Below are 57,671 nucleotides of genomic sequence, written 5' to 3' on the forward strand. Positions count from 1 at the left end.
AGATGTGTATAAGAGACAGGTCCCATTGTTGGTTGTTTGTAGACCAATGAAATTGGGTCAGCGAGCTCGCCGACGTCTTCACGCCAAGCCGCAATGAATTCCTCAATCAATGTGTTTCGGCTTTCAGCACCGAGTAAATCCAAACGCACAGTGGCGATGTGAGGCCCAGACTCATTGGCGTCCGCATTGGCGTTGAACTGGCTAGTGATGTGTTGAACTAAGGGCGTGCCATTTTCGACCTTTTCACTCCATTCTTTATCCAGCTTTCGGGCTGAGGCGACTATCTTATCGACCACCGCTTCAGTCTGAGAAAGGGAAGAGCCGGGAGGAAGAATGATTCGTGCTTCAGCAATATCTCCGTCAAGCTCAGGAAAAGGCTGAAATTTAAGTAACCCGCCCGCTAACGTCGCTGCAGAAATCAGAAGTAACGCAAAGACACCACCAATAAAGGCGTAACGGTATTCTACGACTTTCTCAACCGCACTGACCAATTTGGTATTACGGAAATTTTCAAATCCATCGAGCAGCTTTTGTTTGAACTTTGCTGGTGGTTTTTCCTTTTTCTCTTTGTGTAATGAATGCGAAAGATGGTTGGGTAAGATCAGAAATGCTTCGACAAGACTGAGTGTCAGTACCAGAATCAATACCTGAGGAACGGCCTTAAGTACGGCGCCCATCTCACCTTGTAAGAACAGCAGACTACCAAAAATACACACAGTGGTAAGGAAAGACGAAATTACACCCGGTAGAACTTTTTTCACGCCATTGGTCACTGCATCGTCGACCTTTTCTCCTCTATCTAGATGCGCGGCGATAGATTCTGCAATCACAATCGCATCGTCCATCATAATACCGATAGCCATGAGCAGACCGACAAGTGACATGATGTTGATGGATAGGCCCAATTGAGCCATAAGGAACAAGCCGCCGAGAAACGCTACAGGTAACCCTGCTGCCACCCAGAATGAATAGCGTAGGCTAAAGAACAGCCACATAGTTGCAAACACCAAGATGATCCCTTGCCAACCATTTTTGACCATCATGGTCAGTCGATCCCAGAGTACCGACGACAAATCATTGGTCAGCTCAAGCTTCACGCCGTCTGGTGCTATTGCTTGTTGGTCTTCAACAAACTGAGCAACACGTTCTTTGATCCTCAGCGCGTCATCTTCTTTGTTTTTGCTCACTTTGAGTAGTGCAGAAGGGTGACCATCAAACAGCACCTTTTGCTCGTCTAATTCGAAGCGATCGGTAATGGTCGCAATATCGCGTAGACGAATGAGCGATCCATTCGGGCCGGAACCCACAACAATGGATTCGAGCTCCTGCGGTGTGACTCTTCTTTCGTCAAAACGGATCAGAAAGTTCTTATCTGGTGTTTCGACATTACCACTCGGAAGTTTGACGTTCTGGCGACCAATCTGTTCGGCAATGTCGCCGACACTCAAACCCAGCTGCCGCATAGCCTGATTATCCAGCTCCACGCGAAATTGATGATCAGAGAAGCCCGCCACTTCAACCAGAGAGACGTCATAATCTAGCTTTAACGTTCTTTTAAGCTGCTCCGCATAGGCTTTCAGTTCTGGCCAAGTGGTATCCGCGGTAATCGCAACATCCACAACAGGCTCATTCCAATCCAGTTCCTGAACCACGGGAGATTCAATCTCCTGAGGGAAGTCGTTAATGGCGTTAATTTGAGTCTGAACATCGACTAGCATACGGCCGATGTCTGCTTTTTCGTTCAGCTTTAAGATCAGACGAGCAGAGCCTTCGATGGCCTCACATTGGGTTTCTTCAATGTTGGCCAAACCGTCAACAGCATCTTCTAATCGTACACAGATGCTTTCCTCAACTTCTTGTGGTGAAGCGCCCGGATAGGTAACTCCGGCCATAATATAAGGCGGATCAAACTCGGGGAAGGTTTCGCGTTTAATATTAGGCAGTGAAGTAATACCCAAAATCAGCAACGTCAGCATTAACAAATTGGCGGCTGTCGGGTGTTTAGCAAAGAATCGAATCATGATTCAGACTCCTCTGCATCACGGTTCTCTTCCTTAAGCAGCATACCTTCAATCGCAGGCAGCAGATCGTTAATGATCAGTTTTTCGCCTTGCTCAAGATTGCCGTCGATAATGACGTTATTGTCGCGACGATAGAGCACTTTCACTGTGCGAATCTGCAGCTTATTGTCTTGATCTTTGATGTAAACTCGGTCGCCATGCAGAGCCCGTTCCGGTATGACCCAACTTGGGTTTTCCTGACCCTCTATTCTGGCTCTGACAAACATACCGTTGACTAAAGGCGGGACAGACGTCGGGTTAAGGTTACGGTAATCCTGCTCCACTTCGAGGATGACGCCGACTGTGGCCTGATTTGGATCAACGGTTTCGCTGATACGTGCCACTCGTGCGGGCCAGCTTGCATTAAGATTACCGCTGTTCAGCTCAATAGTTGCGCCGATGAAAATGGTATCAGGCTGTGGAATGCCATCCGAATCACGACCGAATTCACCAAGGCTTGACGCCAAGGTGTGCATATCGTGGATCGAGAGCTGCGCTTCCACTTCCATTACTTCAATGCCGTGTGCTGTAACCATGGTTTGTTGAAAGTTTACAACCTGATTCTGCTCGATTTCTATATCGGCAATTCTGAGATCGTAAGGAAGCGTAATAATGGTTTTTTCCAGCGCTCGTTGTGCTTCCTCAACTTTAGAGGCATTGACTTTAACCAGAGCTTCCGCGACTCGTTTTTCATCAGGCATCAGACCGATCTGATTGTCGATATCGAGGACCAATTTGCGTTGTGAGAGCGCACTCTGCTCTTGCTGGTCGACATCGGACTGAGACGTTAGCCCTTTCTTTCTCAGGTTCTGTTTGCGTTCTAGCTCTTTGTTAGCGATGTTCAGACGATTGGTTTCAATCTTTAACGTCTGCTTAAGGTTCTCTTCTTCGAGTGTCAGTTTGGCCAAAGAGGTTTGAGAAGATTTAAGGTCAGCCTGAGCCTGTACAAGTTTGAGTTCATAATCGAGTGGGTCAATTCTGAGAATTTCCGTTCCCGCTCGTAACACCTGCCCTTTGTTGAGGCGAGGGTGGCGATAAACCACTTTGCCCGTCACTTCCGCAATTGCCTTCCACTCTAACTTCGGTGCGACTTTGCCAAATCCGATGGCAATGGGAGCGACCGATTTTAGTTCGAGCGACATGGTTTCAACCAGTCGTGCTCGATCACCGGTAGGTTTGACGGGTAACTCAGGCTTCATTTTAACCGCGAGAACTAAGATGAGTATTCCGACAGCCAGTGCCGGGAAAAAGAGCAGTTTTCGATTGAGTTTCATAACGTCATTCCGTTGTGTGTGAAGGTTGCAGAAAACCCTGTGTCATAAGTTTGATATTGTGCTCGAACAAGCGGTTCAAGAACTCTTCATTGAGTTCAATACCGTGGATATTGAGTAGGGCTTGCGGAGCAAGAAAAGGAAAAACCATTAAGCTAACGTAAGAAACGCGGCATAAGGTCGGGTCAACGTCTGTACGCAGTACGCCGCTATCAGCCAACTGGTTGAATACGACGCTCTCCATCGGCTTACCAATGTCGTCAATGACTTTCTCAAGCATCTTTCGCTGTGTTTCTGAGGGTGGCATATTCATGACTTGCGCGACCAGCCGAGGAAACTGGGGTATTTTGCCCATTTCACGATAATAGGTGCGCATTAGATCGAGGAAGTTTTTCTGATTGCTGTCGGCAGCCAGTGTTCTGAGCTGTTGCTTCATCGGTTCGAGTGTTTCACGAAGCATGGTTTCAAATAGGCCTTCTTTGCTACCGAAGTAGTAGCGAATCATAGCGACATTCACGCCTGCCCGTTTAGCAACTAACCGAGTTGATACTTTGTCATAAGCCATTACGGTGAAGAGCTCTCTGGCGTGTTCAATGAGTTGAGTCCGAGCGTCGATGTCTTTGCTCGGTCGGCCTGCTTTACGGGGGGAATCAGCCACGAATACTGCCTCTAATATTAAACGATTGATTAATTATAGATGGGTGTATTTGTATTCGATATGTAAAAAATTCAACACTATTTAATCAATTGATTAATTAAAGCAATATTGTGAACAGAGTAGAGTTTGTAGAGTGGAGTTGAAAGAAAATACCCGCACAGTGGGCAGACTGTACGGGCAAACAAGGGCAACAATTTAAATTTTTTAGTTTGGAGATTGTTGGTCTAATTTCCGTATCCAAACTGTTATAAAGTATTCGTGGTCTTTAGAATGACTTTGTATCAGTGTAACCAACGCCGTTTAAAGTAACACTAATGTAAATTTAATTTAAATGATAAATATGAAATTATAAATTTCATTTATGAAAAGTTCGTGCGACAAATATCCGCTGGATTGGCGTGATGTGAATGTACAATGGCGTTATATGAATCTCGGATACGGGGAAGGGGAAATATAATTCACAGGCTGCCCTGAATCAGAGATTTCTTATGAACATCAAACGTAAACTGACGACTCTATTCATACTCACCAGTCTATTGGTAGGTTGTACTTCTACGCCATTGTATTCGCCTGAGACGCCGCTCGTTGTTGTCGCTCATGGTTTAGGTCGCAGCGATTTCGCAATGCGGGGGCTGAAAAACAGTCTAGTTGACGCAGGGTATGCAGTGTGCCGCCTCGATTATTCTTCCATTGGTCAGTCTTTGCAGGAGTGGAAAGAGGAAACCACCTCCCAGATTGATCAATGTGTATCAGGCTACTACACGGTTCACTTTGTTGGCCATTCACTCGGCGGCTTGGCGATTCGCTCATATTTAGCAAACGATGAACAACTGGTGCAAGATAAGCGACTCGGTAAAGTGGTACTGCTTGGCACACCGAACAAAGGCAGTGAAGTGGCTGATAGTATGAAAGGGCATTTTCTGATGTCGATTGCAGGAGAGGTCAGCCAATCACTGATAACAGGAGAACAATCCCTTGGGCAGAGATTGCCTCCTCCTTATTATCCAGTCGGAGTGATCGCTGGTACTTCAGAATCATTGGGAACAGCAGAACTGTTCCACTCTCTCAATGACGGGCTGGTGTCCGTTGAGTCAGCAAAAGTCAGCAATATGGCAGATTTTATCACTTTAGACGTGAGCCACACTGCGATGCGCTACGATGCCGAAGTTGCGAAACAAACGATCAGCTACCTTCAAACCGGGCATTTTCTCCATTAAACAAAAGCGGCGTTCGCCGCTCTGTTGTCATTGATTTGGATTGGCCTGCCACTTGATGTTTCGACCAGTACTGAGTTGTGCCAGTACAGACTGAGTCGGGAGTGTAATATTAGCGTAGGTGATCGGTTTCGAACTGAAATTCGCGGTGATCGTACTTCCATCGCTGAACGTCGTTTGTTGCACTAACCCAGACTTATCGAGCCATTTGAATTCGGTAAGCTGCTTATCCCAAAGCTGTTCATGCATCGGGGTATAACCTTGCTGATAATGTGCCAATGCTTTGAGTCTTGGGCTCTCAGGCGAACTCGCTTCGTCTCGTGTCAGGTGTACCATTGGAGGCGTGTTGTAGAGCATAGAGATCAAATCGCGCTCCGCCTGCACATTACTAAACTTGAGGCTGTCACTGTGCCAGTGATGACTGTTGATCACTTTGTCGTGGAAAACGATCTGGTACAGAGGTACTCGATATTGCGGAGCGAAGAGTAGGGTTTTATAGGGTTCTTTTACTTTTGCCTGTTTAAAGAAAAAGTCCGGTTTGTGGTCTGGATACCAGCGTCCCAGAAAATACGGTGAACGAGCATCGTTTTTCATTTCGTTGTCTGTCCAACCAAAGCCAACGGTTTCAAGACCATGAGCAAACGCGATGCCTCGGGTTGTCAGGCTGTTACCATCTTCGGAGCCCAATACGAGACCGTCTTGCTTCGCTATCCAGTCCATGCGCTGGTTAAAGGCTTCGAGCATATCGTTTTCGCTACTGCCATCGCGGTAATCTTCCCTTGCCATTGCAGTGGCATCGACGTCGAGAAATAGGCTGTTGAAGCGACCATATTTGACGATATCCAGCACTCGCTGTTTTGCGTAATCCAGTTCACAGTTTGGGTTGAGGTAGTAACCGTTGCCTCGGAAGCCTTTTTTCTTTTCTCCATCAGCAAGCTCTATCGCACAATGTTGTCTCATTGGTTCAGGTAACTGAGCTGTCAGCCATCCGTCATTAAGCCCTAGAGGAATGGCAGTGTTGTAAGAGTCATAAGTGGCGACCAGATAGCCCGCTTGTTTGGCGTCGTCCACGACGTCAGGTTGATAAAACGCAGGCATCCAGTTATCAAAACCGAGCCAGAGTTTGGTGAGCCCTGCTTGCTTTAAGCTTGCCAACATATCTGTTGATAACGCTTGTCCCCAGCGCTCAGGTTTGATCAGATAAGATGCCGCATTATCTTTCAGCCACTGCTTTTGCTGCTGGGCAGCGTGGTATTGAGCGGCAATCGCATTGTTGCTGAGTGTCGGTACCGGTGACGGAAATTTCAGGTGTAGCGAATCATTAAGCGAATCAATCAGCAACTGCTTGTGGTAACGACTTAGCCAGTCCTTACCTTTTTTCAGTGGTTGAATCTCTTTGAGTGCTTGTGGAGGAATGGTCAGGTCTGCCTGCTCAAAATACCACTGCTTCAGCCCCCACCAGTTGGTGACATCATCGGTGCTCAGCAAATCCTTACCAAACAGATACACTTGGCTTGCCCCAATCAGTTGCTTTAGCTGAGGGGTGTTCTTCATTCTTTCTGCGAGTGTCGTCGACTGATTATGATCAATGCGCCATTGCCTGTACGCTTTGGCTCCATCCATCCAATCATTACCAAGCTTGATCTGAACAGTAAAATCTTGGTGTTGATTGAGAGGGGTGAATTGATGCTCTGCCAGCATGTCAATTTCGGGGTGAGCATTCGAGAAATTTAGCGTGTTGTTGGTGGCATTCAGTAACTGATAGCTGATGTAACGATTGTCTTGTTGCGCTGTCCAGAAGGGCATCTTGAGACCTTGGGTGGTATTAGAACCAGAGTGCTCTTCGGCCAGATAATCTGCCCATACTTGATTGTCTGTCGGGATGCGCATTCCCTCGCTGAAAGGAAGAAAGAGTGTTTTGGTTTGCTCTTGAGGCAAATCAAACCAGCTTAACGTGAGCGGCTGGTTGCGTTTAATCGCTGGCTTGTTCGGGGCAGCGAAGCTTATAGTTAACGCTTCCTTAACCAGCTTGGTCGATACACGAATGCCACTTGGCTGAAGCGTCCAATGGGCTTCCGTTTTCGAAACTGACACCAAATCAGATGCCACCTGAGCGTGTTGATTCACTTTCATCGCTTGGCTGTTAACAATGAGATCATTCCAGCTAATTTCTAGGTCCTGCGGTGAAATAGAAATCTGATTGTTTTTGTCACTAAGCGCGATGGATTGAGCTTGAGCACTGGTTGCTAATACCAACAAAGGCAATGCAGCATATCGCGTTAAAGAACTGGCTTGAAAAAGCATGATGGATTCCTTGAAAAACTAAGGGGGCCATTACAGCTGAGGCGACTTCAATGATTGTCACCCAATTGTCTCTATTCAAACCCATTCGTGGATTTAGGGAGCAAAAGGAATGGCGATGCGCTGATTATACTCAATCTTTAATCCTTGTTGGTACTCAAACACAGACACGGTCGCGCTCAGGTGTTTGGCGCCGTCGGGAATCTGCGTCGAATGAGGAACAGGAGCAACAAGCGATGAAATCGGTTTCTTCGTTCCCAACATCACATATTGGCTGTCAAACCATTGCCATGTAGCAGTGGGCTTGGCGCAGCTGTTTTCGGTTACTGGTGGGGTTAAATGTATCTGTTGCATCGAATTGTCTAGGCGGATCCAGTTTTGATTCTCTGGCATGGCCACTAGCAAGGGGTAAAGAGTGTTCCCCAACTTGAGCTGATACAGGCCGGAGACGGGTTCGATCAGCAACTCGTCGGTTTCAATTTCCTGATAGTCATTTTGTTGAGACAGCTTGCCGCTTAACAGGCGCTTGGCTGACGGGGCAATCAGCTCAATAGTTAAGTCATTCTGAGTGTTTTCAGCCGAAATTTTGATTTGAAAACCTTGTGAAGACAGGCCTGAACGGCGTACAAAGCTGACGCTTAGATCCGCGGGTAGCGATGAAGAGTTAGCCACAAGTCGCTGGCCACACTGAGACTGGTTCAAAATCTCTTGTTTGACCGGTAACCAATATTGACGATCGATATCTTGCTGGTTAAGGGCCAGATGCAATTCCTGCCAGGCCAATTGAGGCTGATTGTTAAGCAGAGCTTGATAAGTGCGCGCAAGTGGCGTGTCTTCAAACCAAGTTGCCTGGGTGGAGAGTGGAAAGATGAGACAAGCAAGTGTACTCAAGAGCCGACGTTTCATAGCGCCTCCTCATTGAGACGATAGCCGACCCCTCGATGTGTTTCGATGTTAAGGACTGGAAGCTTCTGTCTCAGTCTCAAAATATGGTTGTCTATCGTTCTCGTACTCGGGAAGGCTTGATAGCCCCATACCTTGTTAAGCAGTTCATCACGGTGGAACACTCTTCCCTGATTTTGAATCAACAGCACCAGTAACTGAAACTCCTTGGGTTTTAACGTTACAAGTTGATCGTTGAACATAGCTTCACGCTTGGCTAGATGGATCTCAATTCCGTCATAACAGAGAGAGCTTGCCCCTAACGGCCTGAGCTGGCTAACTACTCTGGCAAGCAATTCATCATGGGAAAATGGCTTAGTGACATAATCTTTGGCACCAGCCATCAAGCCTTCCACTTTTTGCTCGGTGTCGATTTTGGCGGTCAGGATGATGACAGGTACGGCCTTGAGAAGTAGCCAGTGTGGTAAATGTTTCAGGCTGTCTCCATCGCTCAGTTGCCGATCAAGGATAACCAGATCTGCCTTAAACCAGAGTGGTTCTACTTTTCTGGCTTCTTGTACCCAGAGGCATTGGTAGCCATTGGATTCAAATAGAGAAACTAACCCCAGCCCAAGTAGTTTGTCGTCTTCGATTAGCAATACGCTCTTCATAGCGGTAGCTCCAAAATACAGCGAGTTGGACGGCGTCGTACAATCAACTTACCTCCCATGAGTTTCATTAAATGCTCGACAATGCTCAAGCCTATTCCCATGTTTTCGTGGTTTGTTTTCCCTTGGAACTTAGTGAAAAATTGAGCCATGACGGAAGGAAAGTCGCCTTGATCTGTTACTTCAATGACGAGCTCATTGGTGAGAGTGGCACGAATTTCAATCTTGCCATGCCCGTGCTGTTTGGCATTTTTAATCAAGTTATCCAAACAAATCGACAGCCAGTAAAAGGGCAAAGTGAGTTCTCTATCTTGATTGAGCTGGTAACTAAGACCGTGTTTTTCACAGGTGTGTTCCAGCCATTCATCCAGCGAAGCCATCTGTTTGAGCAACTGCTGAGAGCGCTGCGTACTGAGGTAGATCTTACTGTTTTCAGTCAGCTGAGAAAGCCGTTGATGATCAGACATTAATCGCCACACGGCGTCTTGAGTGTCGTGTGGTAAGCGATCAAACTGACTGCGGAACATTTCCACGGTTAAGCCTAGGCTAGTGATCGGTGTGCGCAGTTCATGGGTCAACAACTGTAATATGAAGCGTTTCTCACGGCTTTGCTGGCGTCTCGTGTACAGGGTTTTGACCGTCATAAAGAGAATCAAAATCGACAAACCTGCGACAAATAAACGTAATGCGAGCACGTTCTCAGCAACATCACTGATGCAAAGGTTGCTGTAGCGGAAGGTGCAATTTGGGCCTGATAGTGTGATGTCCAATTGCTTTGCAACAGGCTGCCAAGTCTCAGCGGTCACGGCTTTCCAGCCTTGTTCGCCACTTAGCCATAGCGTGTCTTTTTCCATCCATGCACGGTATCCGTTCAATAGGGCTTCACGTCCTTCATTGGACAGAGCGGATAATGTCGCATGCAAAGGGTGTTGCGGGTTGTTGATGGTTAAATAGCGACGTATCGTTTGGCTAGGTTGGGAGTTAGGATGATGATCCAGATAGCGGTCCGCAAAGCTCCCACCAGCTGGGTGCAACAGCGTGTGCGTCTGAAACCAATCATCGCTGAGCAACTGATCATTGCACATTGCTAGTTCAAACTCGATGGCGTCATTAAGGTTAGCGCTGTGCTGAGCATTTTTCTGACAGGTCTGAGATACTTGATAAACTTGCTCGATCTCTTGCCAATGGTATTGTTTGAAATTGGGGTAGCGAGCCTGCTGTTTGAGTAATTCAGTCGGGTACTGGCTGAGCTGCTGCTGGGTGATTTTGAGCGCCATAGCCTGCCAATTTTGCTGATAAAGCGATTGCCATTTCTCTTGTAGACTCTGCGCCTGTGCAGCTAGAGGAAACAGAAACAAAAAGCACGCAGCCAACTTACCTAAAGGCATCAATTTACTCATTCAACATAGGGTTCACTGAGATTTTAGCGGCTTTTGGCCTTGCTTTGTAACCTGTATGTCAACATTAGTCCGCTGAGAAGTTTCGTTGCCTAGCTTAACAAAGGTTAATGATTATTGATGAGGCGAATATTATTTTGGCTCGTACTAATTGTAAGGAGAAATGCAATGTTAGAGTGGCGAGTAAAGAAGTTTGCCGAATTATCTGTGAATGAACTGTATGATTTTCTGCGTCTTCGAGTTGATATCTTTATTGTTGAACAACAAGCGCCCTACAGTGACTTAGATGGAAAAGATACTCACCCTGAAACACGACATGTGATGGGCTATGAAGGCGAAAAACTGGTTGCGTACAGTCGGTTGATGCCACAAGGGTTAGGTTACCCCGAAGAGGTGCTAGAACTAATTGATACAAGCTCCAATGACGTCAGTATCGGACGGGTGATCGTTGCGCAAAGTCACCGAGGCCGTCAAATTGGTCATGATCTGATGAAGCTGAGCTTCAATACCGTTCGAGAGATATATACTAGCAGCGCCATTTTCATCTCATCGCAGGAACATTTGAAAGACTACTATGGCGCGTACGGATTTGAAGTGATCACGGATCGTTACTACGAAGACGGATGCACAATGCTGGGCTTGAGATACACACCCTGAATTGAAGGCGGTGTAAACCGCCTAAAAGTATCAGTCCCAGTTGAGAATGGTCCAGTTTGGACGGTCAGCGATCGCTTTTAAGCGAGGGCAAGGGTTGACTAAGTATGCATAGTCAGCGTGTTCACATAATGGCAGATCATTGATTGAATCAGTGTAAAAGTGGATCTCTGAGTAAGTTTCGTTGCTGGAACTGAGCCACTGTTTTAGTCTAGTCACCTTACCTTCTCGATAGCTTGGAACACCAGACACTTTTGCCGTGTAGCGATTATCTTCAGTGATTAAATCGATCCCCATGGATTGACCTACGCCCAGCCGCTGTGCCACTGCTTCGACAATAAAAGTCACGGTCGCGGAGATAATCAGAGTGTCGACGCCTTGTTGATTGAGCTGTTCTAGCAGCGGGATAGATTGGCGAAATTGCTTTGGTGCAATCCATTTATCCACGCATTCGTTTACCAACTTTTGGACGTCCTCTAGAGCGAGGTGAGCAATAGGGGCCATGGCGAACTTAAGGTAATCATCCATGTCTAGCTTTCCCTGAGAATACAATGTCATCAGACGCTGATCTTCTGTGAGGAAATTTGCATCGTCGACAATACCTTTCTCGACCAAAAACTCATTCCAAATCATCGCACTATCGGCATTGATTAGTGTTTCATCTAGGTCGAATACGTACAAAGGTTTGGTCATGGAGTGTCTCTCAGTGATGTTGTTTGAGCCGAAGGGCAGGTTAACGGGTAATTATGACAGTTTATTTTCACTCAGAGCGCTTTTTAATTAGTCGGTCGTGTCAGAAGCAGACACTTGATTTTCTACACTGATGAGTTTCTGGTATTCACCCGATTGAATCAATTGTAGGATGCCTAAACTGAGAGCTTCACTAAGGCGTTCACTACGCTCATGATCGTGCTTAGAGAACATGGTGTACATGTCGTTTTCCATAATTGGCTTGGGGTGAATCCGGAGTTTGTTTATCTGTATCGCAGAAAGTATTGTGCCCATTATGTAGTAACCGCGTTCGACCGCCGCTGGGTACGCGTCTATGCGCTGTTTTCCAAGCTTAATAAAATTGCTTTGGTCTTCATTGGCAACCTCGACTTTTACGCCCTGTGACTGGAGTAATCGCGTTACTTCATACGCTTGTGTGGCACCAATATGATAGTTGTTTAAGTCTAAAGGTTTTTGCCAATCAAAGTTGCTGTCGACATGGTAGAAAAAGACAATTTTCTGTGTGAAGAGAGACTCAGAAAAGATGAAAAGGGACTCACGCTCATCGTTTTTAAACCAAGGAAATGTTCCGTCATATCTGCCCGATTCCACGTAACGGTAGGCTCGGCTCCAAGGGTGATAGTCGATAGTGACACGATAACCTTGCGTTTCGTAAGCGGCGATGACGAGATCTTCGGCAATTTTATAGTTTGGATTATTCAGGCTGCTGGTATACGGCTCCCAGTCGCCAACAACCAATCTTACGACTTTGTCACTGCTTTGGGCGACAGATAGCGATGAGCACACGAACAACAAAATTATCGCAAAAATCCTACTCATAGCCCGTCCCTTGATCACATCTACCTTCAAATTTAGATGATAATTCGATTAATAAGTAGTCTGGCTCATGAAGATTAACTAATTGTGAACGGCTCTATCTCATCCTTTCGTTTGGTCTCATCCAGGCGCTTCAATGCTTCAAATCTCGCATTAGGAGCGCGAACTTGGTACATCCAAGTTATTGCCATTGGCGACTTTGGCTTTGTTCTGGGCACTCTGATAAGCCGGGACGTAATCAATTAATGCTTCTTCTATTTCTTTAGGCTTAACGGGTTTAGAAAGGAAACCATTCATACCGATTTCAAAACAGCGCTCACGATCTTCTTTAACTACGTTGGCTGTGACAGCAATGATAGGTACGTAGGCAGCCCAACCTTCAAGCTGGCGAATTTTCTGTGTCGCTTCGTAGCCGTCCATGACTGGCATATGGCAGTCCATCAAGATGGCATCCACTTCATTGTGTTGGCAATATTCCAACGCTTCGGCGCCGTTGTTCGCGATATCTACCTCTAAACCAAGCAAATTGAGCATGACTTGAATCACCTGCTGGTTCACGCGCGTATCTTCAACAACCAGCACTTTAAGGCCTGTTTTGTATTTCGGTGACAACTTCTTCATCTGGGTGCCAGAAGAGGCCGGAAACTCAACCAGATTCGGTGACGATTGGGCAATGCCGCCTATGGCCGTTGATGCACTGTCGATGGGGATAGAAAAGTAAAAGCTGCTGCCAAGGTCAATTTCACTGGTCACTTGGAGCTTGCCACCCATCAATTCAACGATTTTCTGGCTGATCGCCAGCCCCAGTCCCGTCCCTCCGTACTGTCGGGTTGTACTGCCATCAGCTTGCTGAAACTTGTCAAAGATTGAGTCGAGTTTGTCTTTGGCGATACCAATACCGGTATCTTTAACTTCAAACTGAAGTTGTTTACCCGTATCGTTTTCCAACAGCTTGATGTTGAGCTCAACATATCCGCGGTGGGTGAACTTAAGGGCGTTACCTATGAGGTTGTTGATGACCTGTTTTAACCTGACAGAATCGGCTTTGATTTTCTGAGGGACAGCAGGGTCGATATTGCAGTCAAAGAATAGTTCTTGCTGTTTGGCGCGGATGCTGTATTCGTTGGCTTGCTGCTGGATGAGCGATTTGAGATCAAACTGGGTCGGGTCTAATTCGAAGTGACCCGCTTCAATTTTAGAAAAGTCGAGGATGTCATTGATAATATCGAGCAAGGTATGGGATGACGTCAGCAAAATATCGACGTAATTGCGCTGAACTTCATTCGGCTTGGTTTCTTTAAGTAGTTCGGCAACACCGACAATCCCATTCATTGGGGTGCGAATTTCGTGGCTCATGTTGGCCAGGAATTCACTCTTCTTAACATTCGCTATTTCTGCCTTTTCTTTCGATTCAATGATTTGCTGATAATTGATCTGCAGCTGTTCTACGCAATCATTATATTTGTCTGTCAGCAGGCTGATCTCATCGTGAAACAATCGTTTTGGCGTAGCCAGTTTGCTGGGGGTCGGGCCATTGTGGAAATCGGCCATCGCAGCTGAAAGGTGAGAAATGGGTTTTAAGATCAATTTCATTGTTATCCATAACAGGCAGGCAACAATGAGGAAGGTCTGAATAAAGGTCATCATCAGCAGGAACAAGAACTTTTGCCACAGTGCGTGATAGACGGGAGCCAAATCGGTTTCAATATGCAATTGCCCGAGCGTAAAGCTCTTGTTGCCGAGTTGGTAGGTTAAATCCCAGACGTTAGTGATCTTTTTACCCGGGCTCTCTTTTCCCAATTGGATAAGGGTACTTTTGCTGTCGATAATGGTTAATCGATCGACCGAAGGTAACTGGAAGATACCCGCCGCTTGGGTCTTGAGCTGTTTTTGATCTTCGATCCATAGGCTATTTTTCAGGCTCGTGACGTAGCTGTCTTCGATCTGAAGCATTTGTTTTTCTAAGCTGTTCCGTTCCGCTTGGTAATCAACGAAGAAGTTTACTCCCGCCATCACGACTGCCAGAACGATACTCACGAGGAGAGTGACAATGACAAGCTGCTTGTCGATGCCAAGTTGACGTTGTTTTTTCATAGCAAGTTATTATGTGTTTAATTGCTTACTAATAGCCTAGTATTAATTGTGGTTTTAGGAAAACCGATATTCAGGATGAAAGAGCAAGGAGTCGCGATGAAACTGCAATGGATACCGCTAATTGCTGGTTTGGCTTGGTTTTTTTCTGCGATAAGCTGGGCAGAGAAAGAGATCAATTATTATGTGATTGCTAATCAGGCGCAGCCCTTTCAAATCGAAGAGCACGGAGAGAAACATTCAGGCATAGTCACGGATATCGTCAAAGAGATATTCAATGATTCAGAGGCATATACTCTTCATTACCATACCTACCCCTTTAAGCGCATGATTTCTATTCTTGAAGCGGGCGGAGAGCCTAACTGGATTACTTATGGCAGCCCTAACTGGGGAAATGTGCAGTCGGAAAACTTGTCTGAGCAGCCGATTTACACTGTTAAGCACGCTTTGGTGACCAGCGAAAAGGTATCGTTTAAGTTTGAAGATATGAGCTCACTCGCCAATAAAGGAGTTGTGTTGTTGCTTGGTTTTGACTACCCGGAATTGACGCCATACATAGAGCAGGGCAGTGTAGAAGAGATCCGAGTTAACGATTACAGTGCGGCTTTTCGCGTGCTCAACAAACTCCCCGGTGACACGGCATTTGTTGAGATGGAATCAAGAGTGAAATATTACCTCAATCACCTAAGTTACGAGCAAGATGCCTTCCACATACAGGCTTTCAGTCAAGTCATTCCTGACTATTCCATTTATCTTGCTTTCTCAAGCCAAATGGATGAAGACGTTCAGGCCTACATCAACGCTCGACTTAAAGAGCTTCGCCAGTCAGGAAAACTGGACGAAATAATAAAAACCTATATTTAACCAGAGATGGTACATACTTAAATAAAGCTCCACTTTAAAAGGACTTACAGTGAGGCGTTGGAAAATCTGGTTGATTGTTTACAGCCCGGCGTTGATATGGGCAGGGTTGTCTTTGAAAGAAGCCACGTGGTGGATAGAAAATCTCGTCGCTTACCCAAGTCTGTTTCTGATCGTCTATATGATACTCGCGCTGATTTTTGCCTTAAGGCTAAAATGGGCTCCAAGTGCAATATGTATTGTGTTGGCCGGGGCGTTTGCGTTGATGGCGCCAAAGTCCAATCAAAATTTGGTGGCTCGCTGTGCGAATTCTGTTTCGGTGGTGCAGTTCAACCTCTACTACGAGAACCCTGATGTAAATGCGTTTATCAATTACTTGCTTACCAAGCCTGCTGACTTAGTTGTGATGCAAGAAGTCGCTCCAGAAATTGGTGAAAGACTGAAAATGCTCAATGATATTTACCCCTATTTCTATGGCGGCCAGAAAGGTGTGGGCTATCCCTCAAGCCAGATGATTCTGAGTGTTTCTCCGTTAAAAAATATGTCGGTGTTTATGACGCCGGATGAACAAAATATTATTCGTGGAACCTGGTATCCCCACAATCAAAGCGCGATGACACTCATTGTAGCGCATCCGACTTCACCAAGGACCAAAGAGTTGTGGTACAGGAGAAATGCACTAATTAGAACCATAGAGTCGCTGATTGAAATGTACCCCAGCGATGAAGTCATGGTCTTGGGGGACTTTAATCTTTCTGCGGCCAGTTTACGTTTTGCCAAGCTCTTCCCTACTTTCCAGAAGGCCCCAGTAGCCAGCTGGCCCAATTGGTCTGAAGCGTTTAATACGCCTCCGGTTTCCATGATCGCCATTGACCATCTGTGGCTGCAATCAGTGAATGCAGGCAGAAAGATCTGCCAGCGTCATAGCTCGCCTAACCCTACTGGTTCAGACCATTTTCTGGTCAAAACTGAGATTGGTTATTGATTCTTATTCTCAATCCTTGTGCGATGATTTTAGCTAGGTTACTCTCCAAATAATTTATTCAGTCTATGGATGGTGACTATGGCAAATCTGGCGATTACGGAAATTAAATCCTTTGTTCCCAGCAAAGACTTTGAAGTTTCGCAGCGTTTTTATCAGGCGTTGGGTTTTGAGCTGGCTTCAGTCTTTGGTGATGTTGCTTACATGCGAAAAGATCACACCGCTTTCCTGCTGCAAAACTACTATCAAGTTGAACACGCAGAAAACACGATGATGCATTTGCTGGTGGAGGATGCGATGGGTTGGCTGGAGCATGTTAAGGCGTCCGGTGTCGAAAAGGACTTTGAGTGCAAAGTGACCGAGTTGATTGAACAGCCGTGGGGCATGCTGGAGTTTTGTCTGATTGATCCTTCTGGCGTGCTGTGGCGAATCGCGCAAAATATCCGTTAATGTAATAACGCCCCTCATCATCGAGGGGCGTTTGCTTTTAATCCAACGATTTCTTGAACCTCGTTGAGGCGATCAATAGACCAATCACAGTAAAGCAGGCGAGCCACAATGTATCGTGCCACATACCACTAAGATCTGAGCCGCGAAGCACAATACCGCGAATTAAGCGCATGAAGTGTGTGGCGGGTAAAGCCTCAGAAATCCATTGAGCCGCATTGGGCATCGCTTCATACGGGAACATAAAGCCAGACAATAGTATCGAAGGCAGCAAGATAAAGACCGTCATCTGCATGGCCTGTAGCTGTGTTGATGCTATGGTCGAGATCACCAAGCCAAGTGTCAGGCTGGCGGAGATAAACAATAGCGTTCCTAGAAGGATCTGGCTTATGGCTCCGTTAATCGGCACACCAAAGATAAGGTGACCTAATCCCAGAATAATGAACACCTGAATCAGGCCGACAAAAATATATGGGACGATTTTGGCGACCATCAATTCGAAAGAGTGGATGGGGGTTGTGATTAGCAGCTCCAGATTGCCACGTTCCCGTTCTCTTACAATCGCTGCGCTGGTAAACAGAATCATCGTCATTGTCAGAATAACGCCAAGTAAACCCGGTACGATATTTACCGCAGAACGACGACTTGGGTTGTAGAACAAAGCGACTTCAAAGGTTTTTTGTTGTTCAGGGCGGATATCAAAATCAAAGTCCGTTAATGGCATATTCTGCAATGCCAGAATCGCTGAACTGATCATGGTATCGGAACCATCAACCACCCATTGCCCCAGCACTCGACCTTGGGTCATTCGTTGCGTCAGATCAGACGGAATGATTAGAGCAGCACGTATTTCACCGTTCTGAATCGCTTGTTCTGCCTGTTCCGCGGTTGGGTAAGTGGCTTTGACGTCAACCACCTGAGTGACCTTGATCGACTCCGTGATGACGCGCCCGGCGGTGCTCTGACTTTGGTCTACAACACCGATAGGAATATTGCGTACATCGGTGTTAATCGCAAAACCGAATAGCAGCAGCTGAATCAGGGGAATCATCACGACCATGCCAAAGGTGATGCGGTCACGGGAAAGCTGACGGATTTCTTTAAACATGATCGCCTTCATGCGAGCGATAGACTGGATCATTGTCTTCCTTCTCCCGTGACGGTGACAAACACATCTTCTAGGCTCGGTCTGGCTAGATTCATTTCCGCTTCGATGAGTTCAGGAAACTGCTCGCGCAACCATGCAATCGGATCTTGGATATGTTGATGAATCAAAACCCGAAGGCGAATGCCTAATTGCGCGGCAGAGCGCACTTCCTCTCTGGCAAGAAGAGATTCCTTCAGTGCCCGCAAATTGTCTGCTTTGACTTCAACAATATTGACACCCATATCGGCCATTAACTGTTCTGGCTCGCCATCGGCACGAATTCTTCCCGCCTCCATGATGGCCAGTCTGTGGCAACGTTCTGCTTCATCCATGTAGTGGGTTGTAACCAGAATCGTAGTGCCTTGGTCAGACAAATCAAAAAGTTGTTCCCAGAATTCGCGGCGGTTTTCAGGGTCAACGGCTGAAGTCGGTTCGTCAAGAAACAAGAGTTCAGGTTGATGCATAGTAGCGGCTGCGAGAGAAAGGCGCTGCTTCTGGCCTCCACTCATCCCACCGACACGTTGTTTTCGTCGCTGGTCTAAGCCATAGGTTTTCAGCTGTTCATTGATACGTTGTTTGAGGTGCTTTGACCCCATCCCAAATATTTGACCGATAAACTCTAAGTTTTCCTCTACGGTTAAGTCGTCATAAAGGGAGAACTTCTGCGTCATGTAGCCAATTTTGAGGCGCAGCAGTTCAGATTGGCGTGGTATTTCCAACCCCAATACATCGACGTCACCTTCACTTGGGCTTAGCAAACCCGTCAGCACACGGATGGTGGTGGACTTCCCACAGCCGTTAGGTCCAAGAAAGCCGTAAATACTGCCCTTAGGTACATTGAGCGTGATGTCGTCGATGGCGGTGAAATCTCCAAACCTTTTTACCACATTTTCCGCTTTAATCGCATATTCCATTGGCACTACTCTCCAGACAAGTCGATTTGTGCCGGGATGCCAGATGGTAGTCGCTGTGCCGAGGACTCAAGGTCAACTTCCGCCAGATACATCAAGCGAGAACGCTCGTCTTCGGTGAGAGCATAATAGGGCGTAAATGAGGGCTCGCTGGCAACCCAACGAACTGTCCCAGAGATTGGATTTTCAACGCCGTCTACAGTAACGGAAACTGATTTACCCGGAACGAAATCAACGCGATGGCTGGCAGGCACATAGACTCGCGCATACGGGACACGGCTAGCCTGTATGACGGCGACCACGCCATTGACGGGAACGCGTTCGCCCAAATTGTAAGGCAAGTTATCCAGCACCCCATCACGGGTCGCGGTAATGGTGAGCTCGCTAAGCTTCTGTTGCTGGAGAGTCACATCAGCAACAGAAGCCGCGAGCTCGGCTTTCGCTTGTTCGATATCTTCAAGGCGTGAACCAGCTGTCAGCTTGCTAAATTCTTCGTTGGCTGAGTCCAGTTCGGCTTGCGCGGAGTCGCGTGTGGCAAGTGCCGTATCTTGTTCTGATTGGCTGATCAGCCGCTTTTCAACCAATTCCGCTTTTCGGGTGTAATTCTTCTGAGCCTCTGTTAACTGAGCTTCAGCACGTTTAACACGAGCTTGGGAAGCGGCAATGTCTTCTGGGCGTTCACCATTGGTCAGTTTGAGTAGGTAAGCTTCTGCTTTGGATTGTTCAGCAACGGCACGTGCGAGTACAGCTTCTTGGCTGGTGGTATCAAGCTGCACCAACACTTCGCCTTGCTTTACTTGTGAGCCTTCTGTCGCGGGTAACGCACGGATGATTTCGTTGGCTGTAGCAGTGAAAGTGACACGGTCTCTCTCCAGCGTACCAAGTGCTTGGGATGAGTCATCTTGTGTACAGGCCGTTAACAGCGAAATCAGAACAGATCCGATCAAGAACCGTTTCATAAAGTACTCCAAATTAGCAAGTTAAGGGGAGGTGTCGCTAAGCGGAGCGATACCATTGATTGTGTAAATAGGATATATTCTCGCTTAACTATAGATACAGAAACTTAATTCATACAAAATTAATCTAGTGATTAATTTGTCATGGTTTCTTCTTTTTCTTCATACAGTTACTACAGAGGTTGAAATGGACTTTGAGCAAATGAGTGAGCAAGCTCTTTGGGACCTAGCCAATCCACTCATGGATAATTTAATGCAGGCATCGACGGAGATAAATCATGCGAAACATGTGCAGGATTTTACCCCGCGCTTGCGCGATATCGTAAAGCCCGATTATTTCGAGCGTGTTGTGAAACAGTATCAGTCACAAAAAGGCGTGTTCGCTGACCGAGAGCCGGTGGCACTGTTCAAGCGCCCTGACTCAGCCGCTTTCGTCTGGAAGCAAGGTTTCAGTCGAGTTGAAGGAGATTATGTCGCGGAAATGGTCTTGGTTTATCGTGAAGGGAAGATCATGGTGGATCATGTGATGGTGTTTTAACCGAACTCTGACGGCTATAGGCATTGTGGTCCCTCAGATAAGGCTTTAGAATTGCGCCTCCACTAACATAAGCGCATGTTTGAGGAACTATGAACAATGCCCAAGCAATAGTGGCGCATCAGGCGAAGCACACGGTATCACCTAAGCGTGAAATTGTACTTCGCGAGATGTTGTCACTGGCAAAAATGGCATCAATGATTGCTGTCCCATTTTTGCTTATTACTCTGGCTTGGATCTAAACCAGAGCACACAGCACAAGGATGTGTGCTATCGGGTTTATTCTGCAACACCACCTTGAGTCAGCTTCGCCGGATCTAGCAAACGCTCTAGCGTTGCGCGATCAAGGTCCGTTTCTTCTTCTGCCACGTCAATAATGGCACGTCCTTGTTTGTATGCCTTCTTAGCCACTTCAGCTGCTTTCAAATAGCCAATAACAGGGTTGAGCGCCGTCACCAGAATTGGGTTTTTAGCTAATGCGACTTGAAGGTTGTCTTCACGGACGTTGAAGGTCGCGACCGCTTTGTCTGCCAGAGCCATTGCGCTGTTGGCCAACAATTCGATGCTTTCTAGTACATTGTGAGCGATCACAGGCAGCATGACGTTAAGCTGGAAGTTACCAGACTGACCGCCTACGGTGATGGTAGTGTCGTTGCCGATGACTTGTGCGGCTGCCATGGCTGCGGCCTCAGGGATCACTGGGTTTACTTTGCCAGGCATAATAGAAGAGCCTGGTTGTAGTCCTTGAAGTTCAATCTCACCCAAGCCAGCAAGCGGGCCTGAATTCATCCAGCGTAGATCGTTAGAAATTTTCATGATGGCAACGGCAGCCGTTTTGAGCTGACCAGAAAGAGCGACCAAGGCATCCTGACTGCTTAGGTTGTAGAAGAAATTTTCGCTAGAGGTGAACTGTAGGCGTGTTGCCTGAGAGAGGTTATCAGCAAAGGCTTTAGCAAATCTTGGGTCAGCATTGATGCCAGTGCCCACAGCGGTCCCACCTTGGGCCAGAGCTTTAACGCCAATCAAGCTTTGTTCAATCCCTTGTTTCGCTTGCTCAAGCTGGAACTGCCAGCCGCCAAGCTCTTGATCGAATGTGATTGGCATAGCGTCCATCAGGTGCGTTCTGCCTGTTTTCACAACATGGCCGATTTCATTGCGCTTACTCTTTAGCGTCTCAATAAAATGATTTAACGCTGGGATAAGCTGTTTTTCGGCAGTTAGGACTGCGCTGACCTGAATCGCTGTTGGGACGACGTCGTTACTGCTTTGACCCATGTTGACATGGTCGTTAGGGTTCACGTCACCGCCTAGAATATCACTGGCTAAAGTTGCAATCACTTCATTAGCATTCATGTTCGAACTGGTGCCAGAGCCCGTTTGAAAAACGTCAATCGGGAAGTGTTCTAAGTGCTGACCATCAATAATGGTTTGCGCTGCGTCGGCTATCGCATTCGCAATATCACCTTCCATCAGACCCAGTTGAGCATTCGTTAAAGCGGCTGTTTGCTTCACGTATGCCAGCGCCTGAATAAACGCGGTTGGCATCGTATGTTTGCTGAAATGAAAGTTGTCCACTGCGCGTTGTGTTTGTGCTTGATACAGAGCGTTCGCGGGTACTTTCACTTCCCCCATGCTGTCTTTTTCAACACGGAATGTTTGCGGGGCAGAAGATTGAGTCATTGGTGATCCTTTTGAATTTAATCGTGCGGCGCCTGGATACGCTGCAATTGTTGTTGTAGGTTTAAAAACTTAATGTCGCCATCTTCCCACTGGTAGTAGTAGCGCTTTAAGCATAGTAGGGGAGTATGAATAGCGTCGAGGCAAACCCGTCGGAACGTACGACTTCTCACCGGATCCTGAATGGCTTCAATCAAATGAAAATAAACCTGACGTAGGTAAAGTTCACACAGCAGTGGGTTCTCATTCTCGGTACCTTGTTCATAGAACGAAGACAAGGTCATCGCCCAATGAATGTAATCGTGAATGATATCGGGCTCGAACCCACAGGGTGTGTAACGTTCAACAAATCTGTCTTGTGCTTTAAAGAAAGCATTATAAAGCGGCTTCTGGCTATCCATACTGACCTCAAACTTTTTGTAATGATAATTATTATCGTTTTCAATAATCGAATCAACCCTGTTTGATGTATGGATGTCAGACAGTGCGCTGGCGCACAATCAGGTGCTGTTTTCTTCTGATAATGGCGGCGACTATTGAGGCGCTTCAAGATAAGAGCAGCGCTGTAAAGAATAAACCGACGCCATAGGCGGAGTGGGTGAACAGACTTAATGTTCTCGCCAGCCACGGCTTTGGCTTTTTGCTTGCAGCGATGCCAAACCCAAGGCAAGGCTGAATAATGAAGTAAGGGAAGGCTAGGGTTACCAGGCCAGTAAGCCAAGCTTTTGCAACCGTTGGAGAGGTAAGCCACGTTTCTCCAGCCCAATAAACATGTCCGATTGCGAATATCACCCCGATGAGATAGTGCAGCAGCCAGCCAAGGGCGTTTTCTCCCCAAACCGATGGAGTGTTCATAATGGTCTGATGCATCCATTTCCCTTTTGGAATCCAAACTACCCACCTCGCCACTAATCCGTAGTTTAGAGGCGGAATGCCCAGAATTCGTTTCTGTATGATTCCCCATAAGTCCATGATGATGGTTGCGCCGATTCCGATCAGAGTAGCCTGAAGCAAGATATGAGTTTCCATTTGAATATCCTCGTTGTAATCGCTGATGGTTTTGATAGATTGCAACTAGGCTACAACTTGAAGTCGACTTTAAGTCAAGGATGATTACCATGGATATCGCAGATGTGTCTCGTCGGTCTGGGCTCAAGCCTTCTACACTCAGGTACTATGAGAAACTTGGTCTGATTCGTTCAATTGGCCGGAATGGCTTACGAAGACAATATGCCCCAAGCGTACTGAACAAGCTCAATATCATCTGTCTGGGTCGCTTAGCAGGCTTATCGCTTGTTGAGATATCAGCCATGTTTGATGACAAGGATGAACTGGCGATAGACAGGGCTCTACTCACGAAGAAAACGCATGAAATCGATGCTCAGATTAAAAGACTGCAAGCGGTGCGGGATAGTCTCAACCACGTTGCAAATTGTCCGGAACCGTCACATCTGGACTGCCCTTCATTTCAGAAAATGATGAAGTCGGTGAAACATTACCTGTGACGGTTAACGTCATCTTGGCTTGTATAACGGGCTTATCAGTCAGCAGATTGCCATAGATAGGCTTACACTAAACACTAGGTCAACAGACCCTAATTAGAACCAATAAGGTCGCACTTTGCTAACGGACAAAAGACTCACATTTGCCACCGCCAATTTGTTCAATTTCATCGAACCACCCGGTGCATTTTATGACTTTGAAAATATCTATGACGCTGACGCGTGGGAAGCCAAATGCCAATGGACAAGAAATGCCATTCAGAGCCTCGATGCAGACATTATTGGAGTTCAGGAAGTATTTAGTCTCGATGCTGCCCGCCAGTTATTCGAAGAGATGGGGTACTCGTATTTTGCCAGCGTGGATAGCCCGAACATAGAAAGTGATTACATCTATTCTCATCCCGTTGTGGCTCTGGCTTCTAAATACCCGATCTCGCATGTTGAAGCGGTCACGTTACCTGCATCATCGCTAGCAGGCTATTCAATCCCGCTGCCAGAGTTTAGCCGTCAGCCCGTCTTTGCTGTGGTAGAAGTACCAGATATTGGTGAAGTCGCTGTTTATGTTAGCCACCTCAAATCTCAGAGAGCCACCGAAGCGATAGAAGAAGGTGAAGGACACCCGCTGGTGGGTCAATGGCTTTCAAGTCAGCAAAGAGGATGGGAGGCGGTGATGCTGAGATTAGCGATGGAACAACAATACGCGAAGCACCCGATTCCGACTGTTCTGATGGGGGACATGAATCAGCCGATCAGCAGTGACATCACAGGTTTACTGACCAAAGTTATCGAAGGCGAATCTGGCCTTATGCTGCGAGACAGCTGGGACATTTTCGCTTTAAAACAGCCAGAGATAGAGCGTCCGCCCACACACTATCATTTTGCGAAAGGCAACGTGCTTGACTACATCTTACTGTCGCAGGAGTTTCAGCCCGACTCGCAGTACTCAATGGCCGATGTGACGTCCTATTCGACGCTCGATGCTCACCTGATCAACCCAAATTTTGAACGGGACAAGCAGGCGAGTGACCACGCGTTTGTCTCGGTGACAGTTAGGTTTGTGCTGTGATGTGTTCGACACCAATTGCTAGCTAGCCATCGAATTGAAGTGAACGGCAGTGTTTTCAAACGTGCATAAAAAATCCCCTCGCAAAAATGCAGAGGGGATTGAATTCAGAACGAGTAAGAGTTACTTAGATTTTCTTTGCTGTTCTTTACGGGCAATCTTTTCTTTTCGACGTTGAGCAATCACCTGGTCAGCTTCGCCTCCAACGTGCGTTTCGCCGCGTTTATTAGCGAGTTGAACTTGCTTTTCACGCTCACGGAAGCGTGCTTTTTGCTCATCTGTATGCTTGTCGATACATTTAGGACAGCTAACGCCTTTTTCAAACGCTTCAGACTCCATGTCTTCCTGAGTAATCGGCAAACGACACGCATTACACATCTCGTAGCCACTTTTCTCCAGCTGGTGGTTTACCGCGACACGGCCATCGAATACGTAGCAATCGCCTTCCCACATGCTTTGTTCTTCAGGCACTTCTTCAAGATACTTCAGGATGCCGCCTTCTAGGTGGTACACCTCTTCGAAGCCTTTTTCCTTCATGTAAGCAGTAGACTTCTCACAACGAATACCACCCGTACAGAACATAGCGACTTTCTTGTGCTTTTCTGGATCCATGTTTTCAGCGACGTACTCAGGGAAGTCACGGAAAGTATCTGTTTTCGGGTTAACCGCATTTTTGAACGTACCAATTTCGATTTCGTAGTCATTACGAGTATCGACAACGAAAACTTCTGGATCTGAGATCAGCTCATTCCACTCGTCTGGCTTCACGTAAGTACCAACGACATGGCGAGGATCGATGCCTTCTACACCGAGAGTCACAATCTCTTTTTTCAGCTTAACCTTGGTACGATTAAATGGTTGGTTTGCGTCGAATGACTCTTTATAAACGATATCCGCAAGGCGAGAATCCTGCTTGAACCAGGCGAGAAGAGTGTCGATACCTTCACGGCTAGAAGCGACCGTACCATTGATGCCTTCGTTAGCCAGCAAGAGCGTGCCACGGATTTCATGTTGTTCCATCAGCGCTTTTAGCGGCTCACGAAGTTCCACATAATCTTCAAGACGCACAAACTTATAGAGTGCGCATACTACGTAATCTGTCATGTTTTTTCCTTTTAGCGAACTGGAGCGTAAATCCAGAGCTTTGTGTTAAATCGGGCGAAGTATAGCGGAGAGCGCTGGCGACAAATACAGACAGTTTTTAGGGTTAAATACTCGACGCTTACACCGTTTATACCGAATGAGTCTCTAGCCGGCTGAAACCCTTGCATTACGTAGACACGAAGTACCACTGCTATGCGTGATGCTTTTGTTGGGGGTTAAGGTCTTACTTCGATCGTCTTTAGCACTTTTGCAGGGTTGCCACCGATGACGACATTGTCTGAGAAACTTTTCGTCACGACTGAGCCTGAAGCAACGACAACGTTATCGCCCAAGGTTACTCCGGGGTTAATTGTGGCATGGCCGCCTATCCAGCAATTGTCACCTATTGATATTGGCTTCGCGGACTCCACTCCTGAAATTCTTTCATAAGGGTCAATTGGGTGACACGCGGTGTAGATGCCAACTTGTGGTCCAATGAAGCAGTTATTACCAATCCTGACTTCGGCGCAATCGAGAATCACGCAATGAAAGTTAGCGTAGAAGTTAGCACCGACATGGATGTTCTTGCCGTAATCACAGTTAAAGCTAGGCTCTATCTTGATATCTCCTTGGATGGTGCCAAACAGCTTGTTTAAGATCTCTGCGCGTGTGTCTTCCTGATCTCTCGTTGTTTGGTTGTACTCGGCTGTTAGTGCTCTTGCTTGTGAGCGCATGTCACGAAGCTCAGGCGTGCTTGGGTCATAAGGTTTACCCGAAATCATTTTGGTTAATTCGTCCAATGTGTAATCCTCTTAATGGATGATGTATTTGTTGTCATGTTTGAAGATAAAGGTTTATCTAAACCGTTAGCTCAATTCGGTTTCCGTCCGGGTCAAAGAAGCAACTTTCGTAGTAGCCGTCCCCCGTTGTTCTTGGGCTGCTGAGGATCTCGTAACCATCTGCAACTAAACGTTGAGTCAATTGATCTACTGCCTGTTCTGAACCAAGTGAAATGGCAATATGGATAAAACCAGTGAACTGGTCATAAAGGTCATCTTTTGACTCTGGAATGCTGTCCATTTGCATCAGTTCTAGGCGGCAACCACTGCTAAAAGATAGGAAGTAAGAAGAGAAGCTCTTTTCACTGTTATGGTATTTTTGATTGGGCGTCGCGTTGAAATACTTGATGTAGAAATCTTTTAGTAACTCTAGCTGTTTGGTCCAGAGCGCAACGTGCTCAATTTTCATAATTGCATCTCAGTCGGTGTGTTTGATAGGAAATGCTAATCGTGAGCTAGGAAGGAAAAAAGAGATGATTTCTATCGGTGATTTTTCCTCATTGTTGACGATATTGATTGGGAAAAAGCGAGATGTGGCTATGGATTCGTGACACTTAACTCTGGCGGAGTTGTAGTGCAAGAAAAGAGGATGTGATTGCCGACGGCGTTTTCCTAATTAGTGGATCTTGTTGGGGCGGTGGAATGAAATAAATCCTCTCATTTTGAGTGAGAGGATTTATTGTTGTGCTTTATGGCTTAAGGTTTGAGCTTAAGTACCTTATCGATATCTTCAGCGCTGTGGCGTTCTGGAACTTGTTCCCACTCTTCGCCCCATGCGCGGTTGACGATACGACCACGCTGGACTGCTTGGCGAGCTTCAATGGCTTCAGCCCAACGCTTAAGGTGTTTATAACTATCGACATCTAAGAACTCACCTGCATCATAGGCATTTCCTAACACTAAGTTTCCGTACCAAGGCCAGATAGCGATGTCTGCAATGCTGTACTCTTCACCCGTGATAAAGGTATTGTTTGCCAGCTGTTTGTCCAACACATCCAGTTGACGTTTCGCCTCCATTGAGAAGCGATTGATTGGGTATTCAAACTTCTCTGGCGCGTAGGCGTAGAAATGTCCAAAACCACCACCTAGGTACGGCGCAGAGCCCTGAAGCCAGAACAGCCAGTTCATGACCTCTGTTTTCGCCGCGACATCTGTTGGTAGGAAATGGCCGAATTTCTCGGCGAGGTAAAGCAGAATATTACCTGATTCGAATACATTGATTGGTGTGTCACCTGAGCGGTCAACCAACGCTGGGATCTTGGAGTTTGGGTTCACCTCGACAAAGCCAGAACCAAACTGATCACCGTCGCCAATTTTTATCAAATAAGCATCATATTCAGCTTCACTGACACCAAGCGCGAGAAGTTCCTCAAGCATAATCGTGACTTTCTGGCCATTTGGTGTGCCCATTGAATGAAGCTGGATTGGGTGTGAGCCCACAGGGAGCGCCTGCTCATGACGGGCGCCTGAGTCTGGTCGGTTAATGCTGGCCCACTGGCCGCCATTTTCATCTTCCATCTTCCAAACTTTTGGTGGTACGTATTGGTTAGTCATTGTTATTCCTTATCCAAAATTGATATCCGGCACTTCCTTATCTTGGGACAGATTCGAAAAGATAAAAGCCCCAACGGGTATTCTCATTAGAACCAAAGGTTCTGAAAAATTGTTTCTGGGTATAAGAATAACCTAGAGAGTCACCTCCTTATCGCAAAAATATGTTGAACGGACTCGAGTGAATATGTTGTCCAAAAAAGCCAATGCTACTCTGGCTCGAGTAGCAGGAAGACGTTTCGATGTATACCAAGCTGTCCCGTCAATTAAGCGCAGCTATGCAATCAAACGTTTAGTCGGGATGCTTACTTTCATCCGGTGGTTTGTGCACTAATTGATTGAAAAACAGGCGCCTAAATCACTATCCCTACCAAGATGTAACATGAACTCCTTGTTGCTTTATATCGCATTTTGATCTGTATACACCTTGATCTTGGTGGGTGTTGTTGTTTATTTGTTATTAATTTTACGTTTCATTAACCATTTTGGCTGTAATTGAGTGTTTTGTCATCGGGTTTGTTGCTTTGGTTCACAAAAGAGTGTGTCATTAAATTACAAAAATAAGAGTGAGATCGTGGTCACTCACTATACTGGTATAACAGGTATAGTGATTGTCCGTTAGAGGCTAATTTTGTGGTAAGGAACAAGAATGAATTTTGATGGTTTTTACGCGGCGACACTGACTCCGTTCAACCTAGATGAAAGCATTAACTATGAAGATCTTCAGGCATTGGTGAAATACAACTGCCAATCTGGTTTAAAAGGCTTGTATGTTGGTGGTTCAACGGCTGAAGCATTTCTGTGCAATACAAGTGAGCGAATTGAGCTACTGAAAGCGACCGCCGAAGTGGCGTCCTCTGAGATGACTTTGATTGCGCATGTTGGCGATATTTCAACCAAGAAAAGCGAAGAGATTGCCCGTGCAGCCGCTGACCTTCCTTATGACGCGGTGTCCGCGGTGACACCATTTTATTACCCAGTCGGTTTTGAACAGTTGAAACAACATTACACTGATATTATTCAGGCGGCTGGTAAACCTATGATTGTTTACAACTTCCCGGCGTTTTCTGGCACCAGCCTGTCCCGAGACCAAATCAGTGAACTTTTAACTTTAGAAGGGGTGGTTGCACTTAAGCAGACGTCTGCTGACTTGTATCAAATGGAGCAACTAACCCGCCGTCATTCAGACAAAACTGTGTTTAATGGATTCGATGAAATCCTAGCCTCAGGTCTAATGGCAGGAGCGCAAGGGGGGATCGGTTCTACCTACAATATTCAGGCTGGGCGTATCAAAGACATTGATGTGGCAATTCGTAACGGCCAGACACAGCAAGCTCAAGCACTTCAGAGAGAAGCGAATCAGGTCATTGATGGACTAGTTGCTGCAGGCGTGATACCTGGGCTTAAGTATGTACTTCAACAGAAAGGTGTCATTAGTTCTGCTCACTGCCGACGCCCAATTAATGCCGTGACAGCAGAAAATAAAGCGAAGTTAGATGCTCTCATCGAGGCAGGTTTATGCTAATTGGTCTGGATATCGGTGGAACTAAGATCGAGGGAGTGATTGTCTCTCCCTCCGATTCCAAAGTACATCACCGACTTCGTTTACCAACGCCAAAATCGCATTATGCGGATTTCCTCTCCAGCGTCCGTGAGGTGATAAATGAACTGCTGTCGAGAGAGAAAAACGCGTCCTCGATTGGGATCGGCTGCTGTGGTTCGATTAATCAGGTCAGCGGGTTGATGCAGGGCGCGAATATTTTGTATCTCAACGGAAAGGACTTTCTTGGGGATATACAAAGCACGTATGACTTGCCCATTGCATTAACCAACGACGCAAATTGTTTGGCGATTTCTGAGTTTAAGTCAGGTGCGGCAACCTGCGCACAGCAATCGTGTCTGTCCGTCATTATTGGTACCGGATGCGGTGGTGGCGTGATCGTCAATGGCAGCATTGTCGATGGGCTTAACGGCTTAGGTGGTGAAATCGGGCATAGCCCGCTACCGGGATACGCACCGGACATTGATGGTCAAACCGTCGATTGTTATTGCGGCTCAAAAAACTGCATTGAATCGTTTGTATCTGGAACGGGCTTTGAGCGTACTTGGGCAGAGAAACACAACCCAAGGTCGGCACCTGAAATTTTTGCCGCAGCAACACAAGGTGATAAAGCCGCGATTGAGCACGTAGAGCGATACGCTGATCAACTGGCAAGGGTGTTAGGGGCCATCGTCAACGTGATCGATCCTGAAATGATTGTCTTAGGTGGCGGGGTATCTAATCAGACGCTTTTGTACCCCATGGTGGAAGAGAAATTGAGCCAGTACACATTTAGTAAGCAAGTGACCACGCCAGTGGTACAAGCGAAACATGGAGACTCCAGTGGTGTACTGGGGGCCGCGTACTTACCAATGATGAAAGGAATGCTGTAAATGGTTTCAATCAAGTCGGTCCGCCCCATTATTTTAACCAGTGATTATGGTTTCGATGGGTGCGCAGAAAACTTGCTCCACTTACCAACGGGGCAACGTACGTGCTCCATGGTGGAGATTACACTGAGCAATGGTATCAAAGGCATTGGTGAAGGCTATTTAGGCGTCTTTGCACCACAAGTCTTTCGTTCGATTGTCGAACTTATCGCGCCTTCGATAACTGGGGATAACGTAGAGAAGGGCTATCAACAAGTGGTCAGAAAGGCCAAAAATGTCACGGCATATTGGTCGCTTCAAGGAGCCGCTCAGCATGTTATTTCTGCAATAGAGATCGCCTTGGTTGATGTGTACGCGAAGCTCAAGGGCGTTCCCGCTGTAGAGCTGTTTGGCGGTGCGAAAGTCAACGAAATTGAAATGTACGGCTCGGGTGGCGATTCACTTCACCCTATTTACATGACTAAAGAGCTGGAGCAACTGGCTGCGCGAGGCATCCGTACGATTAAGATTCGCGCCAGACACAATCAAGTGGCGAAAACCGTCTGGACCATCAATAAAGCTCAGCAGTTCGGTATTCAGGTCGCGGTGGATATGACCCAGAATTTGGCTGTAGAAGGGCAAACGGCGCAGGATGTGATTGCATTTCAACAAGAGGTTTTCAATGAAACTGGCCATAAACTGGTGTTCGTTGAAGAATGCTTGGGTCTGGACAAACTTGCTCAGCTTCCTGAACTGGCGGCCAATCCAGACATTAACGTGGCAGGCGGAGAAATCGTCACAACGAAAGAAGAGTTACTTGAGCGGATTGAACGGAGTTATTACAACGTTATTCAGCCCGATGCCTCGGTTCTTGGAGGAATTGAAGAGACCATTGACGTCTGCAAGTACGCTCAACAACACCAAATCAGGCCTGTGGTGCATTCTTGGGGCGGACCTGTGTCTATGATGGCGAATTATATTGCAGCCTTTGCCACTGGGTGCGATCTCATCGAATACCCGATGCCGAATTTCGCTATCCGACAAGCCATGTTTGATTTCGATGCGCATATCCAAGACGGCAAATTACGTCTCTCGGATAAACCGGGGCTAGGCATTGAATTGAGCCCAGAGCTTGAGTCGGAATTTCCTTATAAAGACAGCTCGGTTTATCACTGTTTTCCTTTGGAAAGCGGCCTAGATGCCCTTGAGCAAAGCCACGGTAACTGGAAGGAATAACCTTAAATGAAAGTGTATGTACATCCGGTATTAAGTGAACAGGAGCGTAGCTATTTCACGCAAGCGCTTGAGAGTGCCGTGACATTGGTGTTCAACGATGGCAGTAACGACGCTCATCGTGCAGAGAATGCGGATATCGCAATTGGCAACTTTGATACCGACTGGATAGGTAATATGGCTCAGTTGAAAGTCATCTTGCTCGACTCCGTGGGTACCGATAATTTCAACGGCTACCAATGGTCGCAGGGCAGTCAGGTGACAGTCCATAACCTTAATGACTTTTTCTCTGTTCCTGTAGCAGAAGAAGCCGTGGCCAGCCTTTTATCTGTCTATCGCCAACTGCCGGCACTCAACTGTGCACAGCGTGAGTCCCAATGGGCGAAAGACCAGATTCGTATGACAAAGCGGCTGCTCGCAGAATCTAAAGTGTTGTTGGTTGGGTATGGGAATATCGCTCAACGTATTGAGCACCTCCTTACCCCTTTTGGTTGTGAAATTGAAAAGTTTGACAGAAAAGACATGGCACTTATGGGCCGCGGAGGTCTGAAAGGTAAGGTGTCTGCCCACGATATTACGATCTCTACCATTCCCGCGACAGAAGAGTCTTTTGAACTGTTCGACGACGAGCTCTTCAGTGCCATGCCGGACAATGCTGTCTTCATGAATCTTGGCCGTGGAAATGTGGTTGACGAAGACGCGCTAGCTCGTAAAGCAACTCAGAATAAAGCGTTCAATGCTTGTCTTGATGTCACCAAGCAAGAACCTTTGCCTGCTTCCTCAGCGTTGTGGCAGCTACCGAATGTGTGGCTTACGCAGCATACGGGGGGAGGCTGTGAAACAGAAAATTATAAGAAGATTGACGTCTATACCCGACAGATACAACGATTACTGGCCGGCTTGCCGCTCAATAATCAAGTTCAATTCTAATAAGGACAATTAGGAAATAACGATGAAAACTACCCTTAAACTCAGTGTGATTGCAACTGCACTTCTTGCCGCCAATGCCTACGCAAAAACTGAACTGAAAGTCGGTTTTAATGAAGCTTATAACAGCCCAATTTACCACGGTATGGTGAAGGCGGCGGATGAGCTAAACAAACTCTCCGATGGTGAGTTGACATTAAGGCTGTATGAAGGTGGTCAACTAGGTAATGTTCACGAGATGCTGGAACAGGTCTCATTAGGTGAGCTGGATATGTCGATGCAGGTGTTTGGGGGTTATGCCCAGTACGTACCAGAGTTAGGCGCGCTGGAAACGGCTTACATAGTGCGAGACTTCGATCATCTGCAGAAGATCTTCAACAGTGATTGGGGTATGAAGGTTCGTACTGAGCTGGAACAGAATTTTGATCTGAAACCTATCGACAGCTGGTACTTTGGTGTTCGTCAGACCACTTCTAACCGTCCTATTAACTCGATTGATGACATGCAAGGCATGAAGCTGCGCACGCCAAATGCTAAGGCGTTAGTGGATTACGCAAAAGCCATGGATGCCATCCCGTCGCCAATCGCTTATGCCGAAGTGTATCTGGCACTACAAACGAATGCCGTTGATGGTCAGGAAAACCCTATTCCGTCTATTGAAGCGATGAAATTCTACGAAGTTCAGAAGTATCTGGCGATGACGAACCACGTGGTTCAAGACCAGACCATCTCAATCAATAGCTCGCGTTGGGGTGACTTGTCAGAACAGGAACAGCAATGGCTGATGAGTGCATTGAATGCGGGTGGCGAGGAAGCGGAACGCCGAATTAAAGAAAACACCGACAAGTTCCTTGCTCTGTTCAAGGAGTCAGGTGTGACGGTCACGCATCCAGATTTAGAACCGTTCCGCGCTGCAATGAAACCGTACTATGCCGCGCTGGATAAGCAATATGGCAAAGGGTTTACTCAAACTCTGATCGACGCTAAGTAAACGTTATCTGGCGAAGCCTTTGTGCTTCGCCTGAATTTGAGATTTCGCTATGCATAAAATTATCTCGAAAATGGAATGGGCTGAGAAACAGCTGTCTATCTTTCTTTTTCTTGCCATGCTTGTGGTTCTGACCGTCCAGATCGTCAGTCGCTACTTTTTGTCAGTGGCGTTGCCGTGGACAGAGGAGCTATCACGCTGGCTCTATATTTACATTGTTTTTATTGGTGCAAGCGAAGCGGTATCTCGCCGCGATCACATTGCAGTTGATGTGGTGCCGAATCGTCTCAGCCCACGAACCAATTTGATTCTGGATGTTTTGATCCATGCAACGTTTGCGGTCATCGCCGCTGTTATTGTCTATCGCGGCTACGCTTTTGCTCTGCGTATGGACAGATTGGGTTCAATCACCATGGATGTTCAGATGTCAGCGCTCTATGCCGCCGTTCCGATCGGGTTTGTTTTGGTTGGTATCAAGTCTGCGATGAATGCCCTGATATCGTTAGGTAAGTTACTTCGTCCAAACGAAGGTAATGTGAGCGTCGGCTCCCACGTTTGTAAGTAAAGGTATGACACTATGTTTGGTATTTTTGGTGGATGGGCCGCTTTACTTGCGGTAGGCATGCCAGTCGCGTTCACTCTTTATGTTGTTTCAATTATTTATCTGTTGATGAATGGCGGGATTGCGCTTGCTCCGCAGAAAATCATCGCAGGGCTTAACTCATTTCCGTTATTGGCTGTACCCTTTTTCATTTTCAGCGGATTGTTGATGAACTCGGCGGGTATTACCGACAAGATGTTTAAATTTGCCCGTGACTTAACAGGGCACTTCACTGGCTCGCTTGGTCACGTCAATGTGATGGCTAGCTTGCTGTTTTCTGGAATGTCAGGTTCCGCGCACGCTGATGCTGGCGGGCTAGGTCAGCTTGAAATCAAAGCGATGCGTGATGAAGGCTATGATGACGGCTTCTCAGGTGCCATCACTGCCGCTTCCAGTGTAATTGGCCCGCTGATGCCACCAAGTATTCCAATGGTGATTTATGGCGTGATGTCAGGAGCGTCTGTAGGTGCACTGTTCTTAGCGGGTGTGGTGCCAGCACTATTGTGTGCGGGCGCGCTCATGCTCATGGTTTACGCCATTGCGAAGAAAAAAGGCTATCCGGTTTACCCTCGCGCGTCATTCAAGACCATTTGCTATTCATTTAAAGATGCTGCTTTGGCGCTGTTGACGCCAGTCCTCATTATCGGCGGCATATTCTCTGGCATCGTGACACCAACAGAGGCTGCGGTTGTGGCTTCTCTGTATGCGATGTTCCTTGGTTTCTTTGTCTACCGCGAACTCAGCATCAAGCGTTTCGTTGAGCTGGTGCATGAGACGATCAACACATCGGCGGTGATCGGTTTTCTAATTGGTGGGGTGAGTCTTTTTGGCTACGTCATCATCAAGGAAGACATTCCACTTAAAGCCGCAGAGCTGTTCCTACAGGTGACGGATTCTCCACTTATCTTCCTGCTGTTAGTGTCGGTGATGTTATTCATCCTTGGTGCCTTTATTGAGACCTTGGCACTCTTGCTGATACTTATCCCGATTTTGTTGCCGATAACCGTTCAGCTGGGGATTGATCCGGTTCACTTTGGTGTGGTGGTTGTACTGAACATGATGCTCGGGATACTAACGCCACCTATGGGGGTTTCTCTATTCGTTGTGGCGAAGGTGGGTAACATTCCATATGAAACGTTGGCGCGCTCGGTGCTTATCTTCCTTGTTCCGCTGATTGCAGTGTTACTGATGATCATATTCTTCCCGCAATTGGTGATGTTCTTACCTAACCACTTGTTATAAAGACGATTATCATGCTGGCAGCAATCATGTTGCTGGCTATTACCAGTATTAGAATAGAATGAGAGAGCGGTTATGATTCGCGGAAACTGGGCAACGCTACTATTGCCGATTGAGAACGAAAACATCAATTTTGATTTGCTGGCGAATCAGATTGACCACTACATCGAGGTTGGCGTCGATGGGATTTACTCCAACGGCACTGCAGGTGAGTTTTACACCCAGTCAGAGCTTGAATTTCAGCAGGTGAGCCAACTCTTGGCCGAGAAGTGTCATGCAGCAGATATGCCTTTTCAAATTGGTGCCTCTCACTGTCACCCTCAGGATGCGTTAGCACGGGTTGAGTATGCAGCGGCGCTCAAACCAAGGGCGATTCAGGTGATCTTGCCAGATTGGTTCCCTTGCAACACAGAAGTCGCGCTGACATTTCTCCGTAAAGCGCAGCAAGTAGCCCAAGGTGTCGAATTGATTCTTTACAATCCGCCTCACGCTAAGGTGAATCTGACGGCTGAGCAGTTAAATTTCCTGTTCGATAATGTTGACGGGCTAGTTGGCTTCAAATTACCACGTATTACGCCTGAGATTGAGGCAACAGGCTTGGCGCAGAAAGCATCAATATTTGTCGCAGGGCATTTTCTGGCTACTGATGCGCGTAAAGGAGCGAAGGGCGCCTATTCCAATGTGTGTTGTTTGAATCCGGCGGCCGCACAGAAATGGACGGAAGACTGCCTCGCAAACAGTGAGCAGGCACTGGAACTGGAAAGCCGGATCCAGCGTTTTATGGAGCAAGAGATCGCGCCTTATATTACAGAGCAAGGCTTCAGCAACGCAGCGGTTGATAAATTTATGGCAGCAATGGGAAGTTGGAGCCAGATTTCTTCCACCATGCGCTTCCCATTTGCCTCGATTCCAGATGCGGATCTAGAAAGAAAAATTGCGGCGAGAAATGCGATTCTTCCTGAGTTCAGTCGCTAGTTAAGCACTGATAATCTGATTAAAAATATTTTATACTGACAAAGTAACGACAACGATAATAAAGGACACACGAATGGAATTAGCCTCCTTTCCGTTAAAGCCCATGAAAAAAACCAAGCTTTCCGATAGTGTTGCTGATGAAATCGAAAAACTCATCATCAACAAGACTCTGAAAGAAGGCGATACGTTACCCTCTGAGCGTGAGCTAATGGCGGCGTTTGATGTTGGACGTCCATCTGTACGTGAAGCGTTGTTGAAATTATCTCAAAAAGGCTTAGTTGAGATTAAAAGTGGTGAGAAGACTCGTGTCACTAAACCTTGCACCGATACGCTATTGAGCAATATTTCCGGTTTAGCCATCGCACTCCTTTCCCAGCAAGACGAGAAGCGTCAATTTGAGCAGTTACGTCAGCTGTTTGAAATTGCCATGGTGCGTGAAGCCGCGCGAGTCCGAACGGAAGATGATCTGGCGCGTCTTAAAATGATCTTGGAGCAAAACAAGCTTCATTGCAGCAATTACGACGAGTTTGTAGAAACGGATATTGCTTTTCACCGCTGCATCATCAATATGATTGACAACCCGATGATCTCGTCTCTTTATGAGTCTTTGATTTCTTGGCTTATCAAAACGCGTAATCCTGAAGATTACACGCCTTACCATGAGCAAAACTATCAAGAGCACGTCAAAATTTATCAGGCCATCGCCCAAGGGGACGCAGACCTTGCGGAAGCCGAAATGAGAGCGCATTTAGAAGCGGTAATGCGTATCGAAAAATAGCGCACATGAGACAAAGCAGCCCTGCAAGTGATATGCAGGGCTGCTTTTTTATTGGGCTTTCAATTCTGCCAATACGTTAAGTAGTGACGGTTGAATGCTATGCCCTAATGCTTTCACTTCTTCACAGGGTTCGAGCAAATCGGGGATTTGATAGGTGGTCATGTTGGCTGCGACCGCACTTTTTACCCCGTTATTGGAGTCTTCGAATGCAATACAGTGTTCAGCTTCAACATTGAGGCGGTCAGCAGCCAATAGATAGATTTCTGGGTCCGGCTTGCCGACAGACACTTCACAGCCGCAAGTCAGGCTATCAAAGTACTTGTCTAAACCCGCAAGGCGCAGTTTAATTTCTGCGACGTCACGGTGAGTAGAGGTTGCCACTGCGGTTGGAATTTGCTGTTCTTTAAGCCATTCCAACAGTTCCACTACGCCTTCTTTTACTGGGATTGGTTGGTGTTTGACAATAGCATCGTAGTTGCGGCGCCACTCATTGTGGAGTTTGTCGAGATCATCCCCATAGGCAGCTCGAAAGATCTTTTCTATGCCCGCGGCATTACGCCCGATGATGGAGAGATAAACGTCTTCATAGAAAGGCAGGTTGACGTTCACACAGGCTTGCTTAAAGACTCGCATGCATACACGCTCGGTGTCTAACAGTAGGCCATCCATATCAAAGATAGCGGCTTGAATTTTCATGGGTACAGCATAATCCTTAACGGTTCGGGCGCTCATTCTTGCACACTTCTAAATTATAGTAAAAGCGCTGATATGACGTGGATTTATCGATTGTTAAGGTGAGGTTAGGGGAAGGTCACAATCCGATATTTGGAGTGATTGAATCGTTTGCTATTTATTGTTTTGTTATTTACTTTATCGTCAACTGTTCTATACCAAAGTACTCTCATGAAAAACATTTTCACTATAGCAGCGTTAAGCGCTGCATTGTCTGCTCCGTTTGCAGCATTTGCCAAACCGATTGAATTTCAAAACATCCCTGAAATCATGAACAAATTTGAGTCTGCGGATTTGTACGTGAAAAAATCCGCAACATTGGGCCGTTTGCCTGAGGCATCAGAGCTGGGAAGCGATTTTCCTACCTACGTCTCAGATGGTAAAGGCGGTTATAGCCTTGAAACGCGCAACGTGATGACGGATAGCGTGGTGATAGCCAGTATGCCAGAGCCGATTGTGGGTGAAGTCTATAATCAGTGGTTAGTGCCAAAAGAAACTTGGCAGAAAACCTATGGAAAGCTGCCAACGTCGACAGAATTTAAGCCGTTCAAGCGAATTAAAACCATCAAAGCCATCAAGATTGATGACGAGATGCTGAAATTACTCGGCAGTGAAGATGGCAAAACCGCCATTATCAAAGTGAGCTGGGATGAGCAGGGAATGAAAGTCTACAAAGACGGTTACCTTGCTGATTACGAGTACGGTATTGCTCCTCAGGAAATGCAGGAAAACTACGAGTTAGCCAAGTAATATTAAAGGCTTACACATAAAAAAGGTCTGGTATTTACCAGACCTTTGTCATTTCAGCGGAAACTACAGCATCCACATTCTTGCTGTGCGTGCCGGAATGTTAAACGTATGGTTACGCGAATTCACGACAGTTGTATCTCCCGTTAGCGTGTCTTTGTACGAAACGTTCCAATTGAACTCGTGTTGGTACGTATCCACAGTAACGGATTTCGCATCGCCACACTTGTTGATACCGACTACGCCTTCCTTACCACGTTTGAAGACCAGCGTGCACTGGTCACTGTGTAAGACGGTCATTGATTTACCCTGCATCGAGTTGTGGAACTTGAGCATGTTAATCATAGTGGCGTCTTTCCAGACGTCAGCCCAGCGACCATTATCTCTATCTTCGCTGTCTGGTAGCTCATCACTATAGACAAGTGGCGTGCCACCATCTTTACCCAAAACGTATGCGTAAGCTAACTGCTCATCCTTAGGATCCATGATTTGATAACGGAAACCATCATTGGTTGGAATGTCATGAGTCACGGTGAAGGTAATGGCGCGCGAGTTTTCTAACGCTTGACCGTAGGCTTGAGGATCATGAAGTTGGTTTAATCCGCCACCGAAAGAGAAAGCGCCGCGAATTGAAGCGAACAGAGGGAAATCGTAAGCGGCGTGATTGGTATTGTTCAGATAAGGTGCCAAAAAGGCTTCATAACCACTATCGCCCTTACCCCCACTGGTAATGACTTCGCCAAAAACATGCATTCCAGACGTAATGTCTGATGTGAAAATCTGATCGATCTGGTACTGGCTCATGTGTTTGACAGCATCGATGCGGAAGCCTTTAATTCCCATCGATTTAAGTGCCTGAAGGTATTTCTTCTGCTGTGACACCACCCAGTTATTTGGATCTAAATCTGGTAGCCCGGTATCGCCATTATCACCACAAAGTCGCCAGTACTGAACGTGACCTGGGTCGTTCCAGTTGGTGATACAACCGGCAGGGTGGAAATCATTGCCAGAGAACAGGTTCTGACTCAAGTCGCCAAATAATGTCTGGTTGGCGTAGTAACTTGAGCGCGCAGAGTAGTCGTTAAGCACTTCAGTGCCAGGGTAATTCAGGTCGCTACGCTTTGACGCTTCGTTGGCCATATGATTCAGAACGACATCGGCATAAACGTCTACATCTTGCGCTTTAAGTGCAGCAATCATCGCTTGTAAATCTTGCTTATTGCCCAGAGGAGAATCGATAACACGAAAATCCTGAGGCTGATAGCGAGCCCACCATTGGGTGCCACTTGATTTCATTGCCGGTGAAATCAGAACCTTTTTGAATCCGTTCGCGGCGATTTGCTGGGCGTTATTCGTTACATCCGAATATTTCCAGTTGAACGCATGCAGGATTGCGTCGGCATAAGTGACTTGCGGTACGCTGAGTACAGCGGTGGCAGCGAGTAAAGTTGTTATTTTTTTCATAGGGTGTTTCTCGTTATTGATATTCAGGCTAATGATATTTTTATGGCTTGCTATTAGTAGTGCTCGAAATAGAAGACTGAATTGCGGTCACACTCTGTAGGGGTTCAATTTATAAAATTTCTAGTAGAGTAGAACTTTGCAGGCTTTGAGGTCGTTTTTTGAACGAATTGTTCGAAAGTTGTACAAAGTGCTAGCTTGAGCACTTTTTTGTAACGTTGACGAAACCGTTATTTATTATTTGTTGAGTTAAGGTGGACCATTGAACGACGTAAGCATACGCAGACTCCAACAACTGCTTATCAAATATGAAGCAGGGAAAACATATCACCTATCGATCGATGAACTGGAAATAGCGTTATCTACTTCAAGAAGAAACACTTCCAATATTCTGAGAAGCTTGTCTGACATAGGTTGGATCAGTTGGCTTCCCTCTAAGGGGAGAGGAAAGCTCAGTCAGTTTAAGATCTTGCACAACCTACAAGGGGCACTCGAGCAAACATTCAATAAAGAGCTCGAACAAGGACGCTTTTCTTGTATTTCTCGTTTGATGGAGCTGTATGGGCACCTTGCAGTAAAAGCCATGGCTGAAGCAACAGCAACTCGTGCGAGTGCTAATGAACGCTGCGATAGTTTGCTAATCACTGAATATCCATGGGTAGACACACTTGAACCAGCTAAGACATACCGTATCGCTGAAATGCAGGTAATCCGCAGCATTTATAGTACTTTGTTGGTGCAAGATGAATCAGGACGTATTCAAGCGGGACTGGCGCATTGTTGGAAAGTGGAAGGACGTTTTATTCATTTGTGGCTGCGTCAGGGGATAGTTTGCCATGACGGGGAAAACTTAGAAGCCACTGATGTTGCTGAATGTCTTAACAAGCTCAAGGTTACCGATGGACCGGTGAAGTATCTCTTTGAGCAGGTCGTTGAAATACGCATCCTTGGTGCAGGGCAAGTAACGATTGAGCTGCAGCAACCTAATACTTTGTTTTTGCATGTTTTATGTTTGGTTCATGCTTCGATCTATCGCCTCAAATCGGCGTATTTCTCAAGTGGCCTAAGTACGTATATAGGAAGCGGTCCTTTCTATCTGAAGGATTGGGATCGAGAGCGCTTGGTGTTAAAACGACATCGTAACTACTATGCGCAATCTGCCTTGCTAGATAAGATCACCTTGTCGTCTTCTTCAGAGCTGAGTGACTTTAGCATCAGTTTCAATAAGGATGGAGATTGTGAGGAGAGTACTATCAATGCTTTGTCTTACCTTGCCATCAATACAAGGCCTGATGCAGGAATCAGCCGAAGCAACCTCCATCAACTTGTTGAGTACTTACGTCGTTGCCGAGCTAAGTTGGACTCAGAAACTGTTGTTAATGATGTGGGCTTTGCACCTTGCTTTGACAGTGTTTCTGATGACGCGCCACCACACTTAATTGGACACCTAGTACTGACCATGCCCCGGCTGACCATTCCTTGCCTGCAAAAGATCGCTGGGTGGATAAAGAGCACAATTCTAGAAACCGGACTGACCCTTGAGATTCTCGAGTTAGAGGATATCAGTAATCCAAGTTCAGTCAGCGGCCATGCCGATATTCTATTTATTGAAGAAGTCATAGAGCAGCCTGAAGAGTTTGGATTGTATGACTGGCTTCTTGCTAGCTCCGGCCTGAAGTTCATTTACGATCAAACAGAAATGGATGTTCATTATGAGCAAGTGAAGCACGCAATGAGCGATATTTTGTACGTCTATTCATTGCGGAAAATTGAGCAGGCTTTGTATGACAATAACCTGCTTTTGCCTCTGTTCCATGGCAAAGAAAAGATTTCACGTAGCCTTGAAGTTCATGGTGTTGAAACGAATAAATCTGGACTGAGTGAGTTCTATAAACTTTGGATTGATAAGGAAAAACAATAAGTTAATATCACTTTATTGATAATGGATGGTTAATAAAACATGCATGGTTTTCGTTAAACCCTTTCATGTTTTATGCCTATCAAAGCCTATACCATCGGCACGTGTTACCAATGATTACACATCAGGATGCACTTGCTCTGTGCGGTGCAGTTTTACTCATAGGAAATATGTGTCAGGGCTTATTATCATGACTTCCAAAATTATAACTATCGCGACTGTTTCTACACTTTTGACAGCCTGTGGAGGTGGTGACGGAGGAGCAACCTCGTCATCCACTTCGCCATCCTCTCTTCAATCTAAATCAATTCAAGGTGTTGCTATTGATGGCTACATATTAGGTGCGACTGCATTTCTTGATCTGAACTACAACGGTGAGCTGGATAGCGGTGAACCAAAGAGTATTACCGATGCCAATGGTCGATATGAGCTTTCTCTATCCGGAGATAATGCAGATTGTATTGATTATGCGCCAATCGTGGTTGATGTACCTGTTGGTGCAATTGATGCTGACGATCCAAACAATCCAATTGAAGAGCCGTATCAGCTGTTCTTTCCTCCAGTAAAGATGACGACTTCAGATTCTGAAATTAGGTCAACGACCCCATTGACTTCCATGCTTTGGAACGAGATGAAGCTAAAACTGGACCTAGAAGATAATGCTATGAGTAGTTGTGCAGACCTAAAACTTGCGATTCAGTTGCAAGGCATTACAGACAATAGCATTCAGGAATTAGAAAACGGTGTGGCGAGCCGGAATAACGTTAGTGTAGAGCAACTGTATAGTGACTTCATAAAAGAGGATGACAGTGAAGTAAAAGCGCTTACACAGAAACTAATGCCAGTAATCAAGGAGTCTTATCGTGAATCAAAAATGTTGAGACAAGAAAACCCAGCAGCCGAAGAAGCTTATGTTAGTTACATTGTACGCAGTAAAAAGGATACCAATGGCGGGCTGAACGACCAATGGTACAAAGTTCAAGTGACAAAGAGTGATTCAAAGGTAGAAACAAGAGCATATGAAGTAACGAGCGAGCTTGTTGACCCTCAATTGCTTGAGCATATTGTGACACACACAGCCGAGAATAGTGACTTGTCCTATACAAGAGAGTACAGCCTGCGTAGAGAAGCTGAGGGTAATCAAGAGTCTATTTTGAGTCGTTCATTTAATTGCACAATTAAAGAAACTATTGAGGAATCTCGAGTTACCGATGCAAATTCAATGACTATTTATGAAGTAACCAATCAATCTGGTACTAAAAAAGAGTCCAGTATGGACGATTGTTTTGGTAATTATGTTGGTGGGGCTGATTTTGAGCAAACCATAGAAGTGATGGCGATTAATAATAGTCAGGATCAAGGGACAGTCATTACTGGGCATCGTTTTACTTATGACCAACATACTCCCTATGCCAAATGGGTAGACGTGGATCCTACTTTGAATAATGTTAATGGAAATTTGCTGGGAAGTTTTTTCTATATAGGCACCGATTTTAGTGAAAACTCGGCTCACGACTCAGTACGTTGGGTGAGATCGAAAGCTGAGTTTGGGCAAAGTGTGTTTGGTCAGAATGAGTCGTTACAGTATCAAGTGATTACAACAAAGGACTCAAATGGAGATTGGTATATGGAAACTGACTACGATGATGGCCGCTCTGTATATGAGTGTTCTGAAAGCCAACTTGGTGAGTGGGCTCAATGTTCAAGTTCACTGTCTCCTTTCACCAATAACGATAAGGTTCTTAACAATACTAGACTACCAGTACTTAAGGTTACAGCTGCACTTTTGCAACAATGAGCCACTTAAAAATAGTGGGTTACGTGAGAAAGTAGGCCATTTGAATGAAAAAACATGCACTATTTTCATCCATTTCTTACATGTTTTTCCAAGCTCACAGTCGTTAGTATTCTCAATGCGTTAACCACTGCTATAACGCTACGCGCCATTAAATCCTTAGTGGCGCGTTTTTGCCTTTCACTTTTCATCGGAAATTTTGCAATGAATCTTAAACTTCTTGCTGTTGTCCCCTTCTCTATAGGCATAGTTGCATGCGGGGGAGGCGGCGACGGTGGCTCATCTAGCTCTAGCGCTTCATCACAAACACGAAGTCTTCAAGGTGTGGCTATTGATGGATACATCTCTGGAGCGACGGCGTTCTTAGATATCAACTACAACGGTCAGTTAGATTCTGGCGAGCCGAGTGCTGTGACTAATTCTGAGGGCAGCTATCGCTTATCCTTGTCTGGTAGTAACTCTGATTGTATTGATTACGCGCCTATTGTTGTAAATGTCCCTGTCGGTGCGATTGATGCAGATGCTCCTAATACGCCTATCAGTAAACCGTATCAGCTTGTTTTTCCTCCAGCGATGACACTGAGTTCTGAGCATGAGATAAAATCCACAACTCCTCTAACGACGGTATTGTGGAATCAAATTCAGGAAGATCTGCATGAAAGCGGTATCACTAGTTGTACGGCGTTGAGATCAGCTGTTAACACCCAAGAAAAGGTTATTCAAAATGTGAAGGAGCACGATCACCGTATTGCGGCCCGCTACAACATCGCAGTAGATAAAATTTACGGCGATTTCATTAAGGATGATAACAAAGAGCTGTACGAATTAGCTCAGAAGATGATGCCCGCGATTAGACAGTCGTACAGTGATACCAAAGCACTTCAACTGGAGAACTCAGGGGTTCATCAAGCCTACATAGATTACTACTGGAAATACTGGGACGAAGATACAAAGCAAAAAGTTGATAAGTGGTATAAAGTCAAAACGGTTCTCACTGAAACTAAGCTGGTACACACAGAATATGAAGTGTTAGAAGACTTAAAGACCGAAGTACTATTAACCCGCCACACAGAGCGAAATACGAAAAAGAAAGCAGGGTTTGATTACACTAAGAATGCTTCATTATGGATCAACGAAGATAACGCCAGCTACAGCTGTTACATCACGGAGTCAATTGAGCAGCTTGTTCAACCCAACTCTCTGAAAACTTACCGTGTCAGTAACAGCTCAAGCACGCAAGAACTGGATTGGGATAGCTGCAAAAACAACAATGTGGGAAGTAATTTCACCCAATCTTTGGAAGTGACAGTCGTTAATAATTATCGTGATGGTATGTTACGTGCCCAGCATACTTTTGGTTATTATCCCGATCCCAAATATCCAGAATGGGTAAACATTGAACAGAAGGTCGATAGTTTTAGCCGTAGTACATTGGATCAACTAAGTTATATATCCTCAGATTTCAATGACGACTCAGATTACGGGGCACATACATGGGTGAGATCTAAGTCTTCTCAAGTGGCTGTAACACCGTATAAATTCGACGGTATCACAATTTCAAGAAATGCTATTGGGGATTGGTGGAAGAATACTTATTACCACAATGGTACCTCTTCGTTGGAATGTTCCTTGGACAAAGGAAAGACTTGGTCAAAGTGTAAATGAGTGTTGTGTTTAGAGATTGAGCCCCTTAATGGGGCTTTTCTTTAGCGGGAACCATTTAGCAAGTATTTGTAGTAAACCAAAGAGAGAATGTTTAGTAGACTGTGCCCCTAATTACAAAATACAAAGGGAAATCAGAATGAGTCAGCAGAAAGTCGCCTTTATTGGTCTGGGTGTGATGGGTTACCCAATGGCGGGTTACCTTAGCAAAGCCGGTCATGTAACGAAGGTGTTCAATCGCACCAAAGCCAAAGCAGACAAGTGGGCAGAGGAATATCAGGGCACAGCGTGTGAGACGCCTAAACAAGCGGCTCAGGATTGTGATGTTGTGTTCGTTTGTGTGGGTAATGACGACGATGTACGCAGTGTCATTTACGGCGACGATGGCGTTCTTGCTGGATTGAAAGCAGGTGCCGTGCTGGTGGACCATACGACAACCTCTGCTGAGCTGGCGGTTGAATTGGCGGCTGCAGCAAAAGAAAACGGCAATCAGTTTATTGATGCGCCAGTTTCTGGTGGTCAAGCGGGTGCTGAAAACGGCGTGTTGACCATTATGTGTGGTGGTGATCAAGCTGTGTTCGAACAAATCTCACCAGTGATGGATGTGTACGCTAAACAAATGACATTACTGGGAGAAAACGGTCAGGGTCAACGCTGTAAAATGGTCAACCAAATCTGTATTGGCGGTATTCTCCAAGGGCTTAGCGAAGCGCTATTACTTGCTCAAAAGTCAGGTTTGGATGTTGAGCAAGTGGTTGAAACCCTCAAACATGGTGCAGCAGGCTCATGGCAAATGGAAAATCGCGCCGTGACAATGTCACAAAATAAATTCGATTTTGGTTTTGCCATTGATTGGATGCGCAAAGACTTAGGGTTCTGTCTAAAGGAAGCGGAACGAGTCGGACTTGATTTACCGTTAACGAAGAAGGTCGATGAGCAATACGCTGAGCTACAACAAGATGGCTACGGACGTATGGATACTTCTGTATTGATGAAAGCGGTGGCTAAGAATCAGTAGCTGGGTGATCGTAAACATCATTGTTTCTTGATATTAACTCGTTAAGTACATAATCAATACCGCCAATGAAGGCGCTATCGCGCCTTCCATTCCCAATATCTGCCACTCTCATCTCTTTGATACTTTACGATTCTTTCCTATTCAGCACTGGTTACTGTGACGAATATTGGGCATTAGTGTCTGCCTACGGCATTTAACCTCGAATTGTCATAGAAGTTAACTGATGAAACATTTTATTAATATATTCAACTTGATGTAGCTAAATCGTTTAATTACTAAAGTGGGAAACTTCATACAAATATAATTAATGTCCAACACTCTATCGGTGAGAATCACATCCATGTGATAGAGCTTTTCGTCTTAATGCTGATAAAGACTGCCTATTTAATTTATATATTCATATTTTGAACTTCAAATGATTTATTACTTCAAATCTGAAATGATAATTTTCATTTTTTGTGATTTCGATTTTTTAATTCTCGGGTGTATATTTTTTAGAGCACGGATTCATGGATATTGGTAATCATATATCCAACGCCTGTGAAGAATAATTATCAGATTTCACTGTTTTTGTGATATTTAATTATATGATTATTCTGAGCAGTCAATTATTACGGAAATAATATAAATTTAACTTTTAAAGAATAATGACAATTTATTCTGATTTAGGGTGATTTATGAGTGTAAATATTAACAGCGATCCAATTTTGGTTGCCGGAAGGAGGATTCTTGTTGCCCAGGCGAGTTTGGGGTTTGTATTCATTGTGTATGAATACATGCGAAACAATACGCTGAGCGCAGAATCGGCTCTGTGCGGTGTACTGATCGCCATTCTCCCATCAGTCCTGGGTATGGTGTTCGCATCTGTGAAATCAAGGCTAAAACCTGATAAGAGCTTACGTGACCTCATGCACTTAAGTCGCAACATCAAGGTGATTTATACCATTGTAATGTTTGTTCTGACGTTTAGGTTCATGGCGCTTCGCAACATTGTGGTTTTGATTGGCTTCAGTGTGACCATGTTGGGGCATTTCTTGACGCCGATGTTTAAAGACCAATTAGAAAGGAAAGCATAATGTATACTGTCCAGTCTGCTCATCAATATATTGAGCACCACCTGACTTTTCTCACGGCTGGAAATGGTTGGTTTGGGATTAATATTGATTCCATGATCATGGTTTGGTTAACCGGTGCTGTATTCATTTTATCATTCCGCCATGCAGTGAAAAAAGGAACGAAAGGCGTTCCAGGGCGCTTTCAGTGTTTAATTGAAGTTATATTTGAATTTGTTGATGATATCGTAAAGGAAATATTTCAAGCTAAAGACAAGATAATAGGTCCGTTAGCGTTGACGATATTTGTCTGGGTATTGTTAATGAATGCTATTGACTTGTTACCTATTGATTTAATACCAGCTTTTACTCGTTCGTTGGGGATAGAACACTTTAGAGATTTACCTTCCGCCGATGTCAATATTACGATGTCTATGGCTCTGGGGGTATTTATATTGGTTTTAGGATATACATTTAAAAATAAAGGCGTGAAAGGTTTTATTAAGGAGTTAACCACTCAACCATTTTCACATCCACTGTTATATCCAGTGAACTTAGTTCTTGAATTGGTAACGTTAATTTCTAAACCAATATCTTTGGGTCTTCGACTATTTGGCAATATGTATGCAGGTGAAATGATCTTCATTCTCATTGCGTTAATGCCGTGGTGGATGCAATGGGCACTAAGTGTTCCTTGGGCGCTGTTCCACATTCTTATTGTTGTTCTTCAAGCCTTTATTTTCATGGTACTGACCGTCGTTTATCTCGGCATGGCTGTTGAAGAGCATTAATTTCAAAAATCTTATTTCTTAATTAAAAAATTCAATTCTAGGAGTTGTTATGGATATCGTTAGCGCAGTTCTTTACGTAGCGGGTGCACTACTGATCGGTCTTGGTGCAGCGGGCGCCGCATCAGGTATCGGTAACCTTGCAGGTAAGTACCTTGAAGGTGTGGCTCGTCAACCTGATTTGACCCCAATGCTTCGTACTCAGTTCTTCATCATGATGGGCCTTGTAGATGCGGTGCCAATGATCGGTGTGGGTATCGGCTTGTACATCATCTTCGCTGTAGCGTAATTCGAATTATTAGTTTTCATAACGTTATAGAAGAGAGGGTGCTATGAACTTAAATGCCTCAATGTTTGGTCAGGCGATCTCCTTCGTGATTTTCGTTTGGCTGTGCATGAAATATGTCTGGCCACCACTTGTAAAACTGCTTGATGAACGTCGTGCTGAAATTGCCCAAGGTCTTGAGCAAACAGAAAAAGCAGCACAAGAGTTAGAACTGGCAAAAGCGAATGGTGAAGCGCTGCTGACAGAAGCTCGCTCAAAAGCTCACGCCATCATCAACCAAGGTAAGCAACGTCAAGAACAGATGGTTGCGGAAGCGGTTGACCTAGCAAATCAAGAGAAAGCGCGCATTGTCGCAGAAGGCAAAGCGGAAGTGGAATGCGAACGCAGCAAAGTTCGCCAAGAGCTGAAAGATGAAATGGCGGATCTGGTGATTGAAAGTGCCAGCAAGCTGATCAATCGCAATCTGGATAGCTCGGCTAACCGCGATTTGGTGAACCGCTTCATCAACGAAATGTAGGAGGGCACATGTCCGAATTGACAGTGGTAGCTCAACCCTACGCAAAAGCGGCGTTTGATTACGCTCGCGATGCAGAATGCTTGGACGATTGGCAACAAATGTTTGCGATTACCCAAGTGGTCTTGGAACAACCTAACACGCGTCTGGTCTTGAATGACCTTAATGAAGACGGTTCTGAACAACCATTGTTGGACCTGATTCTTCATGCTGGCGGTGAATGGTTGAATCAAAACTTCGAGAATTTTCTTCGCATTATGGAAGAGAACAAGCGCCTAAAAGCGCTCAGTGAAGTTAGCGTTCAGTTCCAAGAGATGAAAGCGGATTGCGAACGAACCATGACAGTAACAGTACGTGTTTCAGAACTTCTGGATGAGGAACAGATGGTAAGGCTTAAACAAGCGTTAACCGAAAAATACGGTAAAGCCATCACACTAGAAACACAACTGGATCCATCCCTTGTAGGTGGTGTGGTGATCACAGCAGGGCAGACCGTGTATGACGGCAGTGTCCTCACCAACCTAAGCCGATTGGCGACCAACCTACATGTGTAACGGGGTATAGAAATGCAATTAAATTCAAATGAAATCAGTGAATTAATCAGAGAGCGAATTGTTAACTTCAACCTCGAAAGTGAAGCGAGAAATGAAGGTACTATCGTCTCTGTGAGTGACGGCATCATCACAATTCACGGTCTTGCTGATGTTATGCAAGGCGAGATGCTAGAACTGCCAGATAACCGCTTTGCGTTGGCACTGAACTTAGAGCGTCATTCAGTCGGAGCCGTTGTGATGGGCCCATATGCGGACTTGTCAGAAGGGATGAAAGTAAAAGGTACGGGTCGTATTCTTGAAGTGCCAGTCGGTAACGGTTTGCTAGGTCGTGTAGTGAACACGCTAGGTCAACCAATCGATGGTAAAGGCGCAGTGTCATTCGACCGTATGGACCCGGTTGAGGTGATTGCCCCTGGTGTTATCGACCGTAAGTCTGTCGACCAACCAATCCAAACTGGTTACAAAGCGGTGGACTCCATGGTGCCAATCGGCCGCGGTCAACGTGAGTTGATCATCGGTGACCGTCAGACAGGTAAAACCGCGATGGCGATTGATGCCATCATCAACCAAAAAGAACTGGGCGTTAAATGTATTTACGTCGCAATTGGTCAAAAAGCCTCGACCATTGCCAACGTGGTTCGCAAGTTAGAAGAGCACGGCGCACTAGAAAACACCATTGTTGTGGTTGCATCAGCATCAGAAGCGGCAGCGCTGCAATACCTAGCGCCATACGCAGGTTGTACCATGGGCGAATACTTCCGCGACCGTGGTGAAGATGCGCTGATTGTCTATGATGACCTATCAAAACAGGCAGTGGCTTACCGTCAAATCTCACTACTTCTAAAACGCCCACCAGGTCGTGAAGCCTTCCCGGGTGATGTTTTCTACCTCCACTCACGCCTTCTAGAACGTGCAGCGCGTGTTAACGAAGAATACGTAGAGCGATTCACTAACGGTGAAGTAAAAGGCAAAACTGGTTCTCTAACCGCACTGCCAATCATCGAAACCCAAGCGGGTGACGTATCGGCGTTCGTACCAACCAACGTAATCTCGATTACCGATGGTCAAATCTTCCTGCAAACTCAGCTATTCAACTCTGGCTTACGTCCAGCGGTTGACCCAGGTATTTCGGTATCTCGTGTAGGTGGTGCAGCGCAAACCAAAGTGATCAAGAAGCTGTCGGGTGGTATTCGTACCGCGTTGGCGCAATACCGTGAATTGGCCGCGTTTGCTCAGTTCTCTTCTGACTTAGATGAAGCGACACGTCGTCAGCTTGACCACGGTGAGAAAGTCACTGAGCTCATGAAGCAGAAACAGTACGCACCAATGACGGTTGCTGAGCAGGCACTGTCGATCTTTGCGGCAGAGAAGGGCTACCTCACTGATGTGGCGTTAAACCAAATTTCTCGTTTTGAAGATGAGTTGATGGCATTTAGTCGTACAAACGCGCAGCCGCTACTGGACAAGATCAACCAATCCGGTGATTACAACGACGAGATCGAGAGTGAGCTGCACAGCTTGCTGAAAGAGTTCACTGCGCTGCAATCGTAGGACCACTAACAGGAGTCCGTTATGGCAAATACCAAAGAGATTCGCACCAAAATTGCTAGCGTGAGTAGCACGCAAAAGATTACCAGTGCGATGCAAATGGTCGCCGCCAGCAAGATGCGCAAAGTGCAGGAGAACATGCAGGCGTCCCGTCCCTACGCAGTGAATATGCGTAAGGTTATCGGTCACGTCTCGTCCGGTACGCTGGAGTACAGCCATCCTTTCCTTCAAGAACGCGAAGTGAAGCGAGTGGCTTACATCATCATCTCATCCGATCGAGGTTTGTGTGGTGGCCTGAACAGTAACTTGTTCAAAAAAGTATTGGCAGAAATGCAGGGTTGGCAAGAGAAGGGCGTTGAAGTAGATACGACGCTCATCGGTTCGAAAGCAATCAGCTTTTTCCAGTCCCTCGGGAAAGTAATGGCGCAGACTTCTGGGCTTGGTGATGCTCCAAAACTGGAAGATATGTTGGGCGCGGTTAACGCCATGATGGAGCACTACTCCGAAGGCAAAATCGACCGCTTGTTCCTTGTTTACAACCAGTTTGTAAACACCATGGTGCAAAAACCAACGGTATTACAAATGTTGCCGTTCCCGAAAGAAGACATTTCACGTGATAAAGAGGCTCGTTGGGATTACCTCTACGAGCAGTCTCCTCAAGACATTCTCAACCACCTGATTCAACGCTATGTGGAATCACTGGTTTATCAGGGTGTGGTTGAGAGTATCGCTTGTGAACAAGCCGCGCGGATGATGGCAATGTCTGCCGCGACTGATAACGCAGCACAACTGATTGAAGACCTACAACTGGTTTACAACAAAGCGCGTCAAGCGGCGATCACTCAAGAGTTGAGTGAAATTGTATCCGGCGCACAAGCGGTTTAGAGAGAGAATTTGAGGTTTAAATTATGAGTATTGGCAAAATCGTCAAAGTCATCGGTGCGGTGGTCGACGTCGAGTTCGAACAAGGCAAAGGCCCAAAAGTTTACGATGCACTGAAAATCAACGATGGCAGCGATGGCTCACTGATGCTGGAAGTTCAGCAACAGTTGGGCGGCGGAGTGGTTCGCTGTATCGCAATGGGTTCTTCGGATGGCCTTAAACGTGGCCTAGAAGTGGAATCTACTGGCAACCCAATCACGGTACCTGTGGGCGAAGAAACCCTAGGTCGTATCATGAACGTGTTAGGTCATCCAATCGATGAATGTGGTCCAATCGGTGAGCAAGTGTCTTACGAAATTCACCGTGATGCACCGAGCTACGAAGAGCAATCTAACAGCACTGCGCTACTAGAAACGGGCGTTAAAGTCATCGACTTGATTTGTCCGTTCGCGAAGGGCGGTAAGATCGGTCTGTTCGGTGGTGCGGGTGTAGGTAAGACGGTAAACATGATGGAGCTTATCAATAACATTGCTAAAGCTCACTCAGGTTTGTCGGTATTTACCGGTGTAGGTGAACGTACTCGTGAGGGTAACGACTTCTATTTTGAGATGAAAGAAGCGGGCGTTCTCGACAAAGTGGCGATGGTTTACGGTCAGATGAACGAGCCACCGGGTAACCGTCTACGTGTTGCGCTAACAGGCTTGACCATCGCAGAACGTTTCCGTGATGAAGGCCGTGATGTTTTGTTATTCGTGGATAACATTTACCGTTACACATTGGCAGGTACAGAGGTATCGGCGTTGCTTGGCCGTATGCCCTCTGCGGTAGGTTACCAACCAACACTGGCGGAAGAGATGGGTGTACTTCAAGAGCGTATTACGTCAACCAAGAGTGGCTCTATCACGTCTATCCAAGCGGTTTACGTACCTGCGGATGACTTGACTGACCCATCGCCAGCCACCACGTTTGCGCACTTGGATGCGACTGTCGTTCTGTCTCGTAACATCGCCGCTTTGGGTCTGTACCCTGCGATTGACCCATTGGATTCGACGTCTCGTCAGCTTGATCCACAAGTAGTGGGTCAGGAGCATTACAACGTGGCGCGCAAAGTTCAGCAAACGCTGCAACGTTACAAGGAGCTAAAAGACATCATCGCCATTTTAGGTATGGATGAGCTGTCTGAAGAAGATAAGCGCTTGGTATCTCGTGCTCGTAAAGTCGAACGCTTCCTAACTCAGCCTTACCATGTAGCCGAAGTGTTTACAGGTCAACCGGGTATTTTTGTGCCACTGAAAGATACCATTGCTGGCTTTAAAGCCTTGTTAGATGGTCAGTACGATGATATTCCGGAGCAGGCATTTATGTACTGCGGCAACATCGACGAAGTGCTTGAAAAAGCGAAAAAACTGTAAAGCGCGGGAGGCAATATGGCCATAGCGGTTTCACAAAATACGTTTCAACTGAATGTGGTAAGTGCAGAGGGCACACTCTACTCGGGTCCGGCCCATGCGATTGCCGTGACAGGCGCGGATGGTGAGTTAGGTATTCGTCCGGGTCACTCACCGCTGATCAGTAAAATCAAGCCGGGTGTTGCTCGTATTACCGGTGACTTGTCTAAACCTGAAGAGATTTTGTATGTCTCTGGTGGTTTGGTCGAAGTTCAGCCCGATGTCGTCACCGTGCTGGCGGACACCGCATTGCATGGGAAGGATATCGATAAAGCGCGTGCAGAGTCAGCACGCAGAGCGGCAGAAGAAAACATCCGTGCGCATGTGGATGACATCAGCTTTGCTCAGGCTCAGATGGAGCTGACAAAGGCGTTGGCTCAACTGCGAGCGGTGGAGCTGAGTATGAAAATTAGACATTAACATCGATAAACCATAACAAGTTACACTCCTTTGGGGCACGTAAAGTGCCTCTTTTTTATGAGTACTGCTTTGAAATGATTAGGGTCTGTTGAAAAACAATACGCCGATGCGTGCAGGTCAGCGATCGGCGTATGGATTTCAGTACTGATTGAAGCGGGTTGCTTAGTCTCAGTAGAAGATGAACAGCTCTTTGGTGTCAAATAACTTAAAGAATTCGAATCCTTTCATAGCCAACTCTCCTCATTTGTAACATCTATGGTTAATGGATTGGTGAAGCCGTATATGCGCTTCCTTTCTTAACTGCTGTTACATATTTAAAACTAGTGCAACCTACAGTTTTTTGCCAAATTGTTGATGAGTTAAACATCTGTCCAGAACGATTCTCTGCTACCCCACGGACTCACAAAAGCCGTGGGGCGTCAGTGCAAGTTACTGTTTCAAATCGAAGCGGTCAGCATTCATTACTTTGGTCCAAGCGGCTACGAAGTCGCGGACGAATTTCTCTTTGTTATCATCCTGAGCGTAGACTTCAGCGTAAGCGCGTAGGATGGAGTTAGATCCAAACACAAGGTCGACTCGGGTTGCTGTCCATTTTTCGTCACCGCTGCTGCGCTCGACAATAGAGTAGGAGTTACGCCCTGTTGGTTTCCACGTGTATCGCATGTCTGTCAGGTTGACGAAGAAATCGTTCGTCAGCGCACCAACATTATCTGTGAATACACCGTGGCGAGAGCCTGAGTGGTTGGTCCCAAGAACACGCATACCACCAATTAGAACCGTCATTTCTGGCGCTGTTAAACCCAATAGCTGTGCATGGTCTAGCATCAATTCTTCAGGACTTACTGCGTAATGCTGCTTCTGCCAGTTTCGGAATCCGTCTGCGACAGGCTCTAACACATCAAATGAATCGACATCCGTTTGCGCAGCACTGGCATCACCACGTCCCGGAGCAAAAGGAACGGAGATGTCTATACCAGCGGCGCGCGCTGCTTGCTCAATGCCAACATTACCTGCAAGAACTATGGTATCGGCGATACTCACCCCAGACGCAGAGGCGATACCTTCTAGTACCGAAAGTACTTTAGCGAGCTTTTCAGGTTCGTTACCTTGCCACTGATTTTGTGGCGCAAGGCGGATACGGGCACCATTCGCGCCGCCACGTTTGTCTGAGTTACGATAGGTACGAGCGCTGTCCCAAGCGGTTGAAACCATATCTCTAACGCTTAAACCACTTGAGGCGATTTTGGCTTTGACCGCTTCAACATCGTAATTGCTTTGACCAGCAGGGACAGGGTCTTGCCAAGTTAGCTCTTCTGCCGGAACATCTGGGCCGAAGTAGCGCGATTTTGGCCCCATATCGCGGTGAGTCAGCTTAAACCACGCACGAGCGAAGGTGTCGGAGAAGTAAGCAGGATCGTTGTAGAAGCGCTCTGAGATCTTGCGGTATTCAGGGTCAATCTTCAGCGCCATATCGGCATCAGTCATGATTGGGTTGTGACGAATACTCGAATCTTCGACATCAACAGGTTTGTCTTCCTCTTTGATGTTGTCTGGTTCCCACTGCCATGCACCTGCTGGGCTCTTTTGCAAAGACCAGTCATAGCTGAACAGCAGATGGAAGAAGCCGTTATCCCATTGAGTTGGGTGGGTTGTCCATGCACCTTCCAATCCACTGGTCACGGTGTCACGGCCAATACCGCGAAAGGTGTGGTTATTCCAACCAAGACCTTGTTCGTCTAGCTCTGCACGCTCCGGTTCTGCTCCCAGTTTAGCAGCGTCACCGTTACCGTGCGCCTTACCAACCGTGTGGCCGCCAGCAGTCAATGCGACAGTTTCTTCGTCGTTCATTCCCATACGTTCAAAAGTGACACGCATGTCCTGAGCCGTTTTCAGTGGGTCTGGTTTGCCATCGACACCTTCAGGGTTGACGTAGATTAAGCCCATCATGACGGCGGCAAGTGGGTTTTCTAAGTCACGCTCACCTGAATAGCGACTGTTTTCACCACCGCTTTCTGCTAGCCATTCTGTTTCTGCACCCCAGTAGATGTCTTTTTCTGGATGCCAGATGTCTTCACGACCAAATGCAAAGCCGAAGGTTTTCAAACCCATAGATTCATAAGCCATGTTGCCAGCAAGGATCATCAGATCAGCCCAGCTGATTTTATTGCCATACTTCTGCTTAATAGGCCAAAGCAAGCGACGAGCCTTGTCCAAGTTCGCGTTATCAGGCCAGGAATTGAGAGGAGCAAAGCGTTGGTTGCCAGTATCGGCACCACCGCGACCATCGCCAGTACGATAAGAGCCTGCTGAGTGCCACGCCATGCGAATCATTAGGCCGCCGTAATGGCCCCAGTCTGCTGGCCACCAGTCTTGGCTATCGGTCATCAGAGCTTTAACATCATTCTTTAGTGCTTCAACGTCGAGCTTTTTAAGTTCTTCTCGGTAGTTAAAGTCTAGACCCATTGGGTTCGATTTTTGGTCGTGTTGATGCAAGATGTCAAGGTTGAGGGCGTTTGGCCACCAAGCTACGTTAGATGAGTCTGAAGACGTTGCACCGCCATGCATGACAGGACATTTACCGCCAGTATTCACGTTTTTGTGTTCCATGATTTGCTCCTTTAGTGTCGCTTATTCACGGTCGCCACTTTGATTTTTCTTATGTCGGTGGCAATCGATTTATTCGTTATTTGCTTAAAGCCAAAGACGTCTTCCATTGGCAAAGCGTCTGATTGAATGTCCGTCGTTGGACTGACTTTCTAGCATTGAGAATAGATGGAGAGCGGATGTTTATAAAACTGGTTGTGGCTATGTTATTGATAGATGTTTTCTATCTCATGCATATCGATAGTGTGAGGGGAACAAATACTAAGAGAATTCTTAAGGGAAAGCAGGGCTGCCAGTGGAGTTTGGCAGCCCTGTGTAGAAGTGATTAGCCAAACTTGATTTCAAGCTGTTCGGCGGTCTGCCAACTGTCGTGGCTCGCAAGTTGCGAGGCATAACGGGCAATATTGGTGTAGCGCTCAAGCAAGCCAAAATTCGTCAGAATATCAACAATGAATGACATCATGATGTCCGCACCAGTGAGCTTGTCGGCAACGAGGTAGCGCTTCCCTTCCAAACGCTGGTCGACATAACTCATGACCTTATGCAGTTCGACCTCAGCATAATCCGGAAGAAAGTTCATTTGAGCACCATCTTTCGACACGAATATCTTTAGCAATAATGGCAGGGCGGCAGAGCTTTCTGCAAAGTGCAGCCATTGCAGGTAATCAAGGTGGTCATCAGAGCCTTTAACTGGAGCAAGCTTCTCTGATGCAAACTTGTCGATAAGATATTCAACGATCGCGCCAGACTCCGTAATGACGCGCCCGTCTTCTTCAATCACCGGAGATTTACCC

The 57,671-nt window shown here is 46.3% G+C and carries 56 protein-coding genes (1 of these 56 running past the window's edge); 32 read left to right on the forward strand and 24 right to left on the reverse strand.

The features are described 5' to 3' along the window. The 3 genes from F0265_RS03490 to F0265_RS03500 all read right to left on the reverse strand — a co-directional run. The coding region (locus F0265_RS03490; protein ID WP_171747808.1) for an efflux RND transporter permease subunit at positions 1-2,021 on the reverse strand (2,021 nt) is incomplete at its 3' end. Further along, positions 2,018-3,334 (reverse strand): HlyD family secretion protein, encoded by a 1,317-nt coding sequence (locus F0265_RS03495; protein ID WP_171747809.1) that lies wholly within the window; start codon positions 3,332-3,334, stop codon positions 2,018-2,020. The genes F0265_RS03495 and F0265_RS03490, both read right to left, overlap by 4 nt. Before the next feature lie 4 nt (positions 3,335-3,338). Continuing rightward, entirely contained in the window at positions 3,339-3,989 is a 651-nt protein-coding gene (locus tag F0265_RS03500; RefSeq protein ID WP_171747810.1) for a TetR family transcriptional regulator, read from the reverse strand. Positions 3,990-4,477: 488 nt separating this feature from the next. Here F0265_RS03500 and F0265_RS03505 point away from each other — a divergent pair, with 488 nt between their 5' ends. After that, the gene (locus F0265_RS03505) at positions 4,478-5,206 is read left to right on the forward strand and encodes an alpha/beta hydrolase (protein WP_171747811.1); all 729 of its coding nucleotides are present in this window, start codon (positions 4,478-4,480) and stop codon (positions 5,204-5,206) included. Between the two features lie 27 nt (positions 5,207-5,233). On the opposite strand, the gene F0265_RS03510 is transcribed toward F0265_RS03505, so the two are convergent. The 4 genes from F0265_RS03510 to F0265_RS03525 form a co-directional block, all read right to left on the reverse strand. Beyond that, positions 5,234-7,507 (reverse strand): glycoside hydrolase, encoded by a 2,274-nt coding sequence (locus tag F0265_RS03510; protein WP_171747812.1) that lies wholly within the window; start codon positions 7,505-7,507, stop codon positions 5,234-5,236. A gap of 93 nt (positions 7,508-7,600) precedes the next feature. After that, complete coding sequence (locus F0265_RS03515) at positions 7,601-8,410, reverse strand: DUF2861 family protein (protein ID WP_171747813.1); 810 nt, start codon at positions 8,408-8,410, stop codon at positions 7,601-7,603. After that, a complete protein-coding gene (locus tag F0265_RS03520; protein WP_171747814.1) occupies positions 8,407-9,057 on the reverse strand; it encodes a response regulator transcription factor in 651 nt (216 codons plus the stop codon). The genes F0265_RS03515 and F0265_RS03520 overlap by 4 nt, the downstream gene beginning before the upstream one ends. Beyond that, entirely contained in the window at positions 9,054-10,442 is a 1,389-nt protein-coding gene (locus F0265_RS03525) for a DUF3404 domain-containing protein (protein WP_171748176.1), read from the reverse strand. The genes F0265_RS03520 and F0265_RS03525 overlap by 4 nt, the downstream gene beginning before the upstream one ends. A 177-nt stretch (positions 10,443-10,619) precedes the next feature. On the opposite strand from F0265_RS03525, the gene F0265_RS03530 reads away from it, so the two are divergent. Beyond that, a complete protein-coding gene (locus F0265_RS03530; protein ID WP_171747815.1) occupies positions 10,620-11,108 on the forward strand; it encodes a GNAT family N-acetyltransferase in 489 nt (162 codons plus the stop codon). A 30-nt stretch (positions 11,109-11,138) separates the two neighbouring features. Here F0265_RS03530 and F0265_RS03535 read toward each other — a convergent pair whose 3' ends face one another. The 3 genes from F0265_RS03535 to F0265_RS03545 all read right to left on the reverse strand — a co-directional run bounded on the left by F0265_RS03535 (position 11,139) and on the right by F0265_RS03545 (position 14,747). Next, positions 11,139-11,798, reverse strand: a complete 660-nt coding sequence (locus F0265_RS03535) for an HAD-IB family hydrolase (RefSeq protein WP_171747816.1) — start codon at positions 11,796-11,798, stop codon at positions 11,139-11,141. Positions 11,799-11,885: 87 nt separating this feature from the next. Then, the gene (locus tag F0265_RS03540) at positions 11,886-12,656 is read right to left on the reverse strand and encodes a transporter substrate-binding domain-containing protein (protein WP_171747817.1); all 771 of its coding nucleotides are present in this window, start codon (positions 12,654-12,656) and stop codon (positions 11,886-11,888) included. A 150-nt stretch (positions 12,657-12,806) separates the two neighbouring features. Then, positions 12,807-14,747 carry an ATP-binding protein gene (locus tag F0265_RS03545; protein ID WP_171747818.1) on the reverse strand — a complete coding sequence of 647 codons (1,941 nt, stop codon included), beginning with the start codon at positions 14,745-14,747 and terminating at the stop codon, positions 12,807-12,809. Between the two features lie 96 nt (positions 14,748-14,843). Between F0265_RS03545 and F0265_RS03550 the strand changes: the two genes are divergently transcribed. The 3 genes from F0265_RS03550 (at position 14,844) to F0265_RS03560 (ending at position 17,037) form a co-directional block, all read left to right on the forward strand. Then, positions 14,844-15,608, forward strand: coding sequence for an ABC transporter substrate-binding protein (locus F0265_RS03550; RefSeq protein WP_171747819.1), 765 nt, complete (start codon positions 14,844-14,846; stop codon positions 15,606-15,608). A 49-nt stretch (positions 15,609-15,657) separates the two neighbouring features. Beyond that, entirely contained in the window at positions 15,658-16,590 is a 933-nt protein-coding gene (locus tag F0265_RS03555; protein WP_171747820.1) for an endonuclease/exonuclease/phosphatase family protein, read from the forward strand. Between the two features lie 78 nt (positions 16,591-16,668). Continuing rightward, positions 16,669-17,037: a VOC family protein gene (locus F0265_RS03560; protein WP_171747821.1), complete on the forward strand. Its 369-nt coding sequence runs from the start codon at positions 16,669-16,671 to the stop codon at positions 17,035-17,037. Positions 17,038-17,074: 37 nt separating this feature from the next. Here F0265_RS03560 and F0265_RS03565 read toward each other — a convergent pair whose 3' ends face one another. Genes F0265_RS03565 through F0265_RS03575 form a run of 3 tightly spaced genes read right to left on the reverse strand, consistent with a single transcriptional unit; the run spans position 17,075 to position 20,051 of the window. After that, complete coding sequence (locus F0265_RS03565) at positions 17,075-18,175, reverse strand: ABC transporter permease (protein ID WP_171747822.1); 1,101 nt, start codon at positions 18,173-18,175, stop codon at positions 17,075-17,077. Beyond that, entirely contained in the window at positions 18,172-19,095 is a 924-nt protein-coding gene (locus tag F0265_RS03570; RefSeq protein ID WP_019275198.1) for an ABC transporter ATP-binding protein, read from the reverse strand. Before F0265_RS03570 ends, F0265_RS03565 begins: the two co-directional genes overlap by 4 nt. Before the next feature lie 5 nt (positions 19,096-19,100). After that, entirely contained in the window at positions 19,101-20,051 is a 951-nt protein-coding gene (locus tag F0265_RS03575; protein WP_171747823.1) for an HlyD family efflux transporter periplasmic adaptor subunit, read from the reverse strand. Positions 20,052-20,235: 184 nt separating this feature from the next. On the opposite strand from F0265_RS03575, the gene F0265_RS03580 reads away from it, so the two are divergent. Next, positions 20,236-20,586, forward strand: a complete 351-nt coding sequence (locus tag F0265_RS03580) for a hypothetical protein (protein WP_171747824.1) — start codon at positions 20,236-20,238, stop codon at positions 20,584-20,586. An 89-nt stretch (positions 20,587-20,675) separates the two neighbouring features. Beyond that, on the forward strand, positions 20,676-20,825 hold the full coding sequence (locus F0265_RS03585) for a hypothetical protein (RefSeq protein ID WP_038161864.1): 150 nt from the start codon (positions 20,676-20,678) through the stop codon (positions 20,823-20,825). A 37-nt stretch (positions 20,826-20,862) separates the two neighbouring features. On the opposite strand, the gene F0265_RS03590 is transcribed toward F0265_RS03585, so the two are convergent. From F0265_RS03590 to F0265_RS03600, 3 genes are all read right to left on the reverse strand, one after another. Further along, positions 20,863-22,263, reverse strand: coding sequence for a class II fumarate hydratase (locus tag F0265_RS03590; protein WP_065742741.1), 1,401 nt, complete (start codon positions 22,261-22,263; stop codon positions 20,863-20,865). 17 nt (positions 22,264-22,280) lie between these two features. Next, on the reverse strand, positions 22,281-22,661 hold the full coding sequence (locus tag F0265_RS03595; RefSeq protein WP_065742970.1) for a hypothetical protein: 381 nt from the start codon (positions 22,659-22,661) through the stop codon (positions 22,281-22,283). A 145-nt stretch (positions 22,662-22,806) separates the two neighbouring features. Beyond that, positions 22,807-23,289 carry a DUF2938 domain-containing protein gene (locus F0265_RS03600; RefSeq protein WP_171747825.1) on the reverse strand — a complete coding sequence of 161 codons (483 nt, stop codon included), beginning with the start codon at positions 23,287-23,289 and terminating at the stop codon, positions 22,807-22,809. A gap of 89 nt (positions 23,290-23,378) precedes the next feature. Between F0265_RS03600 and F0265_RS03605 the strand changes: the two genes are divergently transcribed. Continuing rightward, positions 23,379-23,765, forward strand: coding sequence for a helix-turn-helix domain-containing protein (locus F0265_RS03605; protein ID WP_171747826.1), 387 nt, complete (start codon positions 23,379-23,381; stop codon positions 23,763-23,765). Between the two features lie 115 nt (positions 23,766-23,880). Beyond that, positions 23,881-24,828 carry an endonuclease/exonuclease/phosphatase family protein gene (locus F0265_RS03610; protein ID WP_171747827.1) on the forward strand — a complete coding sequence of 316 codons (948 nt, stop codon included), beginning with the start codon at positions 23,881-23,883 and terminating at the stop codon, positions 24,826-24,828. Positions 24,829-24,948: 120 nt separating this feature from the next. On the opposite strand, the gene F0265_RS03615 is transcribed toward F0265_RS03610, so the two are convergent. The 4 genes from F0265_RS03615 to yghU form a co-directional block, all read right to left on the reverse strand. Next, positions 24,949-25,929, reverse strand: a complete 981-nt coding sequence (locus F0265_RS03615) for a rhodanese-related sulfurtransferase (RefSeq protein WP_171747828.1) — start codon at positions 25,927-25,929, stop codon at positions 24,949-24,951. 215 nt (positions 25,930-26,144) lie between these two features. Continuing rightward, entirely contained in the window at positions 26,145-26,708 is a 564-nt protein-coding gene (locus tag F0265_RS03620; RefSeq protein WP_301338219.1) for a sugar O-acetyltransferase, read from the reverse strand. A gap of 58 nt (positions 26,709-26,766) precedes the next feature. Then, the gene (locus tag F0265_RS03625) at positions 26,767-27,156 is read right to left on the reverse strand and encodes a VOC family protein (protein ID WP_171747829.1); all 390 of its coding nucleotides are present in this window, start codon (positions 27,154-27,156) and stop codon (positions 26,767-26,769) included. A 287-nt stretch (positions 27,157-27,443) separates the two neighbouring features. Continuing rightward, positions 27,444-28,301 (reverse strand): glutathione-dependent disulfide-bond oxidoreductase, encoded by an 858-nt coding sequence (yghU, locus tag F0265_RS03630; RefSeq protein WP_171747830.1) that lies wholly within the window; start codon positions 28,299-28,301, stop codon positions 27,444-27,446. Positions 28,302-28,947: 646 nt separating this feature from the next. Here yghU and F0265_RS03635 point away from each other — a divergent pair. The 9 genes from F0265_RS03635 to F0265_RS03675 all read left to right on the forward strand — a co-directional run bounded on the left by F0265_RS03635 (position 28,948) and on the right by F0265_RS03675 (position 37,448). Then, a complete protein-coding gene (locus F0265_RS03635; RefSeq protein ID WP_095559691.1) occupies positions 28,948-29,823 on the forward strand; it encodes an N-acetylneuraminate lyase in 876 nt (291 codons plus the stop codon). Continuing rightward, positions 29,817-30,731: an ROK family protein gene (locus tag F0265_RS03640; protein ID WP_171747831.1), complete on the forward strand. Its 915-nt coding sequence runs from the start codon at positions 29,817-29,819 to the stop codon at positions 30,729-30,731. The genes F0265_RS03635 and F0265_RS03640 overlap by 7 nt, the downstream gene beginning before the upstream one ends. Beyond that, entirely contained in the window at positions 30,732-31,943 is a 1,212-nt protein-coding gene (locus tag F0265_RS03645) for an enolase C-terminal domain-like protein (RefSeq protein ID WP_171747832.1), read from the forward strand. Positions 31,944-31,949: 6 nt separating this feature from the next. After that, the gene (locus F0265_RS03650; RefSeq protein ID WP_171747833.1) at positions 31,950-32,870 is read left to right on the forward strand and encodes an NAD(P)-dependent oxidoreductase; all 921 of its coding nucleotides are present in this window, start codon (positions 31,950-31,952) and stop codon (positions 32,868-32,870) included. Positions 32,871-32,892: 22 nt separating this feature from the next. Further along, a complete protein-coding gene (locus F0265_RS03655) occupies positions 32,893-33,858 on the forward strand; it encodes a sialic acid TRAP transporter substrate-binding protein SiaP (protein ID WP_045986045.1) in 966 nt (321 codons plus the stop codon). Positions 33,859-33,907: 49 nt separating this feature from the next. After that, the gene (locus F0265_RS03660; protein WP_171747834.1) at positions 33,908-34,420 is read left to right on the forward strand and encodes a TRAP transporter small permease; all 513 of its coding nucleotides are present in this window, start codon (positions 33,908-33,910) and stop codon (positions 34,418-34,420) included. Between the two features lie 12 nt (positions 34,421-34,432). Continuing rightward, positions 34,433-35,698 (forward strand): TRAP transporter large permease, encoded by a 1,266-nt coding sequence (locus tag F0265_RS03665; protein WP_045986047.1) that lies wholly within the window; start codon positions 34,433-34,435, stop codon positions 35,696-35,698. Between the two features lie 72 nt (positions 35,699-35,770). After that, a complete protein-coding gene (locus F0265_RS03670; protein ID WP_171747835.1) occupies positions 35,771-36,670 on the forward strand; it encodes a dihydrodipicolinate synthase family protein in 900 nt (299 codons plus the stop codon). Between the two features lie 73 nt (positions 36,671-36,743). Next, positions 36,744-37,448 carry an FCD domain-containing protein gene (locus tag F0265_RS03675; protein WP_171747836.1) on the forward strand — a complete coding sequence of 235 codons (705 nt, stop codon included), beginning with the start codon at positions 36,744-36,746 and terminating at the stop codon, positions 37,446-37,448. A gap of 48 nt (positions 37,449-37,496) precedes the next feature. Here the strand turns inward: F0265_RS03675 and F0265_RS03680 are convergent, their stop codons facing one another. Next, positions 37,497-38,144 carry an HAD family phosphatase gene (locus F0265_RS03680; protein ID WP_006961358.1) on the reverse strand — a complete coding sequence of 216 codons (648 nt, stop codon included), beginning with the start codon at positions 38,142-38,144 and terminating at the stop codon, positions 37,497-37,499. 207 nt (positions 38,145-38,351) lie between these two features. Here F0265_RS03680 and F0265_RS03685 point away from each other — a divergent pair, with 207 nt between their 5' ends. Next, complete coding sequence (locus tag F0265_RS03685) at positions 38,352-38,930, forward strand: hypothetical protein (RefSeq protein ID WP_171747837.1); 579 nt, start codon at positions 38,352-38,354, stop codon at positions 38,928-38,930. A gap of 63 nt (positions 38,931-38,993) precedes the next feature. On the opposite strand, the gene F0265_RS03690 is transcribed toward F0265_RS03685, so the two are convergent. Then, the gene (locus F0265_RS03690) at positions 38,994-40,391 is read right to left on the reverse strand and encodes an alpha-amylase family protein (protein ID WP_171747838.1); all 1,398 of its coding nucleotides are present in this window, start codon (positions 40,389-40,391) and stop codon (positions 38,994-38,996) included. 259 nt (positions 40,392-40,650) lie between these two features. Here F0265_RS03690 and F0265_RS03695 point away from each other — a divergent pair, with 259 nt between their 5' ends. The 13 genes from F0265_RS03695 (at position 40,651) to F0265_RS03755 (ending at position 54,273) form a co-directional block, all read left to right on the forward strand. Then, positions 40,651-42,309, forward strand: coding sequence for an ABC transporter substrate-binding protein (locus F0265_RS03695; RefSeq protein WP_171747839.1), 1,659 nt, complete (start codon positions 40,651-40,653; stop codon positions 42,307-42,309). Between the two features lie 187 nt (positions 42,310-42,496). After that, positions 42,497-44,104 carry a hypothetical protein gene (locus F0265_RS03700; RefSeq protein ID WP_253809318.1) on the forward strand — a complete coding sequence of 536 codons (1,608 nt, stop codon included), beginning with the start codon at positions 42,497-42,499 and terminating at the stop codon, positions 44,102-44,104. A 201-nt stretch (positions 44,105-44,305) separates the two neighbouring features. Then, positions 44,306-45,766, forward strand: coding sequence for a hypothetical protein (locus F0265_RS03705; RefSeq protein ID WP_171748178.1), 1,461 nt, complete (start codon positions 44,306-44,308; stop codon positions 45,764-45,766). A 136-nt stretch (positions 45,767-45,902) separates the two neighbouring features. Continuing rightward, complete coding sequence (locus F0265_RS03710; protein ID WP_171747841.1) at positions 45,903-46,781, forward strand: NAD(P)-dependent oxidoreductase; 879 nt, start codon at positions 45,903-45,905, stop codon at positions 46,779-46,781. Positions 46,782-47,458: 677 nt separating this feature from the next. Then, positions 47,459-47,857, forward strand: a complete 399-nt coding sequence (locus tag F0265_RS03715) for an ATP synthase subunit I (protein ID WP_171747842.1) — start codon at positions 47,459-47,461, stop codon at positions 47,855-47,857. Then, a complete protein-coding gene (gene atpB, locus F0265_RS03720) occupies positions 47,857-48,624 on the forward strand; it encodes a F0F1 ATP synthase subunit A (protein ID WP_171747843.1) in 768 nt (255 codons plus the stop codon). Before F0265_RS03715 ends, atpB begins: the two co-directional genes overlap by 1 nt. Positions 48,625-48,673: 49 nt before the next feature. Beyond that, complete coding sequence (gene atpE, locus F0265_RS03725) at positions 48,674-48,910, forward strand: F0F1 ATP synthase subunit C (protein WP_004730405.1); 237 nt, start codon at positions 48,674-48,676, stop codon at positions 48,908-48,910. 43 nt (positions 48,911-48,953) lie between these two features. Then, positions 48,954-49,424, forward strand: coding sequence for a F0F1 ATP synthase subunit B (locus F0265_RS03730; RefSeq protein WP_171747844.1), 471 nt, complete (start codon positions 48,954-48,956; stop codon positions 49,422-49,424). 8 nt (positions 49,425-49,432) lie between these two features. Next, positions 49,433-49,975, forward strand: a complete 543-nt coding sequence (locus tag F0265_RS03735) for a F0F1 ATP synthase subunit delta (RefSeq protein ID WP_171747845.1) — start codon at positions 49,433-49,435, stop codon at positions 49,973-49,975. A gap of 12 nt (positions 49,976-49,987) precedes the next feature. Next, positions 49,988-51,526 (forward strand): F0F1 ATP synthase subunit alpha, encoded by a 1,539-nt coding sequence (gene atpA, locus F0265_RS03740; RefSeq protein WP_171747846.1) that lies wholly within the window; start codon positions 49,988-49,990, stop codon positions 51,524-51,526. A gap of 21 nt (positions 51,527-51,547) precedes the next feature. Next, a complete protein-coding gene (gene atpG / locus F0265_RS03745) occupies positions 51,548-52,408 on the forward strand; it encodes a F0F1 ATP synthase subunit gamma (RefSeq protein WP_171747847.1) in 861 nt (286 codons plus the stop codon). A gap of 23 nt (positions 52,409-52,431) precedes the next feature. After that, positions 52,432-53,817 (forward strand): F0F1 ATP synthase subunit beta, encoded by a 1,386-nt coding sequence (gene atpD / locus F0265_RS03750; protein WP_171747848.1) that lies wholly within the window; start codon positions 52,432-52,434, stop codon positions 53,815-53,817. 15 nt (positions 53,818-53,832) lie between these two features. After that, the gene (locus F0265_RS03755; protein ID WP_171747849.1) at positions 53,833-54,273 is read left to right on the forward strand and encodes a F0F1 ATP synthase subunit epsilon; all 441 of its coding nucleotides are present in this window, start codon (positions 53,833-53,835) and stop codon (positions 54,271-54,273) included. A gap of 429 nt (positions 54,274-54,702) precedes the next feature. On the opposite strand, the gene katG is transcribed toward F0265_RS03755, so the two are convergent. After that, a complete protein-coding gene (gene katG, locus F0265_RS03760; protein WP_171747850.1) occupies positions 54,703-56,880 on the reverse strand; it encodes a catalase/peroxidase HPI in 2,178 nt (725 codons plus the stop codon). Between the two features lie 322 nt (positions 56,881-57,202). Next, on the reverse strand, positions 57,203-57,671 hold the 3' portion of the coding sequence (locus F0265_RS03765; protein WP_171747851.1) for a glutathione S-transferase N-terminal domain-containing protein. Its footprint extends 149 nt past the window's final position; the window shows 469 of its 618 coding nt (coding positions 150-618); its start codon lies off the right edge, out of view; its stop codon occupies positions 57,203-57,205.

It is taken from the genome of Vibrio sp. RE88 (genome assembly GCF_013113835.1).
GTDB lineage: Bacteria > Pseudomonadota > Gammaproteobacteria > Enterobacterales > Vibrionaceae > Vibrio.

Coding starts and splice junctions, on each gene's coding strand:
- F0265_RS03495 (WP_171747809.1), bottom strand. CDS start 3,334: ATGAAACTCAATCGAAAACTGCTCTTTTTCCCGGCACTGGCTGTCGGA.
- F0265_RS03505 (WP_171747811.1), top strand. CDS start 4,478: ATGAACATCAAACGTAAACTGACGACTCTATTCATACTCACCAGTCTA.
- F0265_RS03510 (WP_171747812.1), bottom strand. CDS start 7,507: ATGCTTTTTCAAGCCAGTTCTTTAACGCGATATGCTGCATTGCCTTTG.
- F0265_RS03515 (WP_171747813.1), bottom strand. CDS start 8,410: ATGAAACGTCGGCTCTTGAGTACACTTGCTTGTCTCATCTTTCCACTC.
- F0265_RS03520 (WP_171747814.1), bottom strand. CDS start 9,057: ATGAAGAGCGTATTGCTAATCGAAGACGACAAACTACTTGGGCTGGGG.
- F0265_RS03525 (WP_171748176.1), bottom strand. CDS start 10,442: ATGCCTTTAGGTAAGTTGGCTGCGTGCTTTTTGTTTCTGTTTCCTCTA.
- F0265_RS03530 (WP_171747815.1), top strand. CDS start 10,620: ATGTTAGAGTGGCGAGTAAAGAAGTTTGCCGAATTATCTGTGAATGAA.
- F0265_RS03535 (WP_171747816.1), bottom strand. CDS start 11,798: ATGACCAAACCTTTGTACGTATTCGACCTAGATGAAACACTAATCAAT.
- F0265_RS03540 (WP_171747817.1), bottom strand. CDS start 12,656: ATGAGTAGGATTTTTGCGATAATTTTGTTGTTCGTGTGCTCATCGCTA.
- F0265_RS03545 (WP_171747818.1), bottom strand. CDS start 14,747: ATGAAAAAACAACGTCAACTTGGCATCGACAAGCAGCTTGTCATTGTC.
- F0265_RS03550 (WP_171747819.1), top strand. CDS start 14,844: ATGAAACTGCAATGGATACCGCTAATTGCTGGTTTGGCTTGGTTTTTT.
- F0265_RS03560 (WP_171747821.1), top strand. CDS start 16,669: ATGGCAAATCTGGCGATTACGGAAATTAAATCCTTTGTTCCCAGCAAA.
- F0265_RS03565 (WP_171747822.1), bottom strand. CDS start 18,175: ATGATCCAGTCTATCGCTCGCATGAAGGCGATCATGTTTAAAGAAATC.
- F0265_RS03570 (WP_019275198.1), bottom strand. CDS start 19,095: ATGGAATATGCGATTAAAGCGGAAAATGTGGTAAAAAGGTTTGGAGAT.
- F0265_RS03575 (WP_171747823.1), bottom strand. CDS start 20,051: ATGAAACGGTTCTTGATCGGATCTGTTCTGATTTCGCTGTTAACGGCC.
- F0265_RS03580 (WP_171747824.1), top strand. CDS start 20,236: ATGGACTTTGAGCAAATGAGTGAGCAAGCTCTTTGGGACCTAGCCAAT.
- F0265_RS03585 (WP_038161864.1), top strand. CDS start 20,676: ATGAACAATGCCCAAGCAATAGTGGCGCATCAGGCGAAGCACACGGTA.
- F0265_RS03590 (WP_065742741.1), bottom strand. CDS start 22,263: ATGACTCAATCTTCTGCCCCGCAAACATTCCGTGTTGAAAAAGACAGC.
- F0265_RS03595 (WP_065742970.1), bottom strand. CDS start 22,661: ATGGATAGCCAGAAGCCGCTTTATAATGCTTTCTTTAAAGCACAAGAC.
- F0265_RS03600 (WP_171747825.1), bottom strand. CDS start 23,289: ATGGAAACTCATATCTTGCTTCAGGCTACTCTGATCGGAATCGGCGCA.
- F0265_RS03605 (WP_171747826.1), top strand. CDS start 23,379: ATGGATATCGCAGATGTGTCTCGTCGGTCTGGGCTCAAGCCTTCTACA.
- F0265_RS03615 (WP_171747828.1), bottom strand. CDS start 25,929: ATGACAGATTACGTAGTATGCGCACTCTATAAGTTTGTGCGTCTTGAA.
- F0265_RS03625 (WP_171747829.1), bottom strand. CDS start 27,156: ATGAAAATTGAGCACGTTGCGCTCTGGACCAAACAGCTAGAGTTACTA.
- yghU (WP_171747830.1), bottom strand. CDS start 28,301: ATGACTAACCAATACGTACCACCAAAAGTTTGGAAGATGGAAGATGAA.
- F0265_RS03635 (WP_095559691.1), top strand. CDS start 28,948: ATGAATTTTGATGGTTTTTACGCGGCGACACTGACTCCGTTCAACCTA.
- F0265_RS03640 (WP_171747831.1), top strand. CDS start 29,817: ATGCTAATTGGTCTGGATATCGGTGGAACTAAGATCGAGGGAGTGATT.
- F0265_RS03645 (WP_171747832.1), top strand. CDS start 30,732: ATGGTTTCAATCAAGTCGGTCCGCCCCATTATTTTAACCAGTGATTAT.
- F0265_RS03650 (WP_171747833.1), top strand. CDS start 31,950: ATGAAAGTGTATGTACATCCGGTATTAAGTGAACAGGAGCGTAGCTAT.
- F0265_RS03655 (WP_045986045.1), top strand. CDS start 32,893: ATGAAAACTACCCTTAAACTCAGTGTGATTGCAACTGCACTTCTTGCC.
- F0265_RS03660 (WP_171747834.1), top strand. CDS start 33,908: ATGCATAAAATTATCTCGAAAATGGAATGGGCTGAGAAACAGCTGTCT.
- F0265_RS03665 (WP_045986047.1), top strand. CDS start 34,433: ATGTTTGGTATTTTTGGTGGATGGGCCGCTTTACTTGCGGTAGGCATG.
- F0265_RS03670 (WP_171747835.1), top strand. CDS start 35,771: ATGATTCGCGGAAACTGGGCAACGCTACTATTGCCGATTGAGAACGAA.
- F0265_RS03675 (WP_171747836.1), top strand. CDS start 36,744: ATGGAATTAGCCTCCTTTCCGTTAAAGCCCATGAAAAAAACCAAGCTT.
- F0265_RS03680 (WP_006961358.1), bottom strand. CDS start 38,144: ATGAAAATTCAAGCCGCTATCTTTGATATGGATGGCCTACTGTTAGAC.
- F0265_RS03685 (WP_171747837.1), top strand. CDS start 38,352: ATGAAAAACATTTTCACTATAGCAGCGTTAAGCGCTGCATTGTCTGCT.
- F0265_RS03690 (WP_171747838.1), bottom strand. CDS start 40,391: ATGAAAAAAATAACAACTTTACTCGCTGCCACCGCTGTACTCAGCGTA.
- F0265_RS03700 (WP_253809318.1), top strand. CDS start 42,497: ATGACTTCCAAAATTATAACTATCGCGACTGTTTCTACACTTTTGACA.
- F0265_RS03705 (WP_171748178.1), top strand. CDS start 44,306: ATGAATCTTAAACTTCTTGCTGTTGTCCCCTTCTCTATAGGCATAGTT.
- F0265_RS03710 (WP_171747841.1), top strand. CDS start 45,903: ATGAGTCAGCAGAAAGTCGCCTTTATTGGTCTGGGTGTGATGGGTTAC.
- F0265_RS03715 (WP_171747842.1), top strand. CDS start 47,459: ATGAGTGTAAATATTAACAGCGATCCAATTTTGGTTGCCGGAAGGAGG.
- atpB (WP_171747843.1), top strand. CDS start 47,857: ATGTATACTGTCCAGTCTGCTCATCAATATATTGAGCACCACCTGACT.
- atpE (WP_004730405.1), top strand. CDS start 48,674: ATGGATATCGTTAGCGCAGTTCTTTACGTAGCGGGTGCACTACTGATC.
- F0265_RS03730 (WP_171747844.1), top strand. CDS start 48,954: ATGAACTTAAATGCCTCAATGTTTGGTCAGGCGATCTCCTTCGTGATT.
- F0265_RS03735 (WP_171747845.1), top strand. CDS start 49,433: ATGTCCGAATTGACAGTGGTAGCTCAACCCTACGCAAAAGCGGCGTTT.
- atpA (WP_171747846.1), top strand. CDS start 49,988: ATGCAATTAAATTCAAATGAAATCAGTGAATTAATCAGAGAGCGAATT.
- atpG (WP_171747847.1), top strand. CDS start 51,548: ATGGCAAATACCAAAGAGATTCGCACCAAAATTGCTAGCGTGAGTAGC.
- atpD (WP_171747848.1), top strand. CDS start 52,432: ATGAGTATTGGCAAAATCGTCAAAGTCATCGGTGCGGTGGTCGACGTC.
- F0265_RS03755 (WP_171747849.1), top strand. CDS start 53,833: ATGGCCATAGCGGTTTCACAAAATACGTTTCAACTGAATGTGGTAAGT.
- katG (WP_171747850.1), bottom strand. CDS start 56,880: ATGGAACACAAAAACGTGAATACTGGCGGTAAATGTCCTGTCATGCAT.